The sequence below is a fragment of the Segatella copri genome, from assembly GCF_009494835.1.
GTDB classification, from domain to species: Bacteria; Bacteroidota; Bacteroidia; order Bacteroidales; family Bacteroidaceae; genus Prevotella; species Prevotella copri_F.
On the sequence record NZ_VZBE01000072.1, the window covers coordinates 1 to 55708 of the forward strand.

Below are 55708 nucleotides of genomic sequence, written 5' to 3' on the forward strand. Positions count from 1 at the left end.
TGAAGATGATATTAAAAAGAGGTTGAAAGATTTCGAGTATTGTCCGATAATTAGCAATACACTGGAGACTTCTGATGTGACTGATGGTGGAGCAGAACTTGTCCTCTATCAGACAGGCTATCTCACGATTAAGGATTATATGATGGGAATCTATATTCTAGGATTCCCTAATTCAGAGGTAAAAAAATCACTTTATGAGACGATATTGCCAGCACTTACTTCAGAAACTGAGCAATAATGGTGGTGTGGATGCAGCCACAGAGCAGATGAAAGCCAAACAGTATGCCGAACCTTTCAAGGCTGATAAGCGCAAGGTGATTGCCCTTGCCATAGAACTGGATGATATGGGAAAGGGACTGGTTGATTGGAAGGAAGTATAATAGTGCAAAAAGGGGCTATACGCCACCTTTTCATCGTGGCATATAGACCCTTGTCCTGTTACATAAAAAACGCAATCTCTCACTTTTTCCGTAACTTTTCCCAGAAATCCCTTGCAGATATGAAAATAAAGTCGTAACTTTGCGCTTGAGAATTTTAAAACAGATGGTTATGAAGTACTTAGATCCTAAGGCAGACCTCACGTTCAAGAAGATATTCGGCAATCACCCTAAAAGACTGATCAGCCTTCTGAACGCACTCCTGCCACTCAGCGAAGAAGAGCAGATACACGAAATCAAGTATCTGCCTACAGAACTAGTGCCCCAGCTCGAAGGGGGCAAGAACACCATAGTGGATGTACTCTGCACAGATGTCAGAGGCAGGAAGTTCTGCGTGGAAATGCAGATGGAATGGTCTGACGCATTCCAGCAGCGAGTACTGTTCAATGCATCCAAACTCTATGTGAGTCAGGCAAAAAAGGGAGGCAAATACAGCGAACTGCAACCAGTGTATTCTCTCAATCTGATAAATGATATCTTTGCGCATGATACTCCAGATTTCATCCACAACTACCGCATCGTGCACGATAAGGACAGCAATAAGGTCATCGAAGGCTTGCATTTCACCTTCATTGAACTCCCTAAGTTCACTCCTCATTCCATTGCCGACAAGCGCATGATGGTATTATGGCTCCGTTTCCTCACGGAAATTAATTCCAATACGAAGGATATTCCTTCCGACCTGCTCAATGATCCAGAGATAGGAAAAGCCGTAGAAGAACTGGAGATTTCCGGTTTCTCGGATGCCGAACTCAGAGCCTACGATAAGTTTTGGGATTCCGTAAGCGTTGAAAGAACCCTCATAGATGACAGCTACCAGAAAGGTAAGGAAAAAGGTAAGGAAGAAGGAATTGCTGAAGGTATGGAAATGGGCATAAAGCAAGGCATGGAAAAGGGTATGGCTGAAGGCAAACATGAGGCCAACACAGAAACAGCACAACGATTGCTGGCAATGGGACTTTCTGCCGAACAGGTTGCCAAGGCTACCCAGCTGCCTTTAGATATCATTAAAAATCTGGGCAATTCATAAAAAACAGAAAGCGGAGATGTAGATTACGAATATCACCATATAATCAAGGGTCTATACGCCACCTTTTCATCGTGGCATATAGACCCTTGTCGTTTAATGTTCGTTGCGGGCGGAACTTTTCCGCCCGCAACGGCTTACTGTTTCCTCAAGGTAGGCAATGCTCCTTTAAGTTCGTAACGCCACTCTGAGCCTGCGTTCTGCAAGGCGCGGTTCATGGCATCAACGGCTTTCTGCCAGGTAACGTAAGTGCCGTCTACCTTCATAGATTCGGGGGCGGTGTTATAGCCTCGTTCCTGATTGTTCTTCCAGTAGCAGGCGGTCACGGTGGTGTAGTTATCTCCCAACAAGCCGAAGATATGTACATTGCCAGTGCTACTACCCGTACTGGTTACGTTGCCCGTGGCATAGCAGGCAAGAACGCCGTTTCCTCCGTTGAATCCCACCAGACCGCCGCCAGAAAGATCCCTTTGGGAGTCTATTTCTAAGGTCACGTCGCCTGTGGCATAGCAAGCGATCATGGTGCCCTGTTTTTCTCCTGCCACGCCGCCGACATAGCGCGTTCCCTTCACTGTGGCCGAGGAGCTGCATCCGATGATGGAACCAGCCTTTTGTCCACCCACCACACCGCCGACACAATTCGTGCCGCTGACGCTGCCCGACACCGAGCAGTTTTCAATGGTGCCCCAGCTAGATCCTACCACGCCGCCAGTATTGCCTGACATTAACACGTGATTGCTTGTTATCTGTATGTCTTCCATCACCACGTTCTTCACCGTACCAGCTCTATCGAGATAGCCGAACAGACCCACAAATTGGTCATTTGTCGTAACGGTCAGCCCCTTGATGGTATGGCCGCGGCCGTCGAAGGTACCCTTGTATCGGTTTTCGTAGTTTGTGCCTATCGGCGTCCAGCCTTTGCCCGTTAGGTCAATGTCTTTGTCGAGGGTAATGTTAATGTCGGTCTTACCTCCGTTCACTAATTCGGCTACATTTATCAGGCCATCGGCGGAGGTAACGGTGTAGGTGCCGTCGCTCTCTATGGTATAGCCCAGGTCTTTTGCCGCAGCGAGGGACACGGTGTAGGTATATTCACCGCCAGCCTGCCAGTCGGCAGCATTCTTCATCTTATAAACTAAGGTCTTGCCGTTAGTGAAGGTGCAGGTAACGAAGGCCGTGCCAGCTGCCACACTTTGCGGGGCTACGAGGGTGGTGTAGGTGTTGCTGCCCTTGTCATACGGGACGATTATATCCGGGTTGTCGCCTTCGGTGGAGAGACCCGTCAGCTGCACGGATGCCAGCCCCTCGGTGTAGTCCGTCAGAACGATGGTCACTCGCGCTGTGCGGTGGGTGAAGCGAAGCGTGGGGCTACCGTAAGTCACCGTCTGTCCGTCGGCTACGATGAGGTCGCTGCCCTCAAAGTCTTTCTGGGTACTTTGGTTGGCTTTTACCTTTACCGCAGGTGGGGTTGTCTCGCCAGCGGTGTAGGGCCACCACGCTGTGACGGTGATGTCGTTGTGGTTGGTCCAGTAGTACGGGTCAGTGGAGGTCAGCGTGGCGCTGGTGTTGTCGACGGTGGAGGGCGTCACGTCGTATGCCTTCACCGTGCCGTCCATCAGGACTGCCACGCTCTGCACACTCTCCCAATTGCCGTCTGCTGGGGCACGGGTGCCGACGGTGGCTGTCGCGACGGGATTCAGCCCAGTGGCGGTGAAGACGATGGATGTGCCTTCCGCCCCTTCTGGTAGGAAGCCCGCTTCGTCCTGTGTGCAGGCGCCCAATAAGAGGGCGAGCGCTGCAAGTGCAAAAAATCTTATCCTCATAATATCTGTTATTTTATTACTCTGGTTCTTTCCGTTGCGGGCGTAACTTTTCCGCCCGACGGTTTACTGCTTCCTCAAGGTAGGCAATGCTCCTTTAAGTTCGTAACGCCACTCTGAGCCTGCGGTCTGCAAGGCGGTGTTCATGGCATCAACGGCGTCCTGCCAGGTAACGCCAGTGCCGTCCACCTTCGTGGCTTCGGTGCTTTCCCTATTGTAGCCGATGCCTTGTTCATGATTGTTCTTCCAATAGCAGGCGGTCACGGTGGTGTAGTTATTTCCCAAAAAGCCACCGATATCAATTCTGTAAATGCTACTACCCGTACTGGTTACGTTGCCCGTGGCATAGCAGGCAAGGAGGCTGCTTCCTGCGTTCATTCCCACCAGACCGCCGCCAGCGATATTCTTTTTGGGGGCTATTTCTAAGGTCACGTTGCCCGTGGCATAGCAAGCGGTCAGGGTGGCACTCGAATTCGTCTGACCTGCCACGCCGCCGACATCGACCATACCCTTCACTGTGGCAGAGGAACTGCATCCGGTGATGGAACCGCCTATTTGAACACCCACCACACCGCCGACATACACCGTGCCGCTGATGCTGCCCGACACCGAGCAGTTTTCAATGGTGCCACAGCTAGATCCTACCACGCCGCCAATACTGCCGCCATATATTTGATTGCTTGTTATCTGTACGCCCTCCATCACCACGTTCTTCACCGTTCCAGCTCTATTGAGATAGCCGAACAGACCCGCATATTCGTCATTTGTCGTAAAGATCAGCCCCGTGATGGTATGGCCGCCACCGTCGAAGGTGCCGGTGTATGTGTTGCTGTAGCCTGTGCCTATCGGCGTCCATTCTTTGCCCGTCAGGTCAATGTCTTTGTCGAGGGTAATGTTAATGTCGGTCTTACCTCCGTTCACTAATTCGGCTACATTCATCAGGCCGTTGGCGTTATAGACCGTGTAGGTATTGGTGTTGCTGTCGTAGATGTAGCCCAAATCCTCGGCCGCGCCGCTCTCGCCACCGCCGTCAGTCCAGCTACCGATGGTGCAGCCCTCTAACGTCAGACCGGTGGCGTTCACCTTTACGGTGTAGGTATAGCGGTTGCCCGCTGCCAGCACGACGTTGTTCTGCGGGCGGAAGTAGAAGGTGCCGCCGCCGAGTTCCACCCGGATGAACGGCTTGCCTGCCACAACGGTCTGCGGGGCAGTCAGTGCCTCGTAGGTGTTGCCGCTTGCGTTGTAGGTCTTGATGGCGGTCGGGTTGCCGTTATCGGCAGACAGGCTCACGAGGCGCACCGTGGCACCGGCGACGCTCGTGAATCCCTTGCCGGGCTTCAGTTCGATTGCTACGCGTGCCGTGCGGTGGGTAAATCCAAGTGTCGGGTCGTCAAATTTCACCGTCTGGTTTTCGGCGGAGATGAAGTCGCTTTTCTGGAAGTCAGCCAATTTGCTCTGGTCTTCGGCAACCTTCACGACAGGCATCTGTGTGATGTCTGTATTATCCAAGGGCCACCATGCCGATACGGTAATCGGGTTGCGGCTGATCCAGTAGTACGGGTCGTTCTCGCGTGAGAGCGTGGCGCTCTTGTATCCGTCGGCATCCGTAGCCGTAACGGTGTATTCCTTTACCGCATCGCCAATCTTGAGTGCCACGGAAGTGACGCCCTGCCAGTCGCCGTCCACGGAGGCACGGGTTGATGGGGCTGCCTGCGGCGTTGCCTCCACGGGCAGTCCGGTGGCACGGATGACAACGGGATATTCACCTTTGGACAGACGGTTATCGCCAGCCAGTTCATCCTGCGTGCAGGCGGCGAGGGCGAACAGCAGTGCGGTGGCTGCGGGGATAAATAATCTATGTCTCATAATCCTTCATTCTAATCAATTAATTATTAATATCTTATAGGTCAGCATCCACTTCTCCACCGTCTATATCGTTCCACTTTGCAATGGTGGCTTCGCTGACTTCAAGGACTTTGTTGCTCACCTTGACAGTATAGGTGTAGTTGTTGCCCGCCAGCAGTGCGCCGTCGGGCATGGTGAGTGTGGCAGGATATTCCTGACCTTTGTAATTCACAACCAACGGCAGGGATGCAACTGTCTGCGGGAAGAGGATGATCGATGACGTGAGAACGCCGTCTGCCAGATTCATGGTCAGTTCTCCGGTCTGTAGTCCGTTGTCTGCGGTGGCAATACCGTCGGCCGTGTTGAACGTACCGGTGAGTAACAATCCGTCCAGCGTGTAACGTTCAGGCTTGACCACGTTGAAATCCACACCATCGCCCGCCTCGAAGGTAAGGGTTATCCGGCTCATGCGGTGGTGGAAGGAGTTGTCTTCACCGCCTTTGTAGGTTTTGTCGGTAAAGCTCACCACCGGGCTGCTTTTGTCTCCCGTGGCTCCTGAAGCAAAGAGAAAGTCGATGGCAGGCTGGTTCTGCTGCGCCGTGGCATCGGTCGTGGCTGTGAGGATGCCTCCCGCCGCGTTGTACGGATAGTAGGCGCGGAAAGTATGGGTCTTTGCATCTTCGATATAGATGACCTTTCCTTCTGCCTCAAATTTCCCGTTCTTCAGGATGAAAGGCACGTTGCCGTACTGGGTATCGTTGCCGATGTCGGTGATGCCGATACGGTCACCGTTGTCCCAAGTGGTTCCGCTGGCACGGGTGTTTACGCTGATACCACCAGTAAACTGCACGGCTACCTTACCATTTGCTGTTGTAGGAGCAGTATCTTCTGTACTGCATGAAACCATTGCACCTGCTAAGAGTGCAAGGGCGAAAAACTTCGTCATCTTTTTCATATTATCCATATTTTAAAAGTTATTATTATTATTTGGTTTCTACTTCATTGTTGAGGTTCGTCCAACCGTTGATGGTAGCATCCAGATTCATCTTCGGCTGCATTTCTTCGTACTTGAACCTTAGCTCATACTTTCCTCCTACATTCATCTTAGGAGCAGTGATGTCAAACTCTTGCAAGGTCCCGTTAGGCAGCAAGAGGCGGAGATAAACATGAGAGGCGGAACTTCCCTGTATGGTCGGCATCAGCCGAATGACTTCCGATTTCAGGGTTGATTCCGTAGCCAGGAGGGTAGGGAGTTCCACTTCCGTTGGCTCTATGCTCGGCAAACCATATTCTCCATCACTGTTCTTCTGTGTTGGGAACAGGCACCCGGCACAATCCAACACCTTGCCACTCATCTCTGTGCCTTTCGGTATGTTCTCGATGATGATGGTCAGTTCGGCAAGCACGCTCTTTATAGGGGTTTGCACCACATAGCTGCCTTCCTTGTTATCTATCTTCACATCGGCAACTCCGAAATAGGCATTATGCTTCACATCTTTAGGATTGGTCAAACCTATCAGAATATTGTTCCAATTGGTCAAAGACCGGGTCTGGTCAGTGGTGAAGAATGGCTCTGTTAGGTTTGTGGTAGTCAGGATGCGATAGGTTCCTTCCGGGAGTTGGAAGCGTTGGCTTGCCACCTCCTGTGCACCGCCATATTGTTTTTCCTTTACAAGCGAGCCGTCAGAGGCATTGAATATCCAGAGTTTCACATCCTTCACTTCCGTGCCTTGGTCGGCTTCATCAGCCCAAGTGAGCGATACCGACAAGCCGCTTTCTTCCTTGTCATCATGAACATCATGGTCGCAACTTGTCAACAGGCATGGGACGCATAACAGCACCCATAACCAAATATTAAATCTTCTTTTTGCTTTCATTCTCTATCTTGTTTTAGGAGTTACGGATGAGGATTGGTAAAAGGCAAGTTGATTCCTAATCTTATGCCACTTTCCCACAAGAAGTTGTTCTTATGCTGATATTCCGGCATTCCATCCATACGTTTGCCAGTAAGACGAGTCAAACCGGAATAGATACCCAATTTCAGGCATGAGGTCAGTTGATAACCAACCTGCAAGTCTGCGCCATAGCCCAAATGCCAGTTGGTAGAACCTTTTATCACTTTGGTATCATCGGCTATAGTCTGAATATCAGCCTTGGTCGTTACAGCATAAATATGAGGTGATACTGCCAAATCCCATCGGCTGTCAGCTGTTTGAGGGAACAACCCGAGGAGATGAACGTTCACTCTTGCCCCATATTGTCCCATACAGACATGGCTTTTCAGATTGGTATATTCCCAACTGTCCATGCCTAAGACACCTGCGTTGTAAAGCACACCGTCGCTACCCAACCAATAGTTACGTTCTACACAACAGTCTTGTGCCGACAAGTTCATTTCTCCATACTTGGCAGATAACTCAGCCGAGAAGATGGAGTTAAAACGATAGCCGCCATATAAGCCAGCAGCCCAACCGAGATGAGTCTTGTCGTGTCCGAAACTTGAGAAGGTAGAGAAGCCGAAAGGCATTCCACCCTCTACTCCTACATACCAGCCTTGCTGACCTGTCTTTCCATCTTCTCTTGCTTCTGCTTTCGCGAAAGAAAATGGAAGAATAAATGCAAGTGCTGCGACCAGTAATCGTTCTTTTCCAGTTAAATAATTTCTCATATTAATCTATTATGTTTTGATTATAATTTACAATATTTTAAATCCTTCATGATACAGATTGTAAAAATCCTGGTGCAAAGATAAGGTTTTTATTTGAAAGTGGGGGGTAATATTTGTTTTTTCAGGTATGATTTTTTGGTTTTGGGTGTCTCATTCGTGGGCAATGCGACACCTTGTTTGTATTTTTTAACGTTTTCAGACTCTATTGTCTTAACTCCTTAACTTCCTTAACTCATTTAACTCCTGATATGCGAAAGTTCAGTTATTAGCCAATAATGATGTTAATTTCATTCAAATATTTGGCGTTATCAAGATTTTGCAGTATATTTGCATCCAAAAGAATTTAAAACTACTTTAGCAACCAGATCTTATTCCAACAAAGATTAAGGATATTGTTAAATTTAAAATAATTAAGGATTATGAGTGAAAGTGAGATTGAGGGCTTTATCAACAAAGTTGAATCAGGTTTAGTTGAAGCTCAGCATGATATGTTGGTAGAAAAGGCTTTATACAATCGTCCTGTGGTCATTAGTAACGGAAATGGCGGGGTAGTAGAAGTTTCTGCCAAGCAATTATTAAATTAGAAAAGGTTTTATCATTCTTTTAACTAGAGTCGCCCTTTGCGGCATGGATTTTTAAAACAGATGATTATGAAGCAGGTAGAAGAAAGATACATCAGCTTGCTGACCGACTTCGGTTTCAAGCGAATTTTTGGAACAGCAATGAACAAGGATTTGCTCATTTGCTTCCTCAACAGCTTGTTTAATGGCAGACAGGTTGTGAAGGACGTGTCGTATCTGAACCCGGAGCATGTGGGAGATGTCTATACCGACCGCAGAGCCATCTTTGATGTATATTGCGAGGGCGAAAACGGCGAGAAGTTCATCGTAGAAATGCAGAATGCCTACCAGACGTATTTCAAGGATCGTGCCCTTTTCTACTCAACCTTCCCTATCCGTGAACAGGCACCAAAGGGGAGTGAATGGGATTTCAGACTCAATCATGTCTATACCGTTGCCCTGCTCAACTTCAGCATGAACGAGGATGCATTCGACAAGGAGAAAATCCGCCATCATGTGCAGTTGTGCGACACAGCTACCCACAAAGTATTTTACGACAAACTCGAATATATTTATGTAGAGATTTCCAAGTTCAACAAATCCCTGGAAGAACTGGATACGCTCTACGAGAAGTGGCTCTATGCACTGAAGAATCTCTATAAGCTTACCCAGCGCCCGAAAGAGCTGTGCGACAAGGTTTTCGACCGCCTCTTCGAGGAAGCCGAGATAGCCAAGTTTACTCCTCAGGAAATGAGGGAGTACGAGACCAGCAAGATGGCATATCGCGACATCAAGAATTCCGTAGACACCGCCAAGCGTGAAGGTCTTGCGGAGGGTATTGAAATCGGTATGAATCAGAAAGCTCAGGATATAGCAAAGAATATGCTGGCAATGGGACTTTCTGCCGAACAGGTTGCCAAAGCTACCCAGCTACCTTTGGAAATCATTAAGAATCTGAGCAATTCATAAAAAATATAATAGCGGAGATGTAGATTACGAATATCACCATATAATCAAGGGTCTATACACCACCTTTTCATCGTGGCACATAGACCCTTGTCGTTTCCCGTGAATTGCGGGGAATTATACTGAAGAAAAATCCCCCATCCCGCTTGAGGAAGCAGGATGGGGGATAGTTTCTTATTTCTTCTTGAGCCCCTTGTATGCAAGGAAAGCTACAATAACAACGGCAAGAGCCAAGATGATGTAACCGAGCTCATGACTATACTTTAATGCCTGCTGATATACATCTTGAGTTGTTTTATAGTCTGTATATTGGTAAATACCCCAACCGATGGTTGCTAAAACAGTATTCCAAATGCCAGCACCGATTGTGGTATAGAGCAAGAATTTGCCTACATGCATACCTGCCAAACCGGCTGGAATGCTGATTAACTGGCGAACAGCTGGTACCAGGCGCCCAAAAATAGTGGATGCGGCTCCATGCTTGCGGAAAAACTCTTCTGCAACTTCTACCTTTTGGCGGTCTATCAGGCACATATGTCCGATGCGGCTGTCGGCAAAACGGTAGATGATTGGGCGGCCTACCCATTTAGCTAAATAATAGTTGATAAGTGCACCGATATTGGCACCAATGGTGGCAAATACGATGACTAGGATAAACGACATTCCGCTATCAGGATCCATGGCTTTCCATGCTGCAGGTGGAACAACCACCTCTGATGGGAATGGGACGAATGAACTCTCGATAGCCATGAAAAGGGCTACTACCCAGTAATTTAAATTGTCGAGTATCCAAAGAAAAAGCTCTGCTGTATTCATTTGTTATCTTGAATATAAATAATATCTGTCTCAGCTGTTGAAACTGAGACAGATATAGGTGATTTATTTATTCTGTTTTGCCCATGTATCCTTCAAGCCAACGGTTTTGTTGAATACTGGTTTTTCTGCAGTAGAATCAAGATCGGCCATGAAATAACCGATACGCTGGAACTGGAGATATTCACCTGGCTTCTTGCTGGCTGCATATTCCTCAACATAGCAGTTAGGATAGTCGTGGAAACTGTCTGGGTTGAGCAACTCGTGGAAATCACGTTCATCAGCAGATGGATTTTCTACCATAAAGAGACGGTCGTATTCGCGCACCTCTGCCTTTACGCAGTGATCTGCTGATACCCAATGCAATGTACCCTTAACCTTACGGTTGGCACCTTCCATGCCGCTCTTGCTGATAGGATCGTATTCTGCCTGAATCTCAGTGATAATGCCATTTTCGTCCTTTGTACATCCAGTGCACTTAACGATGTAAGCATTCTTCAGACGAACTTCTTTACCCGGAGTCATACGGAAGAATTTTTTAGGAGCATCTTCCATAAAGTCAGCACGCTCTATCCAGAGATTCTTAGAGAATGTGATGGTGTGTGTGCCATCAGCTTCATTTTCTGGATTATTGATTGCTTCCATTTCCTCTGTTTCACCTTCCGGATAGTTGGTAATTACGAGTTTTACTGGATCAAGTACTGCACTCACACGACATGCTTTCTTGTTCAAGTCTTCTCTAACAGATGCTTCGAGTAAGGCCATATCATTGAGAGCATCGAACTTAGTATAACCGATACTGTCGATAAACATACGAATACTCTCAGGAGAGTAACCGCGACGGCGCATTCCGCAAAGAGTAGGCATACGTGGGTCGTCCCATCCGATAACCAGTTTCTCATCAACCAGCTGGTGAAGCTTACGCTTGCTCATTACTGTATAAGTGAGGTTCAATCGGTTGAACTCAATCTGACGTGGACGATTGTCGTTTAATACATCTGCAGTTCCGTCCTTCTCCTTCAAGAAGTCGATGAACTTATCGTAAAGCGGACGGTGAGGTACAAATTCCAATGTACAGATAGAGTGGGTTACCCCCTCAAAGTAGTCACTCTGTCCGTGAGCGAAATCATACATAGGATATGCATGCCATTTTGTTCCTGTACGGTGATGAGGAGTTTGGATGATACGATACATGATAGGATCGCGGAAATGCATGTTTGGATTCGCCATATCGAGTTTTGCGCGAAGAACCATGCTGCCTTCCACGGCCTCAGGAGTATTCATCTTCTCAAACAAAGCAAGGTTTTCTTCGATTGGGCGATCACGATATGGGCTAGCAGTACCTGGTGTGGTAGGGGTACCCTTCTGCTGTGCAATTTCTTCAGCAGTTTGTTCATCTATATATGCATTGCCCTTCTTGATCATCCAGACAGCAAAATCCCAAAGCTTCTCAAAGTAGTCAGAAGCATAGTAGATATTGCCCCACTTGAATCCGAGCCACTGGATGTCTTGAAGAATATTCTCTACATATTCATTGTTTTCCTTGCTAGGGTTAGTGTCATCAAAACGAAGATTGCAAACACCATTATATTTCTCTGCAACACCAAAGTCCATGCAGATAGCTTTGGCATGGCCGATATGCAGATAACCATTAGGCTCTGGCGGAAAACGCGTCTGGATTCGTCCTCCGTTTTTGCCTTCTTTGAGGTCTTCCTCAACTAACTGTTCTACGAAAGAGATACTTTTCTTCTCTTCCAAATTGTTTTCTTCATTAATTGCCATAATTCAATAAAAAGAATAATTTTTAAATTTATGGTGCAAAGATACAAATTTAATTGTAAGTACCGAAATTATCTGGCAGATAATTTTGTTTTGGGAGCAATAATTCACAAAATATGTTTTTAAACATATAAAAAGATTCGTTTGTTTCGAAAAATATGTCTACCTTTGCATCGTTATCCTGAATACAATCTTTTTACCTTAAATGAAACTAATACCAAAAGGAACGCCTTCGCTGTGAAGCGAGGGCGTTTTGCTTTTATACCAGGTTCATATTCTATTACTTTTTGCGGAAAGTTTCGTTCTTAATAATGATAGAACCTTCTTCTGTATCGAGTGTTGCCTGCTCCTGAACATCGGCATCGAGACCCTTGCGGCTCAGGATAATCACAGCTGCTTTACCTTCTGGCTTAGCTGGCAATTCCCACTTGTAAAATTCCTTGTTAAGGCCTTTTACTTTAACAGAGAAATCACTGTTCAAAGTAACACTACGCTCTCCATCTGCGCTCTTATATTCACCGGCTGCGGCAGCCTGAAACGCGGAATCGGTTACAACAGTCTGTTCTGCCTGAGCTGGTGCTGGTGCCTTTTTCTCAGAACATGCTGTGAAAGCTATCAGACCCATAGCAAATGCAAGAATTGATAATTTCTTCATAATCTTTAAATTTTATATGTTAATAATAATGTATAATCTAAACCGTTTTTATAAGCTAACTCTTTTTTTATAAGCTAACTCTTTTTATACATTTGTTTATCTCAGTGGTATGCTATAGAAAGATAGTATTCCACTGGTACAAATGATTACCCAAATAGAAACGAGCCCCGTAATGATAGGGACGCTTGCAAATCTGATGTCGTGGTTGGGCTTAAAACGTTCGGTATGCTTCCTTAAAAAATACTGGAATATATAATAATATAAGGTGGCATAGAGAAAACCAATGAGGGTACCAATCATGAGGTCGCCAAAATAGTGTACACCGAGATACATTCGGGAATAACTGGTTATCAATGCCCACAGGCATAAGAATATCGTGAGTTTGCTCCGGCGAACCAGATATTGTGCAAAGAAGGCCATGCTCCATGCATTGGCTGCATGAGAAGATGGGAAACCATATCTGCCACCCCGATATCCTTGAACAACATGTACCATCGGACTGATAGGATTATCAGGATTGCTGGGACGCATTCTTGCTACCAATGGCTTCAGAATTCCTGATGCAGTCTGGTCTGAAAACAAGATAATCAGAGTGATGACAACTATAGTGCTCATCACAACCTTGACAGGAAAATTCTTCAGCAGTACAAAGATAAAACTGGCATAGAACGGAACCCATACAAAACGGTCTGAGAAAATCATCATGAAGTAATCCCAATACTCGTTGTGAAAACCATTGAAAAACAGAAAAATCTGCGTATCAATCTGTTCTATTTGATGAAGTAATTCTATCATAGTCTTTCTTTATGAAATTCTGTAATGTTCGCTTTCTTGTTTCTGATAATCTGTTGCCCTGTCGTTTGGGCTATTTTGCATTCAAGTCATCGTACAACTTCTGAAGATAAGCCATGCCTCGCTTCAGGTTATAACCTTTTTTGCCTTTATCATAAACAACCTTTTTGGATTTGTTGTCGTAGATGATAGAGTTCTCCTCTGATACCATGCCGAAAGCATCGGGTACATCAAAGAATGCAAATTTAGGAGTAGCATCACTCAACATATTCTTGCTGAACAAGAAGTCTTTGTGAGGAATGCCTAATTGTCCGAGCAGTGTAGCTGCTATATCATGCTGGCTTCCTATGAGCTTAACATTCATTGGGCGAGCTATTGCTCCACCGGTCATGATAAGTGGAATCTGATAGCGGCTGCGGTCAAAGTTGTCAAGATGTTCTTTGTATGCGCCAACATGATCGGCAACGAGTAATACCAAAGTATTTTTCCATCTAGGCAATTTGCTGTATTCACGCAGAAGATGACCTATGACACTATCAGTGTAAGCAAATGCATTTAAACGCTTGTCTTTCAGTCTGCTATATGGTACATCGAATGGCTCATGACTGCTTGATGTCTGGAATACTCTCAGCATAGGCTGTTTGGCATTCTGTTCTTTCCTGAGGTCTGCAAGCAGCCGGTTGGCTACGATATGATCGTGTACTCCCCATTTGCTCAATTTGTCTTCTATAGGGAAATCACTATCTGAAATGATTCTCTCATAGCCCTGGGAAACCAGCCAAGAGCGTTGGTTGGCAAAATCAACATCACCACCATAATAATATGCATTGCCGTAATGCTTTGCTTTAGCCAATGAGCGTGCCAATGATGGTAATTGTGCAGATTTTGCCGGGTAGCGCATGATGCTGGTTGTAGGTTGTGCAGGATAACCGCTCAAAACAGCAACCAGACCACGATCCGTGCGGAAAGTGTTGGAATAGAATCTTGGGAAGAAAATTCCCTTTCTGGCTATTGAGTCCAAGCAGACAGCTACGTCTTTATGTGTTCCGACGGAAGGCATGATGTCGTTGGCAAAGCTTTCCATAATAATAATAAGTATATCCGGCTTTCCGTTTTTCCGAGCTTCTTCATTCAGGAGCGGGTAGGTGTTCCGGTCGCTTGAACTTACCATTTGAGCAAAGAGCTTGTTAGCTTCTTCTTCTGACATGTATCGGTATTGCGATGCAAAATCTTCCTGATGGGTAAGTGATTCAAACAGGCTGAACATCGGATTGACGGCAGCATGATTCAAAAACGCATTTTGGCTGAAATATGCCTTTCCTGTATTTGTTGTAGATACAGTAAATCCTCCTCTGATAGGGATGAAGAGAAGGGCAGTAAGCAGCAACAGAATAAGAGAATGGCGCATACGATGATGCTCTATGTCAGAGTAGCGTGTTCTGCGACCACTGCCGAAATCTCCAAAACCATAGTTGCTGTATCTGCTGGAATAGCGCTTCTGGGTATGAGGCATGCGGAGTGCGAACCAGACGGCTATGGTAAGCAGCACAGTGATAAGGAAAGCCAAAAAGATGTAAAGCCCTCCAACACTTGCAAGTGCATCCTTTGGCGAAGTAAAGAAATAATATAAAGGAGTGCTATCTAGCGGGAAGTTCCAATATGGATATAATCCTGCATTCAGTACGAATGTAATGGAAACCAGGAAAGATGCCAGTATATAATAAGCATTCAGAATGGGACGTATAATCTCCTTACGAAACCAAATCATTGCGATGAGCAACAAACCCGGTAGTGCGGTGAGGTAACCAGCCATAGAGAGGTCGAGTGATAAACCATACCACATCACTGTAGGCATTTCGCTCCAGATATTATCGATAGGTTGTGTAGCAGAAGCCTTTTCCAATATCATGAAAAATGGTTTCTGAATACTGAACAAAATGACAAACGTAAAATACGTTTTTATAAACCACAATATTTGCTTCATATCTATGCTTCTTGTCTAATAATTATGATATTCTCGGCTTTGAGCTTGAAAATTAATGCAAAAATAACCATTTTATTTCATATAAACGACTTTTTTGTGTTTATTTTTCAAAAAAGTGAGAAAAAATTTGGTCGTTCTAAATAAAAGTCGTACCTTTGTTGTAATAAATTTTATAACATAACTATGGCTAAGTACAATATTCAACCTAAAAAAGAAAAAATAGCAAGATATCAATCTATGCTGAGTGAAGAAACTAAGGACCGCCTTCGCGACGAGATAATCCGTGTTCTTGTGACTGAAAGAAAGTACAAGGACCCAGACTATAGTTCCAAGAAACTTGCAGAGGATTTGAATACTAACTCTCGCTATATTTCTGCTGTATGCGCAACTCGATTCCATAAGAATTATGCCGAGTTGGTGAATGATTATCGAGTAAACGATGCTATGTCTTTACTTACCGATAAGCGTTATGCAAGAATGACTGTAGAAGGTATCAGCGAAATGGCTGGTTTCAATACTCGTCAGAGTTTCTATGCTAATTTCTTCAAGCGAATAGGCGTTACTCCCCGTCAATATCGTGCTAATCATTTAAAGGGATTGGAGTAAGTTTAATTGTTAATAACTAGAACATGAAACAAAAAGGAGGGCGTATCATAAGTTAATGATTCACCCTCCTTTTTGTTTTTACAAACTATTGCGAGTTACCTCTTGAAGTAGTTTCTCAATGCCTGGTGGCGGATACTCCTGTTCAATCTGCGTATGGTCAGATTTCGTATCTGGCGAACCCGCTCGCGTTTGAGCCCCATATCTTCAGCAATTTCAGCCATCGTTTCTTTAGGAACACCTATACCATAGAATTTGGTGATGATTTCTTTCTCTCGTGGCAATAAATCTGCAATGCTTTCTGCCATTTTTTTCTTCATCATTTCTATATTCAGGGTATCATCTGCAATCTTTACATCCGGATCGTTTAATATGTCTAATAGGGTATACGGATTGTTTGCGCTTAGTGGCGCATCTACAGATACAGCCTTGTCTGCGTTTCTTGGGGCAAATTTCTTCTGGTCTTTCGGTAAACGATAAAGTCCTGATTGTTTATCGATGGCCTGTGATATAGCCTTGTGAACGAATGGACCGGCATAAGCCACAAAATCGGTGCCCCGGTCGGCTTGGAACTTTCTGGCTGCCATAAGCATTGCCAGAGTTCCTTCGCTAACCAAGTCATCAAACTCAACGCCTTTACCTTTATACTGGTTGGCTACTGATTTTACATAGTTTAAGTTCTCACTAACTATCTTGTTTATTTCTTTTTCTGTCATACTCAATAATTCTTTTTGCAAATATACATAGAATAATTCAAAAAAGCAAGTATTTTGCTCATTTTAACCAATCATTTTGGTTTCCACATATTATATATGTTTCTATGATTTGCATAAAGCTGCGTATGGACAGTATTCGCAACGATGCTTATCATCTGTAGGTCGGAATGGCTGGTCCTTGTCAAATATGTTGGCGATGAGAACTTTCAGTTGTTTCATAAACTCTTCTTCGTATACATCTATGCTACTGATGAGTTCCTTGCCCATTTTTAATGTCGGATCATAATCTTCTGCTCCCGCATTTTGTATAAACAGCAAGCCTGGAGATACGGGCTCTTGAGCCGGATTCAGATTCCTGTTGTGGCTTACAATAATCGAGTAGAGCATAGATTGTAAATAATAATCTGTATGCTTGTTGAGCATGGATGGATCAAACACTTCGCTCAGTTCTCTTGGACGTGTTGTTGAAATACGTCCTGTTTTATAGTCTATTACGCGGATTCGTTCTGCAAGATTATTGCCATTTGCATGACCGTTAGCTGCAACAGCGTCCAGTCGGTCGATAAAACCTCCTATTGACAGAGATAAATTGCCGATACTTGTTTCTACTTCGACGTCAGTTTTTACAACCAACTCTAATCCGAGTATGGTGAATGGAGCCTGTCGCATATCTATCGTGACAAGTTGCCGGATATACCTTGCTATTACTTCTTTGTTGATAAGTTGCAGACCATTATATTTTGGACGATATCCTGCAGCGCTAACTTTAAAGAGTTCTTCTCTGAACGCCTGATCTACCAGGCGATAAACAAGCGATTCATCTTTTAAGGCTTGCTCTAATTGCTCTTTTGATACAACGATAGGACGAGTCAGTTTGAGTTCTCCTTTACCGTCGGTTGTCAGAGCATCGCTGCTTGCTAATCCTAGATAGAACAGTTCTGCTGCACGATGGAATATATTTCCAAATACTTTGTTGTCTACTTCGTCCTCATCAATTTCATCTGGTTCAATCAGTCCTTCTACATATTTATAGTAGAATTGCTTTTCACATCTCAAATAGGTATTCAAAAATGTTGGCGTAAGCATTTTCAAATTCTTGAGCTGGCTGAGCGCATGCTGTTTTTTCTCTATTGGTTCATAAGTAGGACGCAGTGTGTTTTGTCCTGCGACCAAAGAAAAGCGCTTGATGTCATGATGGCTTTCTACCAGGAGTTGTAGCATAAAACGGCTCATCTCACCCGATTGGCCATCTTCTGTTGCGTTATTGTAACATAAAGTGATGTCGTGTGAGCGTTGGAGCAGACTGTGAAAATAATAGGCGTATATGGCTACTTTGTTATCTACCGTAGTCAAGCCATATGCCTTTCTCAGTGAATAGGGAATAAATGAAGCATCGTTTACTCCTTTCGGCAGTTTCCCTTCGTTGCATGAGAGTACTAAGATATGCTCGAAATCCAGATTTCGAGTTTCCAATACACCCATTACCTGTATTCCTTCTGCAGGTTCACCATGGAAAGGAATACTTGTTGACTGGATGAGCTGTTGGATGAGCCGTTCCAGAGTGATGCAGTCTACTGCTAAGTCTCCTGTCTGGATGAGTTCTTGCAGACGGTTCAACAATGTATAGGTCCTGAAGAGCGATTCCTGGAATAAAGGATCGTCCTGTTCTTTACTATTCACACCTATTGTCTTCAAAATATCCAGCAGATACTGGATGAGTCTCAAGTTGTATTCATTTTCTGTTGCAGTCTCACCCAAATCTTTGAAAAGCAGTGACAAACCTTCATCACCATCCATGCTTAGGAATTGGCGGGTAGGATAGAACTGCTTCTGCTCGTCAAGAGCGCTCAAGAGTTTGCTATAATTTTGAGAAATATAGCGTGTGTATGGATGACGGAGCGCCATGAGCACATTATGTAAGCGATAGTTGTTACTATGCTTGGGGTGACCTACGCCCTGCAACTTGATGAGCTGTTGCAGCAAACTGTAGAATGGTGTCTGTTGAAGCGGATAACCCAATGTTATGTTATATGATAACTGGTCGTTCTCAGAATAATCTGGCAACGACTTGATGTCTTCGTTTGTAGGAAGACTATGTATAACACTTTGTAATAATCCTTCATCGGCTAATACTATAGCCACTTTTTTCCCATATTTATAGCGTTTCTTTTCTTTAAGCCATTGGTTTACATAGCGGGCCTGAATGTTTTCAGTTGATGCCGAAATGTATGTAATGTCTTTATTGTTATCAAAGTTATGATAAATTTCACGAAGATCGCGAGAAGGCATATCATTCAATTCGTTAGGATAATATTTGAGATATTCACGAATGTAGTGACCTGCCTCATGATTGTTTTGCATATAATAGTCATCGAAGTCCCAATAGAAATGTGCTTTACCCTCTTTCATCAAGCGGTCGCAGAGTTTCCGTTCTACTACTTGCATCATATTAAAACCGACAAAGAGATATTTCTTGTGTTGGAATTTGATATTTTCATCATTTACAACTTTCCGATACAGAGCCCCCTCATAAGCCAATCCTTGTTCTTCAAGACGCATGTTGAACTGCTTATAGATATCAAGAAAATGGCTCCATAATTGTAGAAATCTCTTTTTGAGTTCTGAGTTGTGGTCATCGTTGAAATTGCTGAAAAATTTCTTAATCAGCGTTTTCTGTTCTTCTGTAAGATATGAGATGTCATCAAGTTCATGTATATTGCTAAGATTGGCAAAGAGTTTTTCTGCTTCTGCCATGTTTTTATCAATATCGTCAAAATCTGTGATAAGAAGTTGTCCCCATCCATAAAAATGGTCTAGGGTCTCATCAATACCAGTGCAGGCTACGAATGTTTTATGTAAATCGCAAACAAGTTTGATTGGGTCTCCAACTTTCAATGTGCTATGTTTGCGAAAAAGGTCGCTGATTGTTATGTAAGATGGCGACCAGATAGGGTGATCAGTCAAACGTGCCAGACTCTCGTTGAGGAAAAGAGCGGCGCGTTTATTTGGAAACACGACGGCAATGTCGCTGAGATTGTTTCCGTATTTCTCGAGTATATCTCTTGCTACATATTTTAAAAATGCTTTCATATCTTAATGGACTTTTCAATGTTTGCAACTGTTCTTTATGTTGCCCTACTTTTGGGAAAGGGGCAATAGAACCATATTATTTTATTACTTCGACTATTCTGTTAGGGTATACATACCATAGATAACCTTTTACTCGGTGATGTCCCATACTTTTTAACAAGCTGATGTATTTTCTAACCTGTTCATGGTGTTCTACTTTCTGTTTACCGAATTTGAAGTCTACCACGATGGTTTCATTTTTTGAGTTTTGCATCACGCGGTCTGGACGGTATTCTGCCACTTTTCCATTTTCAACTGTCAGGATAGAACATTCATTTAGTATGGTCAGTTCCTTGTCAAACCATTTTGCGACCTTTGGTGATTCAAGTCTTTTCCTGATCATCTCCTTTATTTTCTCTGGTGTGAGGTCTTGGTCGTATAAAAGTCCGTCTAACTCCAACTGTTTCAGGGCTCCATCAATATCATCAACCGTGCGGATTGTAGAAAAGAGGTTGTGCAAAATGGTACCCATTTTGATATAAAACTTCTGTTGCTCTTCCGTTTCATCACGCTTTATAAAGTCACGGCTCTGGTTACTTTGTCTGAATTCTGGCATTTCAGGCGTAACATTTATTTTAATTTCTAAAGGTTGAGAATAGGCTGAGAGCACGTTTGTATCCTTCTTCTCGTTTGATTTCTTGGAAGAATCAGGTACATATATTTCATTATAGCAGAAAGATATGTCATCTGTTTTGGCATCAGAACCTATTCCTGTTAACTCCATCTTTACATCATTAGCTTCAAGTCGGCTGGCTACCTTGTCGAGTACGGATTCGATAATGGCAGAACGATATGCACTATTAGCTCGTTTGCCAATTACAATCAGGTTATGACTGGCACGCGTGAAGGCTACATAAAGCAGATTCAAATTGTCGACTATGTTTTGCAGATGTTCATGATTATAATCTGCTTCATATATACTTTGCTTCATCAGTTTAGCACTGAAATCTATAGGTACCAGTGGAAGCTCGTTGTATGGAGCTTCTTGCGGTGTGCACCAGATAGTGTTGGCTTTTTCTAGTTGCCAGTCACAGTAAGGCATGATAACATGATCGTATTCCAGTCCCTTACTCTTATGTATAGTAAGGAATCTGATACCTCCATCGCCATCGCTATGAATGCTTTTTTCGTGAATACGGTTATCCCACTCTTTCAGAAATCCAGTGATATCACTACTGTTATCTGTGAGATATTTACTTAAGCAATCATAAAAAGTACAGATGTAGGCAGTTTGCTTGATCATGTCTTTTATTTCGCCAAGTTTAAGTTCTGCAAGAAGGCGTTCTGTGAGATCGAACAGTGGCATTTCCAGATACTCAGAACGATTGGTCAAAAGTTGTTCCGGCATATTTCCAGCTACAGAATACGTGTCACAAAACTTGTTGAGAGTTGCTAATGCAATATTGTCATTTGGGTGTACCAGTATGTAGAGAGCGTTAACCAATGTGCATACTGCTTGGGAGGCATCCAGCCTGAATGCCTCATCTGAAACCAACGGATAGTCGGAATGGTTCATAAAATACTCAGCAATGTCCTGTATGTTACGGTTGCTTCTTACCAGGATTGCTATTTTGTTGCAAGGAACACCTCTTTCAACCAACTTGTCTACAGTGTCCAGTGTTGTTTGCATCATTCTGTCTTCAATATTTTCACCGCCCAGGAGCTGAATACTGATAGAACCATTAGGAACAGAATGGTGGTCTGGTACTCGCTGGCAGACATCGCTATATGCGCTTTCCAGCTGTTTACATTCCTCAGGACATTTATCTTTCAGGCCTTCAATCTCCAATTTTACTGCTTCTGTGAAAAAAGCATTGTTAAACTCTATGATGTTTCTATCAGAGCGGTAGTTGGTACCCAAAGTTTCTATGCTTACTTTTATCGTGCTTTTATTAAATTCTTTATCAATATTATTGAGCAGTCTCCAATCGCCGGATCGCCATCTGTAAATACTTTGTTTTACGTCACCAACAATGAGGTTACCTGCATCTTCTCTACTCATGGTTTCTTCGAGCAGCACTTTAAAGTTCTTCCATTGGATGGTGCTAGTATCTTGGAACTCGTCAATCATTATATGGTCGAGTTGAGTGCCAATCTTTTCAAAGATGAATGGCGAATCGCTATCCTTTATCAGTGAATTGAGCAGGGTCTGAGTATCGCTCAAAAGGAAACGGTTTGCCTCTCTGTTCATCTCCCTGACTTTTTTATCTATGCTTCCCAAAAGGCGGAGCTGATTAAGATGCTTTATGGTCAGATCGGTACTTTTGAAGATTCGGGTGAGTCTTGGACGATTATCTTCTGCAAACAGCAGAATAGGGTAGAGCACCGATTCTACATAATTGAAGATATCAGTACAATTTTTTACATCAGATTTTTTGACCCATGCTTCCGGACTTTCCCGACATTTACAGAAAGTATCATTATGTAGATCATCATCACTGTATTTGCCATTTTTCAGCTTGTTGAAATAGCTCCAAATACCTCTCGTTTTTCCAGCTAAGTCGTCTGCCGTAAAGCCTTCTTCTTCAAGGGAATCGAAAAAAGTAGCAGCAATTTCTTTAAGCTGCTCTTTTGCCTTATCGCGCATTTTCTTCATTCGGTCGGTAAAATCCTTGAAGAAATCTTCTTGTTCCATCAATTCTGTCAACTTGTCGGAATGAGCTTTGTAATAATCCTTGAATATGTTCTCACCGAATTTCTTGATCTGTCCTATGACATTCCAACTCTTATCATCATCAATATTTTCTTTGATATAATCCATAATCCAGAAAAGTAGACGATCGGTATCTTCAAGACTTTCTATAAGTTCATCAACGGCATGCTGTTCTATTTGATAGTCATTGAGTTCTATCCGTAAATTGGCAGTCAGATCAAGTTCACGTGCTAGATTTCTCAATACACTCTGAAAGAACGTATCGATGGTCATAACCCGGAAATAGTTATAATTATGTATGAGCAAATGCAGGGCAGATTCTGCATTTTTCTGAATTTGTTTGGATGAAAGATACGGTAAAGCCTGCTGTATTTGATTTACATAATCGTTTGCTTCTGGTAGTCCGTGTGCAATTTCGTATAATTTTCCTAAGATACGCATTTTCATTTCTTCAGTAGCTTTGTTGGTGAAGGTTACTGCAAGAATGGTTCTATAGGAAGCAGGATTAGCTATCACGAGTGTCATATACTCGCGAGCCAAAGTAAATGTTTTACCTGATCCTGCACTTGCTTTATAAACAGTTAGTTGTGAACTCATATTTTGATTTTTTTATGATGTTATTGATATTGTGCCCTAGAAATCATGTTTTATCCATGCTTTTATGAATATTACCAATCTCTAAATAGTTCAAAACCGAAGCGACAGCCAATGCCATTATACTTCGTGTTTTTGAAGGCTGCAAAGAATCCTAATGTAATAGCTCTTGTTGTTACTCCATATCCCCATTCTGTATATGGGTGTAAATGGTTTACAACAAGACTGCTTACATACAGACGCTCTGCTTCTATATATTTCCCAATCAGGGGGAGCCATGCAGTTGCAATCATGGGAGCTTCATAAGTGAAATTTCCGCGAACGTAATAATCACTGGCATTATACCATTGGGATGGCAGTAATTCGAATTCTCCACTCCAGCTATCATTCCAGCCTCCAGGAATATTGTCGTCATGGAAATTGGTATAGTCAACGAAGTCCCAATGATCACCTTTGCGGGTATAAAAGCCAGCTCCTAACCTTATAGAATATGATTGACGGCGTGATGCTTGAAAAATAGTTTGTGCATCTGCTTCTACCCGTTCGTAGTCTATGTTTGAACCTAGTAGGTTTTTCCATCCCTTTTCATAGTCTATTTTAAAGATGGAGCCTTTCTTACCCCATGGTAACAGTTCTAAAGCTACAGCTGGTGCTACTGACACATATTTGCTTGGATAATTAAACAGTTTATAGAAACTTTCTACTACAGCTTTTCGTTGATGTGAAACCAAGCCAATCTCAAAACCGACATAGTCGTTGAAGCTCCAGTGGTTAGTAAGACGAAGGTAATCATCTTTAAACTCTGTCAGTTTCCTGTTATTTGCCTCAATATCTGTTGAGATTTCCGGTAATGACAATCCTGGATATTCTGAGAATAGTGGATATAGAAAATCGTTATCTTCAGGTTTGCTGATGCCTAACATCTTTCGTGCAACACGATTATTCGATATTCTATTACCGTTACCGATTTCTAACTTCAGATATCCATTGTGCTTCGGGTTATAGTTGAATGTCAATGGTATATTGAAATAAAATCTGTGTTGTTTCATACTGTAACCTCCTTTAAAGCGAAGCCCCAATTCCAGATTTTCTGTAAACCTGTAGCCTCCCTTCAGGTCGAACTTGTATACAATTCCTTTTCGCTCGGAGTATCCCATATAGAGTGGGTTGAGAATAGGACTGATACGGAAGTAGCCCTGATTTTGCTTTCCGAATCCTTGAGAAATCCTGTTTAATACATTGTCACCTATAACATCCCAAAGTATGTCTTTTGCAAAGTTTTTCTCTGGTATGATGTTATTCAAGGAATCTGTTATTTGTTTCCTTTTTTCGTAGAATTTTCTGTATATGTCAGCCTCATCTTGGTTTAACTCAATAGGGCGCACTTTTGCCATTAATGCTGTGTCGGCAACATTATTGAGTGAATCACTTAATATTTTCGGCAGTCCGTATACTGTTGTATACATGCCCGTTATCTTGTTACCCATAAAGTTGAAGTTGGCTCTCATGCTGCACCTTGCAGGAGAAAGTGAACCAAATCCATCTTTACCCATAATAATAGAGATATAGAAACGGGTCATATCATATTCGCCCTCAAAGTCTACCATGCTTATCTTTCCGCTTTGGGAATCAACAATGGCACGTGCTTCAATAACTTGGGTGTTTTTGAGACGTGGATATACGTAGACTTGTGCTTTGCCGAATGGTAATTGGGTGACGGCATATTTATAATATCTGCGATTCTTATAGTGGAAAGGAGAAAGAATATTAGTTTCGAAAAGTGTTTCTCCATATACCGTTGGAGTCATGTATTTCAAAACTGATGACAATGTGTTGCTTCTATGCGGAATGGTGCTTATGTTCAGCAAACGCTTGGCAACTGGTCTGCCATTTGCGTCTAGCGTCATTTGGTTATAAAACTCGCTGATGAATCTTCTGCCACCGCCATGAGCCACCGCATACATTGTCGGTACTAGCATGAGCGTTGCATTACGTTTGTTTGTTTTGATTTGAAATTTAGTGTAGGCATAACTCTTGTGCTCAGCTCTACCTGTTGTGTCAACAGATTGTGAATATTTAAATACCAAACACATCACCGAGTCACTAAAGGTGTCTCTCGGTGACATTCTTCTTGCATGTGCTGCAAAAGCCATCATGCAGAAGATAATCATCAAAATGATGTGTGTTTGATATTTCTTCATTTATTATGAGTTAAGATGTTACTTGGCAGAAAAACTATGCCAAATATTTTGGACAGCAGCTTTCCTAACCAAGATATTTCATAAGGATTCCTATCTTCCCGGATTCTCTCAGTTTGGTGATGCTTTTTTCTCTTATTTGGCGAACTCGCTCACGGGTGAGCCCCATTTTATCACCAATTTCTTCGAGCCCCTTTTCGGTTTCCCCAATTCCGTAGCATGCGCAGATAATTTTCAGTTCGCGATCCTTGAGGCAAACTTTTAAAACCTGTCTTAGGTCTTGTGCCATACTTTCATGGTCAACCTGCTTGTCTGTTCTGGCATCGTCTCCGCTTGCCATTACATCTGCCATAGAGTTGTCATCGTCATCACTGAATGGAGCATCGATGCTTACATGATGACCACTGGCAGCCATGCTCTGAGAAATCTTGTCCTCGTCAACACCCGTTCTGGCAGCAAGTTCTTCAACGCTTGGACGGCGTTGGTTTTCCTGCTCAAACTTATTAATTTCCTGGTTTACCTTATTGAGTGATCCTACCTGGTTGAGAGGAAGTCGAACAATTCGGCTTTGCTCTGCTATTGCCTGTAAAATACTCTGACGAATCCACCATACAGCGTATGAGATAAATTTGAACCCTCGTGTTTCGTCGAAGCGTTCTGCAGCCTTGATGAGTCCGATGTTTCCTTCGTCAATCAAGTCTGTCAAGGTGAGTCCCTGGTGCTGATATTGTTTTGCTACCGACACCACAAAACGTAAGTTGGCTTCAATCAACTTATTTTTTGCTCTTTCGCCAGCTCTACCTCCCTTGCGGATAGCTTGAGCCAATTCTATTTCTTCATCAATAGAAACCATAGGGGCTCTACCTATCTCTACAAGATATTTGTCGAGGGCTTCACTATTACGATTGGTTATACTCTTTTGTATCTTAAGCTGTCTCATTATCTTTCCTCTTAGTTACACATTGCACAATTGGCGCAAAGATAGTAAAAATATTGATACACGACTAGAATTATAACTTACTTTAACGTAATTAACCTAACTTACTCATTTAAAGGTTATTTTACGGTCTTGTTCTTAACAAAACTTTGAAAAGCGTCATCGTATCCGTTAAACACGTTGATGTCTACCTCTCCATGTATTCCTGCAACTCTTCCGTCGGGGCAGAGTTGCCAATATACCAATCGGATGTCTGGTTTATACTCTCCATATCGTGCAATCCAAACCTGGTAGTTATGTTTCAGATCGGGAGCCTTTGGCAGATAGCGATTTACGAAAGTTTGGCTGATGTAAAGAATAGGCTTAACACCTGTTGCTCTCTCTACTATTCTAAGCCAAGTTCTAATGCGTGCAAACAAGACTCCAGACCCTCCCATTTTCTTGATTTGACTAGGAAGCGGTTCTACATCAAGAACTGCAGGAAAATCGCCTTTCCTAATGATACTGTGTCTCAGAAAGTGTCGTGCCTGTTCGGCAGCAGGTGTTATGGTGGTAAAGAAGTGGTAGGTTCCAACCTTGTAACCATGTGCTTTTGCATCACGATAATCTTTTCTATAATAAGGATTTAACAGCGATTTACCTTCTGTACTCTTGATATAGATGAAGCGAATAGGGAAGTTTACTGTTCCTGACACTGTCTTTTTGCTGAGACGTCCAAGATGTGTAATGCGTAAACGGTTCCAGTTGATAGCATATTTTTTTCTTCCTTTTCCATGCTGGTATTTGCTCAGATCAATGCCATAAATACGTTCCGATGTATATACGAGCCTTTCGCCTTTATAGCGGTCATTTTTCCATTCGCCTATTCGTAATGGCTTCTTGGGAGCAATGCTGAATCCGAATCCTTCCCGTTTCCCGTTTTTCCAGTAACCTTCATAATAGGTTCCATCGTATCCTTGCCAGCATCCATGACCGTTTGGTTGATAGATACTGTCGGTTGTACCCCGATAATATCCTAGAGAATCAGGTAAGAGGGTGTAATCAATAGAGCGTCGAAGTGTGGCTCCATGAGCTGTTGCTAAAGATGCTGCAAGTTGAGGTGAAATAGCTTTAACCCCTTCAGGAGTTGTTTCTGAGGAAAGTTGGAATGTGTGGCTTTCTTGTGCAGTTTCTCCATTCATTGCTTTGATGAGTTTGCATGCCTGACTCTTCCATTTTCCGTTCTCGTCTCTATAATAGGCTTGATATGAAATGGAGCGTTTCAACTTGAAATGTCCCTTTTTCTGTACATGTTTCAGGGAATCAATCAGTTTCTTGGCAGAATCGCGTAGTTCCAGTTCGTGTTGGGTATAAGCGCAAATAGAGTTGTAGCCTGCATCCATGACAGAATGAGAGTGAATATAATAGTTCAGTTCTCCAACTTTCCATTTGGAGTCTCTATACAAACTGTCTAAAGAATCAACTTTCTCTTTAAAGATGCTATCCGCATCTTTGCCAAGATAGTGATTCCGGCTGATGCTGTTGTTGTAGCAGGCGGCAAGTCTTCCTTCACATGAAGGAATCAACGCCCAACGGTTCATAAAGTTGGCAGCCAGTGTCGTAGTGTCTTCGTCGAACCGGAGTATTGTTTTTCCATTTTGAATTAATTCGTAGTGACTGTATACTTTTATGTTTGCTTTTGCCTTGTTCACTCTATCACTTGATGGGTTCAGACAATAATAGCTCCATGTGCTGGCGGCAGCCAACAGAATGAGAACTAAACTTGTGATATATAATATTTTCTTTTTCATTTGATGATGACCTCCAATATTTTCTTGGTGGTTTCGGTAATCTTTGTTTTTTCAGACGTACGTTCGCCGATAAGCCAGATGATTTCACCTTTACTATCAGTTAATACATGCTGTGTCTTCTTTTGTATATAGTCAAATTTCCTATCGGTCATATAGTCACTCAACAGTTTGCTACCCTTCATGCCGAAAGGTTGAAATCTATCGCCTTCTTTTACCAGTCGGTAGGTGAGGGGAAAACTGACTTTTTCAGCATCCAAAGTGATACATTGCGATTCTTTGCTTGGCATGAAGTCACCCATATGCGAGAAGATTCTTATCTTGATTTGGGTTCCTTCGTCCATGTTGTAAATGCCTTCTTCTGGCAGTCGGAACGCTCTTTGCTCCTGAATGTTATTCAAGTCTTTTATGTTAGAGATCAACAGCTGTTCTCTGTCGATGACTATCATATAGTCTTCGTTTTTCCAGATTTTACCGACACCACGATCCTGACTGAAGAGGCTTTCACAGATGTCATCAATGACATTGCCATGAAAACCATATCTGCCTAATTCTTTATGGAGTATGAATTCCGGACTTGGAGCATTCATGACAGATACTTTAGGGATATATATAACTTTCCTATTAGAGTCGGTTGTACTGATGCTATCCATGCTCTCAAGTATACTTTTCGCTTGGCGTATGTATTTGGCAGAGAGAGCGATATTTTCACTTGCTGCCGGGTTGATACTTTCCAAAAGAGGTACTACATGATGGCGAATTTTATTTCTTAAAGCATCGTCTTCCAAATTTGTTGAATCTGTGACAAAATCTTGCTTTCTTTCTTTTAGGTATTGCAATATATCCTGTCGGCTGATGCAGAGAAGAGGGCGCAGAATATTTCCGTTTTTGGGGGCGATGGCTGCTAATCCGTCTACTCCAGATCCTCTTAACAGATTCAGAAGTAAAGTTTCTACATTGTCATCGCGATGATGGGCCACACAAATGCCTCCTGCATGCAAGTCTTTTACTAATTGGGCAAAATAGCTGTAGCGCAAGTTGCGTGCAGCCATTTCGATACTTACCTTGTGCAAATGGGCATAAGCATAAGTATCAAAATGGATTCGAGACAAACTGATTCCCTGTTGTTTGCACAGATTTACACAAAATTGCTCGTCTCTGTCACTCTCTTCGCCGCGAAGGTGAAAGTTACAGTGCGCAGCAGAAATATCCAGTCCTATATTTTTCAAGATAAGCAATAGGGCAACGCTATCGGCTCCTCCGGACAAGGCAACGATATATGGTGTTTGCCACTTGAACATACCATGGTGAATAATATATTTTTTGACGATATTTTCAATTTTGTTCATTCTGCGATACTTTAAAAGTATATGATGTTTCTTATTACTTTCTGTTTTTCAAAAAGTCTTCTGCCCGCTGCAAATCTTCTGGCGTGTCGATGCCTACAGTTTCTACATCTGTAGTACCAACTTTTATCTTGTAGCCATTCTGCAGCCATCGAAGTTGTTCCAGACTCTCAGCTATTTCTAGTGAGCTTTGTGGCAGTTTGGTTACCTCTTTTAAAACTTCTTTGCGGTAAGCATAGATGCCCAAATGTTTCAGATAAGGAAAACTCTTGAGCCATTCTTTCTCTTCCTTTCCTCTTACGTATGGAATGATGCTGCGAGAGAAATACATAGCAAAGCCTTGATTGTCTACAACAATCTTTGGACTATTAGGATTTTTTACAGCTTCCATACTGGTAAAAGCTTTTCCTAAAGTGGCAATTTGGGTTGTTGGGTCATCAAAACACTGGCAGATGGTTTCCAGTTGACTCTTGTCAACAAAAGGTTCATCTCCTTGAACATTGACAATGACATCCCAGTCTCCACCAATTTTTTCGATAGCTTCTTCTATGCGGTCAGTACCGCTCTTATGATCCTTGCGCGTCATAACAGCTTTACCGCCAAATGCTTCTACAGCATTGAAAATTCGCTCATCGTCTGTTGCAACATAGGCTGCTTCTAGACAACTTGCTACTTTCTCATAAACATGCTGTATCACTGGTTTGCCATCTAACATGGCAAGTGGCTTTCCCGGGAAACGTGTTGATGCGTATCTTGCTGGAATAATTCCTATAAATTTCATAATCTTCTATGTTTAAACCTGTTTACTATTCAATTCATGCGATTCGTTTAACTTCAAATAAAAAAAGTTGCACTTCCGCAGACGCAAAAGTACAACTTTATTTTGTATTCACCAAAAAACTTTTTGTTTTTTTTGAAAAACCTCAGAGAATATTTAATGTTCTCCCCATTTTTTTTATTCGTATCTGATAGCCTCGATAGGGTCGAGCCTTGCTGCCTTCTTTGCAGGATACCATCCAAAGAAAACGCCAGTAAATGTACAGACTGCAAAACTCATAATAATGCTCCAAGGCTCTATTTGGGTGGCTATATGGAAGAAAGAGTTCAGACTGAGCGATAAACTAACTCCCAATATCACTCCTATAATACCGCCAGTTACAGAAAGTAAGATAGCTTCTATCAGAAACTGGTTCAAAATATCAATACCTCGTGCGCCCACACTCATTCGAAGACCTATTTCGCGGGTGCGCTCTGTTACAGATACATACATGATGTTCATGATTCCGATGCCGCCTACCAGCAGCGAGATTCCTGCCACGGATCCGAGCAGGATGGTGATTGTAGACATGGTAGAATTCATCATGCTTGAAATTTCCTCTTGAGAGCGGATATTGAAGTCATCTTCATCTGCTTCAGTAGTATCTGTTGCGTCTTTCAATTTGTGGTTGCGTCGCAATATTTCTGTAATCTGATCTTGGGCAGGTTGAGAAGCCTCTTCGGTGATAGCTGAGCAGACGATGCCTCCTAAATAGGTTTGTGCCATAATTCGCTTCATTACTGTTGTATAGGGGGCAAGTACCAAATCATCCTGGTCCATACCCATACTGTTGTAACCTTTCTTCTTCAAGACACCGATTACTCTGAATGGAATGCTGTTAAATCGCACAACCTTACCGATAGGATCACTGCCATCAGGGAAAAGATAGTCAACTACTGTCTGTCCCAAAATACAAACTTTAGATGCAGCCTTAATGTCAGTATCAGTAAACATTTCTCCATCTGCCACTTTCAGTTGTCGGATGGAAAGATAGTCTTGGTTTACACCATAAATGGAACTTTGGGTGTTGTTGTTTCCGTAGATCCACTGTCCGGAACTGTTTACAGTAGGAGAAATAGCTGAGATATAATTACATTCGTCTTTGATGCTCTGATAGTCGGCTTGCTTCAGCGTCTCCATTGACGAAGCATCCTGTCTCACACCGCCACGCATGTCTGCACCTGGTGAAATCATAATCATGTTTGATCCCATCTCTGCGATGTTTGCCTTGATGCTGGCTTTACTTCCTTGTCCGATGGCAAGCATGGTAATAACCGCAGCAATACCGATGATGATGCCCAATGCGGTAAGGAAAGAGCGCATTTTGTTGGCAGCAATGGCGCGGATGGCTATTTTGAAAAGATTCTGATAATTCATTTTACTTGTTGTAATGTTAAATGGTAAATGTTAAGTGTTAAGTGAAAACTTCGTTTGCTATTGGATGCTAAGTAATTTAACATTCAACACTTAACATTGAAAGCTTATTCGTCCGTGTTGGCCGGCAAGGCTGCCAGACCTTCGGCTGCCGAAAGAATATGTTCGTTATAGGTGTCGCTGATGATGTGACCATCACGCAGTTCGATATTACGACTCGAATAATTTGCAATGTCTGGGTTGTGGGTAACGAAGATGATGGTTCTTCCTTCTGCATAAAGTTTTTGGAAGAGTACCAGAATCTCGAAACTGGTTCTGGTGTCGAGATTACCCGTTGCTTCATCAGCAAGTATCACAGCGGGGTTGTTGACCAACGCACGAGCTATGGCTACTCGCTGCATCTGTCCTCCAGACATCTGATTACTCTTATGATAGAGACGTTCTCCTAAACCAACAGCTTTCAGCGATTCGATAGCACGTTGCTTTCGTTCTTCTGCGCTTACGTTCGGGTTGTACATCAGTGGAAGTTCTACATTTTCTACACTTGTAGTCTTCGGTAGAAGATTGTAGTTCTGGAAGATGAATCCAATCTTTCGGTTTCTAAGAATGGCGCGATCATTACGTGACATCTTTCGTACGCTTACTCCATCCAGATAGTATTCGCCACTGGATGGGGTATCGAGACAACCTAGCTGGTTCAGCAGGGTAGATTTACCTGAACCTGATTTACCCATGATGGTAACAAACTCACCTTCGTATATTTTAAAGCTTACACCTTTTAGGGCGTGGACAGTTTCCTCACCCACAAGAAAGTCGCGACGAACATTGTCGAGTTCTATCACAACTTTCTTTTCGCTGTTTGCTTGAATATTGTCGTTTGCCATACTCTTATTTTTTATTTTTTCTTTCCTCTAGGTCCAGGACCGCTAATCAAACCTTGACTTTGTTGAGGCTCCTCATTCTCTTCAGGGGTATTAACTATGATTTCAGTTACAATCTTCTGTCCCTTCTTCAAACCCTTGATAATTTCAGTATGTATACCGTCGCTCTGACCGATGGTTACAGAATGAGCTGTAAGGGTATTGTTAGCAAGAGTCCAAACTTTGTTTTTTCCTTTGCAGTCAACAATTTTGATATTCTTTCCCACAGTTTCCTTGGTTGGAGTAAAGCGGAGTGCTTTGTTGGCAACGGCAAGAATACCAGCACGTTCTTGTGTAAAGATGGTTACATTTGCTGTCAAACCTGGTTTTAATTTGAGATCTGCGTTGGGTGCAGAGATGACAACCTCGTAAGTGACTACATTGTTTGTTGTAGTAGCTTCCAGACGAACCTGTTTTACTGTTCCCTGGAATACATCATCAGGATAAGCATCTACTGTAAAATTAACGCGGTCGCCTTCTTTTACACCGCCTATATCAGCCTCGTCAACATTTGCAATCACCTGCATGTTGGTCAGGTCTTTAGCGATAGTAAAGAGCTCTGGTGTGTTGAAGCTTGCTGCTACGGTCTGTCCTTCCTCTACGCTTTTTGATATGACAGTTCCATCTATTGGTGATGTAATTGTAGCATAGCTCAGGTTGGTTTGGGCTTTCTGTACATTTTCCTTGGCCGAAGCAACTTGCTCTTTCGCCTGGCGATAGGTGAGAAGCGCATTTTCATAATCGTCAGCACTTACCAAACCTTTCTTATAGAGGGTCTGGTAGCGGCTCATGTTTGCACTCTGATAGTTCAAACTGCTTTGCGCACTTGCCAGGTTAGCTTTGGCAGTATTCAACTCGCTCATCAGGTTGGTTTTGTCGAGCTCAGCTATGACTTCACCTTTTTTTACCTGCGAATTGTAATCAACATAAAGTTTGTTTACAATACCACTCACCTGTGTACCAACCGTTACACAAGTTACCGCTTCAATAGTACCGGTTGCAGTTACACTATTCTGCAATGTTTGTGTGGTTACAGCTTCCTGCTTGAAGTCTATTTGCTCTTCGTTTTTACTTCCAGAGAACAGCCATGCTGCCACAGCTACGATGATTACCACAATCATGGCAATCCAGATTTTGCTGATTCTAAGTTTTTTCATAAAAATGTATGTATACCTATTAATGATTTGCAATATGTTTTCGGATGTTAATACCAATCTTTCTCTTTAGATTCTGCCGTTTTGGTAGAATTTCAACATGTTGATATTCAGAATGGTAAGATACTTTGCCTGAAGTTCGTTCTGCTTAGCCTTCAGAAGATTATCTTTGCCAGTTCTCAATTCTACGATGTTCTTTAATCCCAGTTTAAACTGCTCACTTAACAGATCGTAGCTTGTTTGGGCACTCTCGCTGCTCACCTTGGCAGCCTTAAACTGGCTTTGGTTTGTATTAGCCTGCAACCAATAGTTTTCGATAGTAGAGTAGAGCTTAGTTTGCTCATTCTTTATATCGAGCAAGATGCTTTCACGCTGAATGAGTGCTTTATTGACAGAAGTCTTGGTCTGTCGGTTATCAAAGAGAGGAATACTGACACCGATTCCACCACCCATGCTGAAGTTGGTTTTCATCTGACTGCCCCAACCGTTTTTGTTCATGGATGTGGTGCTGGTCGTAGCTCCTGCATTTGCGCTGATGGTTGGCAACTTTCCTGCCTTTGCAATCTTGATGTTCAGATCGTTCTGGTCGAGTTTGTTTTGATAGCTCAAAAACTCAGGACGATTCTGAAGCGCAGCTGTATAGACACTGTTCATTCCTGGGATAGAGGCCAGAGCCATCTGGTCAGTTGTGCTTGGAATAGCGATGTCGAAAGCTTCTTCACTGGTAATCTGCAGGAGTTCCTTCAACTGTCGTTTATAGTTTTTAACGTTACTTTCAGCCTGCACGATGTTAAACTCATCTTGTGCTCTCTGTGCTGTAAGTTGTGCTAAGTCTGCTTGGCTCATCTTGCCAATTTTTACCATTTCCTTACCACGCTCTTCGTTTTGAACACTCGACTGATAACTTTCTTTGTTTACGTTGATAGCCTCTGAAGAGTAGAGTATCTGTACGTAAAGTTGAGCTATCTGTTCTTGCAGGTTGAGGGCTTGTGCTGTCGAATCGAGTTGTGCCGCTTCCTTTGCCAGCTTGTTCAGTTTCACCTGATTTCTGTTTTTGTTTCCGTTCCAAATCGTGTAATTGCCCATCACGCTATAGCTGCCATTGTAATATACCTTGTCGATGGAAGCTTTGCTGAAACCTTCTCCACTGATTCCATTAGAAACCCAAGGCGTATAGTTTATACTTTGATTGGTGCTGGCAGAGAGCGATGGCAGAAGCGCTGACTTTGATTGCAGATAGTCCTCCTGAGCTGAAGCTTTTGTGAGTTGAGTCTTCTGCAGTTGAATGTTGTTAGCCAGTGCGTAACTGATACAATCCTGCAGTGACCATTGCTTAGCTTGTACAGCGATAGGAGCCGACATGATGAACAGCGCTACCGCCATGTTTTTAAAACTTGCGTTCATACTCTTTTTACTTTTTGTTTTCATCTTAACAGATCTCTTTGCATCTGTTCTGATTAAATGTGGATTAATGTTCTTACTTTCCATAATTGCAAATCTTAATAGGATACATCATTTTTAGCTTTGACGTAAGCGTTGCCTATAAAGTTGCAACTGATATGTGTTTTTGATTAAAAACGTGATGATAGGTTTAATATTCTCATTTATCTTTAACAATCCTTTTCATAGTGAAAGATTTCTTTTGCTTTTCCACATTAATTTATTTATATTTCTCAAAAAAATGTTTCTTCTTTCGTTATCTTCGCTGAAATTGTGTAACTTTGCAGAAAAATTTTAAGAAAGGAATAAAATAAATGCCGTTAAGATTACCAGATAAGCTTCCAGCTATCGAACTGCTGAAGCATGAGAATATATTCGTGATGGACGAAAGTCGTGCGCATAAACAGGAGATTCGTCCGTTGAAAATCTGTGTGCTCAATTTGATGCCCCTCAAGATTACGACAGAGACAGATCTCGTTCGTCTTCTGTCGAATACTCCTCTTCAGTTAGAGGTTTATTTTATGAAGTTGAAAAGTCACACGCCAAAGAATACTCCAATAGAGCACATGATGATGTTCTACAAGGATTTTCAGGAACTTTCCAAACAGAAGTTTGACGGAATGATAGTTACCGGTGCTCCTATCGAAACGATGGCTTATGAGGAGGTAGAATATTGGCCTGAAATCAAAGAGATTTTTGATTGGGCCCGTACCCATGTTACTTCAACACTCTATATCTGCTGGGGTGCCCAGGCTGGTCTTTATCATTTCTATGGTGTTCCTAAGTATCCTTTAGAGAAGAAGATGTTTGGTATTTTTAAGCAGAAGCCTCTCGATTTGTCTCAGCCAATCTTCCGCGGTTTCGATGATGTCTTTTGCATGCCTCATAGTCGCCATACGGAGGTAAGACGTGAGGATATTGAAAAAGTGCCAGGACTTGACATTATTGCCGAATCGCCTGAAAGCGGTGTCAGCATTGTGATGGCCAGAAACGGCCGCGAATTCTTTGTGACGGGTCATCTTGAGTATGCGCCAAACACGCTGGATAAGGAATATAAGCGTGATATGGGCAAGCGTGATGATGTAGAACTGCCAAAAAATTATTATTATCATGACGATCCGAACGAAGAACCTCTGGTGACATGGCGTGCTCATGCCAACCTCTTCTATAGTAATTGGATCAACTATTATGTTTATCAGGAGACTCCTTACAATATTGACGAAATCAGTTAATTTGTGAAGGAGTTGGATGATTTCGAGATTGATTTCTTATGCAAACATTAGAATTATTGGCGCCTGCCAAGAACTTGGAATGTGGTATTGCTGCCATTGATCATGGTGCAGATGCCGTATATATTGGTGCTCCTCGTTTTGGTGCACGAGCAGCAGCAGGCAATTCGCTGGAAGATATCAGACAGTTGTGTGATTATGCTCATCAGTTTGGAGCAAAGGTTCATGTTACAGTGAATACTATCATCTATCAGGATGAGATGTTGGATACGCTTAAGATGATCCAGCAACTTGATGAGATTGGTGTTGATGCACTTTTGCTGCAGGATATGGGTGTGCTTACTGAGGTGAGAGCGCAGAATTTGTGGAGCAGAGAATTGCATTCCAGTACCCAGTGTGATGTAAGAACTCCAGAAAAGGCGTATTGGCTTACCACGTTAGGTTTCAAACGTGTTGTTCTGGCTCGTGAGCTTTCGCTCGATGAAATCAAGGCGATCCATCAGGCGATTCCTGATAGAGAAATAGAGGTCTTTGTACATGGAGCGCTCTGCGTAAGCTATTCAGGTGTATGTTATGCTTCTGAGAAGTGTTTCGGGCGCTCTGCCAATCGTGGAGAATGTGCACAGTTCTGTCGTATGAAGTTTGATCTGCTCGATTCCAATGGTCAGGAGATTGAACATCAGCGTTATCTGTTGTCGCTCAAGGATCTTTGTCAGCTTGATCATCTCAAGGATCTTGCTGATGCTGGAGCTACTTCGCTCAAGATAGAAGGAAGATTAAAAGATATCAACTACGTCAAGAATGTGGTGGCTGCCTATAGCAGTCAACTCGATGCAATCGTAAAAGCTGAACCGCGTAAGTATCGCCGTGCATCGGTGGGACATGTTCAATATAATTTTACACCTAATCTGAAGAAGACTTTCAATCGTGGCTTTACCCATTATTTCCTGAATGGGCGACAGCCGGATATTGCTTCTTTCGATACACCGAAAGCTATTGGTGAGTTTGTGGGTAAGGTTAAGGAAATACGTGGCAACATTTCTTTCAACGTAGCCACAGTAGCCAGCTTTAAAAATGGCGATGGACTGTGTTTTATCAATGATGACCGTGAGTTGGAAGGCTTTCGTGTGAACAGAGTAGAGGGCAATCGCCTCTATCCGTTTGGAATGCCTGAACATTTGCGTCCGGGCATGGCTCTTTATCGTAATAACGATCGGGCTTTCGAGGCTTTGCTGGCCCGTAAGTCTGCTGAACGTAAAATCTATATTGTCATAGCAATGGAGCCTGTGATGGGTAACGAGTTCAGGGAAGAGCCACAGGGGGTAAAGGCTGTTGTCAACATCATGAAGACGAAAGAGGTTGATGGTGGCTTGATTTATCAGGTGGCTGAGGTGTTTAAAGAGTTGAAACTCGAAAAGGCGAAACGCCCGCAGGGCGAAAATATAAAGGCTCAGATGAGCAAACTGGGCGATACGATTTACGAAGCTTACCAGGTAGAACTTCTGAAGGGAATGGAGACATACTTCGTTCCGAACAGTATTCTCACTGCTATCCGTCGCGAATTGATAGATGAACTTACAAATGTAAACCAGAAACAGCTTGATAAGTCGTTGTGGGGTGGATGGGATAGAACCTTGTTCAACAATGGTTTTGGATTCAGTCAGCCTGGTGAACACCGACTTACGAAAGAGGAATTGACTTGGCAGCCGGAATACGGAAAATGGGGATACCTCTATAATATAGCTAACTATGATGCAAGAGATTTTTATCAGATTCATGGCCTGTCGCAAGTAGTTCCGGCATTTGAGTTGGGTAAGAATATTCCTTCTGCATGGGATGCTAAGACCCAGGAAGAATATGATGAGAATATAGAAAAAGACAAGGCAAACCGAAGTATGCAACCTAAGTTTACCAACGAAAAGGGAGAATCGCTCCTGATGCAGTGCCGCCATTGTATCCGCTATTCGTTGGGCTACTGTGTGAAGCGTGGAGGCAAGAAACCATCCTGGAGAGAGCCTCTCTTCCTGCAGTTGGGCGACGGTCGCCGCTTCCGTCTGGAGTTTGCGTGCAACGAATGTCAGATGAACTTATATAGTGAGAAATAAATGAAAAAGAAATGGACGATACAGATTCTTTGTATGCTGGGCATCCTCTTGATGTTCAGCAGTTGTTATCATCGCCGTGCTCATCACCAGATGCATGCAGCTATGGTAGAGTACAGCAATAAACAACTCGATTCCATTTCGTTTTCTACTACCCATCATTATACCAACAAATTCAATTTTCTGGTATTCAAGGATTCCCTGGAATTGATAGCGCAACAGCCTGAAGAATTTTTAAGCAATTTGCCTATCGACTCCTTTGCCGTCCGAAAGAACTGCCTGCTGGTGGTTACGGATATCCGTATGGTTCCTCAGGATTCCATAGATTCAGTTTGGGTGCAGTTGGCTACTGAAGATAATCAGTTTGGCTGGACCCGTGAGTCCCGTCTGTTGCCGAAGGTTGTTCCCGATGATCCTATTTCGGAATTCATCATGACCTTCAGCAATACTCACTTGCTCATCTTCATGGTTATCATTATTCTCATAGCCGTAGCCTATACAGTTCGTAAGATTTTCCATAGCAATGGTAAACTGGTTCATTTTAATGATATTGATTCACCATATCCTACAGCCTTGGTGCTTATTGTTTCGATATCAGCAACCTTCTATGCAACCATTCAGTTGTTTTTGCCAGAAGTATGGCGTCATTTTTATTTTCATCCTACGCTCAATCCTTTTGCCGTACCGCCGATATTGGGCTTTTTCCTGGCTACGGTCTGGGCGATACTGATAGTAGGATTGGCTTGTGTTGATGAGGTGAAACACCGTTTGCCGGCAGGTGATGCAGTTCTGTATCTGGGTGGTTTAGTGGGTGTTTGCGCCATTGATTACATCATTTTCAGTGTTACTACCTTATATTATATAGGTTATTTGTTGCTCGTAGCCTATATATGGTTTGCCATACGGATTTATCTGTTTCCTCATAAATAAGGATAGGGGGTGCAGGAAAAAATATGTACCTTTGCACCCGTTATGAAAAGAATAGTATTTAATAGTAAAAAGTGCGTATGCATTGGTTTGGCAGCAGTAGCGTTGCAGGCTTATGCAGTGGATAATGAAAGGGCTATTTGCTCTGACCTGTCATTGGGTACGAGTGAAAAGTTAGCAGACGCTAACGGCTTGCTGGCTGATAGCAGCCGAGTTTATGACATTGATGAAGTTGTGGTTGTTTCGCAGCCTAAGGAGAATTTCCGTCTTCGTCAACAGCCTCTCAGCAGCACTTCCTTTTGTTCTTATCAGATGCAGCGATTGGGGTCTCGCGATTTGCGCGAACTTTCCTGCTATGTTCCTAACTTCGTAATGCCCAACTATGGCTCGCGTTTTACCAACGCCATGTATGTGCGCGGTATTGGAAGTCGTATCAACAGTCCGGCTGTAGGAATTTATCTTGACGGAATTCCGGTGTTGAGCAAGGCTGCTTTCAATCTTCACCATTATCAGACCAGCCGTATAGATATTCTCCGTGGTCCACAGGGAACACTTTATGGTCAGAATTCTGAAGGTGGTTTGGTGCGCATCTATTCACGCGATGCTTATGATAGCAAGGGCACCTACGTTAATTTGGGATTGGGCTCTCATTTCTATCGTAATGTAGAAGCGGCTCATTATATGAAGCTTTCACCTCGTGTCGCATTAGGGGTAGCTGCTTTTTATGATGGACAGAAGGGATTCTTCCATCGTGCAGGAACCAGCGATTATGCCGACAATTATGATGAGGCAGGCGGTAAGTTTAATCTTAAGTTCCGTTTTGATAGAGGATGGAGCATGGATTTGCTAGCCAATTACCAATTTGTCTATCAGCATGCATTTCCTTATGGTCAGTTGGATTTAAACAGTGGCAAGGCTGCATTACCAAATACTACATTCCCTGGGCTTTATCGCCGCAACATGCTGCTTTCGGGTGTCAATCTTCGTCATGAAGGAGCGAAATGGGATTTTGCTTCTACTACCAGCTATCAGTTCCTGGATGACAATATGAAGATGGATCAGGATTATCTTCCTGGAGATTATTTGAGTTTGCAGCAAGACCAGTTGCAGAATTCTATCACTCAGGAGTTCACATTTAAGAGTCGTCAGCCTTTCTTCGGTTTCTGGCATCTTACCCAGGGTGCATTCTTCTCCCATGTGTGGTTGAAGACAAATGGTCCTGTAAAATTCGGTTCTGCATTGACGAAGCCTATCGGTAATGTTATCCAGAGTCAGATGCAGCATGCAATGCCTCCGGCAATGGCTAATGGAGTTTCTGTCAATGTAGATATGGGAGCTCCGGGTTTGTTCCATACTCCTCAGAGCAATTTGGGTCTCTATCACGAGAGTACGTTTGATCTTTCTTCCCGTCTGAAAGCAACGCTTGGTTTGCGTTACGATTTCATGCATACAAGTATTCATTACGATACTTATGCTTATATGGCGATGACAGCTAAGGTGATGGGCAGGGAGGCTACTTATACTTTGCGTTCAATGCTCGACCGCAAAACGGGTGATGATTACAACCAGCTCTTGCCAAAATTTGGCTTAAGTTACCAGCTTGATGAACAGGGTAGCAATGTTTATGCCACGGTGAGCAAGGGCTATCGTGCAGGCGGTTATAATATCCAGATGTTCAGTGACATCTTGCAGACCGAACTGAATGCTCACCGTCAGGATGCGATGCGAGGCGATTATGATGTTTCTCATACCGATGAAGATTATGATAGAGTGAACCAGACTATTGCCTTTAAGCCGGAAACCTCATGGAATTATGAGGTTGGAACGCATCTCAATCTTTTTGATCATCGTCTTCATTTCGATTTGAGTGCCTTCTATATGCAGGTTCGCAATCAGCAACTCTCTGTGATGGCAGGAACCTATGGCTTTGGCCGAATGATGGTTAATGCAGGTAAGAGTCACAGTTGTGGTATTGAAGCCGCGCTCAAGGGTCAGGCTTTCGATGGTGCTTTTGATTGGGGTGTAAACTATGGTTTTACACGCGCCGTATTTGATGAATATACTGATGGCGAGGGTGATAAGGCTGTGAATTATAAGGACAAGAAGGTTCCTTATGTTCCCCAGCATACGATAGCAGCCATGGCTGACTATCATTTAGGACAGTTTACCTTCGGATTGAACATGAATGCGCAGGGCAAGACTTATTGGGATAATGCCAATACCTACAGTCAGAAGATGTATTTCGTGATGGGTGCGCATTGTGATATTGATTTCAGCAAGATGAGCATCAGTATCTGGGGTAGGAACCTCACAGATACTAATTACAATACCTTTGCTGTTGATAATGCAGCAACAGGAAAGAAACTGTATTTTGCCCAGCGTGGCAATCCTTTCCAATGTGGGGTTGATCTGAAATTCCACTTTTAGGATTAAATAGAAAAAGGAGTTCCGGCATTCTGAAATGCTAGAACTCCTTTTCTTTTTAATCTCATTTATCTCCTTCCTTTATTTTAATTCGCCATATCCTACCAGCCGGTCGGTGCGGTCGCTCTGAGCCCGATAGTAAACCAGTACATTGTATTTGTTCTGGGTCTGGTAGAAATTTCCTTCTGATGGGAGCAGCCTGATGCTTCCGTCCTCCATCTTCATGAGATACTGATAACTGTAATAACCTTGCTTCATGAAGAGACGTGCGTGATAGGTTTTCGTCATTTCATCATATTCCATCCGATATTCGGGGAGGAAACGGCCGTAGGTCCAATCTGCGTTCAGATAAACATCGCCTGGCAGTTTTGGAGCTTTCAGGGTAAAGTGAATCTGTGCATATTCGCAGGTGTTGTTGTTTTCTAAGTTGTCGCTGTTGCGGATATAAAACGAACCTTTGGCAGCTTCATCGTAAACGTAATTGGGGCGAGGGCTGTCAGTCATTACCTTTACCTGATAGTCGCTTCCATCCCAATCTATAGCTTCTATTCCCATGGTTGGATGGTCGGTGTCCAGAAACTCAAACTTTCTGTATTCATTGCCCGCATCGAAAATCAGAGCTCTCACATGCTGCCAACTCATTTTGCCCGCACTCAGGTAGTCGGGTTTAGGGTTGATGACAGCATTGTCCCATCTTCCGTTCTGAAGCACTACGATGTTCAGCTGGTTGGGATGAGTGATTCTCAGCTGGCTGTGATCCAGTTCCATTTTCAGTTGCTGATGGTCCTTCTGGATATCTATATCTGTTGTAGAAGTAGTTTCTAACTTCAGTTTAACCAATGGCTGAGGCTCTGTAATCATCCAGCAGGCTGTAAACATTTTGCCTTCTTCCTCGTTTTCCGCATTGTCGTCATAAACCGTCAGTCTGTAGTTGCCGCTCATGGTAAGTTGGCAGTCGGCATTGGGAATTGCCAGATGATAATGGGTATAAGGATGATTGGTGTTGATGGATTGCTCTACATCTTCAATCATCTGATTGCCGTTGAAGCCTCTCATATAGTCGCTTTCAAAGAGCGAAGAAGATACGTTCCAGTTTGCATCACAATGTTCAATCTTGTAGCTGTACCGATGATAATTGTGCGTCATGTCGTCAAAATCGATATGGATAGGTTCTCCGCCCAGTGACGATACTGGGAGCGATAACCAGTTCGTTCCGCCTACAACCTGTAGGGTTTTGATGCGCTGGTTGAATATCTCGTGCTGCTGCGCACAGGCAGGATAGGTAAACAGAAAGAGAAGGGAGATGATAGTGTATAATTGTTTCATATGGCTTCGTACGTATATATAAAAAAATAACTTGCAGTAGCCTTTTGACAAAGAACTAAATGCAAGCTTAAACAATCTAAATTAATACATGAAAACACTTTTGTAGTCGATAGGGGAATCGAACCCCTATGCCAAGATTGAGAATCTTGTATCCTAACCATTAGATGAATCGACCATTCAAAAAAATCTCTATTGGTCTCCCGACTTATAGAGACTTATTAATCTAATACCATGAAAAACACATGTAGTCGATAGGGGAATCGAACCCCTATGCCAAGATTGAGAATCTTGTATCCTAACCATTAGATGAATCGACCAACGGTACATTTTTCGGACGATAGCTTGCGGAAGGTGGGGGATTCGAACCCCCGGTACGGTAACCCGCACGGCAGTTTAGCAAACTGCTGGTTTCAGCCACTCACCCAACCTTCCAGTCGGATTCTTAACCGAATCAACCAAGCATCGTTCTCAAATGCGAGTGCAAAGGTACTACTTTTTTCTGATTCTACCAAATCTTTTTGCAACTTTTTTTCGATAAAAATGCATTTTCTTTGTAACTCCCACATTATCAGGGGTTGTTTTCTTTCAGTATGATGAATGCTTTCATTCCTAAAACGAGCAGAGGCGGACTTCTTTCTCAGAAATCCGCCTCTTGTAAAAGAAAGGGCCGCTCGATGATGTGATGAAACTCCGAATGTATAAACATTTGAGAGTCCTCCGCCTTTGTAATCCACCGGCTTTTCAGCTTACCTGCCTGCTGCAGTTTATGTGGCCCGCCATGAGCAAGAGAATGTCCTCTCGGTTTCAATAGTGTAATTTGATGAGTATCCCGATCGAACCGAAACGACCCTTATTCCTTCTGGCACCCATGCATCATCACGATGCAACGGTGCAAACATCTTAGTCATTATTTGATAATGCAAAGATAATGCAATATTTTGAAACTACCAAATGTTTTAGCTGTTTTCTTCGAATATTTTTTCGAAATATTTTCTCAACTCTGTTTTGTCCTCTATGATATTGCGCAGTTCGTTGAGCGCTTTCTCGTTAGGGGAGTTGGGAATCCATAACCTGATGTATCCGTTTCTTGAATATTTTTCGTCCATGTGCTGGCTGAACCGCTCCCATTGCTGCTCCTTGTCATCATCTGGATTATTTTCTTTGCCATACTGTATGGCGCGCAGAAATATCTCGTGAACATCAATATCGCGATCGGCTTCTGCCACAATCTTGCCATAGATGCTGCGAGGCTGACGGCTGGATGAAGCCCGATGGTCCTCAACGGCTTCTTTCATGATTTTGATCTGTTCTTTATTGAACCAGCGCTTCAGTCTTGCATCTGCCTGCAGAATCTTACCGCTGGTGATGTGGTGAATGGCACGCGGACCGCTCATCCCCAGGTCGTGGTAAGCAGCTATCACATACACCATATCGATGTCGGCTCCGGTTACCGGAACCAGTTTCAGAGAGTTTCTGATGACTCGGGTAACATGTCTGAGTCCATGACTTTCGCCAAAAGCATTATATTTGGGGAGAATCTGTTTCTCCACAAAGTCCATGATTTCGAGATTTACCTGTTGCTTCATAGATATTCCTCCACTTTATTTATATAATAAGGTACGCGCGTACATTATTATAAGTTTATTATTGTTCAATTCGCCATTCCGATGATGATCAGGGATGATACAATGCCGAAACAGAAGATGTTCAGAGCTGTTTTGCCCAGAATTCTGTTCAGTTCTCTGCCTTCGCCTATCTTTTTCATCTCCATATAGGTTCTGTTGTGCAGAACGATATAGAGTGCTGCAAGCGGCAGGAAGATGCTGCTGGCTTCATGCTGAAATACTTCGTAGGTGGTTACACCTATTATGGTAATGATGCCCAGATTGCCCAATGCGCAGTATAACCGCTCGGCATTCTTCTTTCCTATGTGAACCACAAGAGTCTTCTTGCCGGCTCTCAGGTCGTTGTCATGATCGCGGTAATTGTTCAGAATGAGCAGCGTATCAACTACCAGTCCGCAGGCTACAGATACGAGAACCGCTTCTATGCTTACTCCCTGCATGGTTTCGGGCATTACGAGATAGTATGTGCAGCATACGGGTACAATGCCGAAGAAGAGCAGTACCAGAAGGTCGCCCATGCCCAGATAGCTGAGACAGGTAGTATAGAGGAAACAGAAGACTACGCAACAGATGCCTACGATAACCATTTCCCAACCTCCGAATAGAACCAGCGGAAGCCCTATGGCGCAGCCCAGAAGAGTAGTGAGGATGATTCCCCATTTCATGGCTCCCAATGTTATCCAGCCTTCAGCGCAGGCACGTTTCGGTCCCAGTCGGGTTTCGTCGTCATTACCATGTTTGAAGTCGAAATAATCATTCACCAGATTGCTGTCTATCTGCATCACCCATGCAAAGAGCAGGCAGAGTAGGGCTGGCAATGTCTGTATCTGCTGAGCGTCTTTATAAGCCAGCGCAATACCCAATAAAACAGGAACAGCCGCCGCCGTCAAAGTCTTCGGGCGAGCGGCTAGATACCATGCTTTTATAGAATTTGTTTCTATCATATTCTGAAAAGATTAAAATTGAATCTCCTGAAATTCTTAAGGAAATCAGGAAGATTAATTGAAGAAGTTCCAGCTTACTCCAATACGGAACACTCTCTCGTTCATCGGATAATGAGGAGCGAAGAAGTAGTTCTTGTCGCCCTGTCCTGCATTGATGTGGCTCATCATTACGAAGAAACGGGTGTGCTTGATGTGAACGTTGGCGTAAACATTGACGATAGGATAGTTGCCTATCTTTACGTTGTTCTCGCCGTTGCCCTGTACCGTATACTGTCCCATATAAGGTGAATAGTCGGGAGCTTCATAGCTTGTAAAGTAGCGCATGTCAGCACCCAGGTCTACGTTCAGCACCTTTACTACCTTGAACTTGATGTAGAGGTTGGTGTAGGCATTGAAGGCTGGTACTGGCAGAACACTCTCCTTGCTTGAGTGCTGGTAGGTAAACTGGTTTTCCCAGTTCAGAATGCCCAGTCTGAAGTTCTGTTCCAATTGTGCTGTCAGCAGGTTGATTCCTCCGCTTTCCTGCATTGGTGTAACCATGACTCCTGTTCGCAAACCTTCTTTTGTAATGTCATAGCTCTGCGAGAAGTAGGTGTAGTTCTTGATTTCATCTACAGCCACTCTCAGCTTGGTGCGTGTCTTAGGGAAGGAGAGCGTACCCATGATGCGGGTATGGATGGTCTTGTCGAGATCATTCTCCCACCACAGATGACGGGCGTGATAGTTGCGGTAATAGAACGATGGGGTTTCTCTATGGAAGAAAGCATCGCCTCTTACCTGAAGCGTGTCGCCCAGAAATGGGATGTTCACGTCTACATTACCATCTATGGCAAGGGTTCCGGCGTCAACACCCGTCAGTCCTATTTCTGCTACGGCATTGTAGTGGAGTGTCTTGCCTTCCTGCTTGCTCAGCTGTCCGCCTACGCTCAGCACATGCTCGTTGTATTTTTCGAAACCGCCTTCCATGGTTGGCAGTTCATAATGACGGAGGTCGTAGCTGGCGAATGCCTTCAAGCCTGCCTTTGCCCATTTGTTGAAACCTTCAAGCATGGCAATGGCGAAGGTATTCTTCATGTGCCAGTGCTTGGTCTGGTCGTAGATGGAGTCGCCAGTCAGCCTGCCTGCATCGTAATATTCTTGCAGATAATAGTCGGCTGGGGTCTGATAAGCTTCGTAAATACGGCGATAGTTGTCAAACTTTACCGTATGGATGAAGCTCGTTACCGGAACATATTCGCTCTTGTAGAAAAGCGAGTCTTCGGCATTTTTCTTCTGGACGGCCAGCAGACTGTCGGCAGCAGCTTTTCCGTTTACTGCGATGCGGGTGCTATCGGTCTTTATATCCTTTGCGGCTGAGCCTTTTGCCGGTTCATCGCCTGCAATCTTGGCTCCGTCAGGACGGCCGGTGAATTTAGCTCCCTGCTGTTTGTCGTAGGCTTTCTCATCAAATTTCTTGCCTTGTTCCTTGGCTTTCTTTCTGGCTTCTTCCTTCGCTTCCTCTTCAGCATTTTCCTTTTTCGAAGCCATGGCAAATTTCTTTGCCTTGATTTCTTCTTCGGTCATCTTTACCTTTCGGCTGAAACCTACGTTGTAGCGGTGGGTAAAGAAGATGTGCTGGTTGTCCAGTCGGTTCCAGTTCTGTTCCAGAACGGTAGGAATTTCATTGGTGGCAAACGATTCGGTGTAGATTTCCGGATGTTTGATGTAATCATCGTTGGTAATACCGCCGTTCTCGGTCATCTTCTCATGATTGGTACTGAAGAGGAAGTGTGCCTGATAGCGGTCGCCCAGGTAAGATGCCCACATGGTGTACTTAAAGTGGCTGGTACTCTGTGCGTTATAATATCCTCTGCCATACTTGTAGTCGAATCTGAAACCGGCGCCTAGCCTTTTGTTGGCATTTACGGCAAACATGGCCTTGAAGTCGTCTTCTCCAGTCACCTTGTCGCCGCAGCTGTTCAGCGTTATGTTCGTGATAGGTGAGTAGGTGTTGGTGAAGTGGAAGTCGCTTACCGGATTTACGATATAATCGTAGGGCTCTGTAAAGATGAAGTTGCCCTGCGTGTTGCGGCGGTCGATGAAGATTCGGTTCAGTCGGGCAGTACCCATATTTCCGAGGGTATTGTATTCGCCTCTCAGTCCTTCCGTGAAGGTTGAGTTCATGTACATGTGCTGCAAGGTGTCTACTACCGCAGCCTTTGTGTCGCCGAAGCGTTCGTCTACGGTCCATACCCTGATGCCTTTCGGAATCTCCTTGTCTGAGCCCAGTGAATCGGTGTTCACCTTGCGGTTGGTTTGAGGACGGAACTGCGAATCTTCGTTATAGTTAAAATCGTTTTGTGCCGCAACCGGGAGGGTTGCAGCACAAAATAGGAGTGATGAGAATATAATTTTCTTCTTCTTCATTATTTCTTAAATAGTCGGATACATACTTCGGCAATCTTGAGCACTACACCCACGATGAGTACGATGTAGGCGATATTGCGGCTTTCTTCCAGCTGGGTCCAGAGTATTACCCCCACGATGGCGAGCAGCATGAAGGCGATGTTGAGATAGTTGCGCACCTTCAGCATGTTGTTCTGGTCGCTGTAGGCCAATGGGCGAAGCCGGCGGTGCTGAGGTCTTACGGCGTAGCTGGTAGGCTGCTTCTGTTCAGTCTGTTCTGCTCCCTGCTCAGCTGTAGGCTGGGCTGTAGCGTTTGCAGGCTGCTGTGCCTCGTTCTGTTGTATCTTGTTGTCTGTATTCTGATTATCCATTTTTCTTCAACTTATTGTTTTACTAATGCAGCTAACTCTGCGAATATCTGGTCTTTGCGGTCGATGGTGCACTTGCGGAACTTTCCGAAGATCTTAGCCAGGTCGTTCTGCTTCTTGTTGAGCGCAATCTTGTCGCTGATTACCTCTTCGGCAGGTTCCTTGAAACCGGTGCTTCTTCCTTCCTCGTAGTTATAGATGATGCGGCAGAGCGAGAGATTCAGATGATTGTCTGAAATCCTGGCTATCAGCTGGTATTTGAATTCCGTGCGGTCAAGCGAGATGAATGACTGGCTGAAGACGAGCCATTCGTCCATCGTGTTGGCGATGACGTGTTCTGCATCGTTTACCAGTGCTACCCGGCTTGCTATGTTCTGCTCGTTCTGTGTCAGTTCACTCATGTATTTTAATACGATGTCGTAAATCTGCTTGGCAGTTTTTCCGTTAGCATCCGTATCGAGTGTGAATTCTATCTTGTTTTCATCATTATATGTGATGGCGCCTGCCAGATATTTCATGTCCACTTTGGCTGTTGTGCCATTTGCCAGCTTGTTGGCAGGCTTGGCAGCCTCCTTTGGCTTAGCGGCTACGGCAACAGGAATCGCCCATCCCGTGGTTGATGTGGTTGGCTCCTTTACAACAACTGGTTCTGGCTCAGTAGCATGGGCCTTCTTTGCTTCCGCCTTGGCGCTTGCAGCGTTGATGCTGTCGGCCTGAGCCTTCAGTTTGGCAGCCTGTGCTTTAATTTTAGCCACTTCCAGTGCCTTCTTGGCAGCTTCCAGCTGTTTCTGTGCCTGTTCCAGCTGCTGCTCTTCAGTCAGCACGGTTTGGGCCTGTGCAGTCATCAGCGGGAGGAGCATAAATATGGGGATGATGATTTTTTTCATGTCGAGTTGTTTTATGAAACTATAAAATGACGGTTCCTGTAGGGGAACTTAGCGGAAGATGAGGGATTCAAACCCCCGATACCCGGAAGAGGGTATACCGGATTTCGAGTCCAGCGCATTCGGTCACTCTGCCAATCTTCCTTTTTATTTTATCAGATGCAAAAGTAATACATTTTTTGCATCTGACAAAATATTGCTGTTATTTTTTAACTATATTAACCCCGCTTTATAGGATTTTATACTATAGTTTTTACTGTTGCTGCAGGAATCTGTCGGCTTCGATGGCTGCCTTGGCTCCCGAGCCTGCGGCAACAACACCCTGGCGGTAGATTGGGTCGGCTACATCGCCTGCTGCGAAAACACCCGGAATGTTGGTGGTGGCAGTACCTGGCACTACTTTGATGAAGCCCTGCTCGTCGAGATCTATCTGCCCCTTGAAGAGGTCGGTGTTAGGCTTATGTCCGATAGCCAGGAAGAATCCGTCGATGCTGATGTCAAACTTCTCTTCGTTGGCTTCGCCCTTGTGGCGCACGAGATGAGCACCTTCTACACCGTTCTCGCCGAAGAGCCCCAGCGTGTTGGTTTCGAACAGAATCTCAATGTTCTCCTTGTTCTTTACACGCTGCTGCATGATTTCTGAAGCACGGAGATACGGCTTGCGCACAATCATGTAAACCTTCTTGGCAAGTCCGGATAGATACATAGCCTCTTCGCAGGCAGTATCGCCACCGCCCACTACGGCTACGGTGCGCTTGCGGTAGAAGAATCCGTCACAGGTAGCGCAGGCTGAAACGCCCTGTCCGCGATATTTCTCTTCATCGGCAAGACCCAGATATTTGGCTGATGCACCTGTGGCGATGATCACGGTTTCTGCCTCAATCTCGTTGTCGCGCTCATCTGTAAGATGAAATGGGCGTGAGCTGAAATCTGCCTTCACGATGCTTCCGTCTCTCATTTCGGCTCCGAATCGGGCTGCCTGTTCCTTCATGTCCATCATCATCTGTGTTCCGTCTACGCCGTTAGGATAGCCCGGAAAGTTTTCTACCTCTGTGGTGATGGTGAGCTGTCCGCCCGGCTGCATACCTGAATAGAGTACTGGCTGCAGGTTGGCTCTGCCGGCATAAATGGCAGCAGTATATCCTGCAGGACCGCTACCTATAATTAATGTCTTTATCTTTTCCATTTTTTATCTTATAGTTATATTTTTGTTTCTGATGGCTAGAAATGAGCCATTTTCTTTGCAAAGGTACATCAAAACAATGAGAAATCAAAATAAAAATACAATATTTTTCTTTTCTTGCATAAATTATTGCTTTCGTTTGAAGAATTATTGTTATCTTTGCACCCGAAAATAAGATGCTCCGGAAAGAACATCTATTAGAAAAAACGAAAAATATTTACTTGAAATATGAATCAGATTAAGAAGATTGTACTGACGGGTGGACCTTGTGCGGGCAAGACTACCGCTATGGTTAAGGTGATTGAACATTTCTCCAGTCTCGGCTATAAGGTCTTTACCATTCCCGAGGTTCCAACCATGTTCACCCAGGCGGGCATGAATTATCTCACCTCCAACAAGGATTTTTTCTTCGAGGGCGAGAAGGCTACTTTCCAGACTCAGATCAACCTGGAAGACAGTTTCCTGCGCATGGCTGAAACATTGCAGCAGCCGGTCATCATCGTCTGCGATCGTGGTACGATGGATATTTCTACCTATCTCACTCCCGATTTCTGGCACCGCATCATCTCTGAAGAGGGTTATACAGATGCCCAGCTTCGCGACCGCTATGATGCTGTACTGCATCTGGTGAGTGCTGCTGATGGTGCCGAGCAGTTTTATACTACAGCCAACAACGCGCAGCGCCTGGAGAAGGCGGATGAAGAAGGACTGAAGATAGCGCGAGAGTTGGACAAGAAGATTGTTTCTGCATGGAAGGGTCATCCTCATCTCAGGGTAATCAATAACCACGAAGATTTCAACAACAAGCTGAACCGTGTGCTCAAGGAGATAAGCAATGTGCTTGCCATTCCGCAGCCGATAGAGGAGGAGCGAAAATATATCGTGAAGCTGACGGGCGAGGTTCCTAATGCGATAGACAGCGATATTGTTCAGACTTATCTTACGGGTGAGCCGGGCAGTGAGATTCGTCTTCGCCGTCGCGGTTTCGAGGGAGGCAAGTATGTGTACGTTCACACTACCAAGAAGCGTCTTTCAGACAATGAGCAGATTGAGACCGAGCGACAGATTAATGCCAATCTTTACGAGAATATGCTTCAGCAGGCTGATCCTTACCGCCAGCGCATTCATAAGCATCGCAAGAGCTTTATCTGGAAGGGCCAGTATTTCGAGCTCGACGAGTTTCTTGAGCCGGTTTTCGACCTGATGATTCTTGAAACCCGCGGCATTTCTGCCAACGAGAGTGTGAAGTTTCCTCCTTTCATCCAGGTGCTGGAGGATATTACGGGCAACAGCAAATATTATAATTATAACATAGCGCTGAAGCGGTAAAATCAGCCGAAAATGTAAAAAGTTACGGAGATAATTCATATTCTCCGTAACTTTTTACATAAACCACTCACTGTAGCTCTCTTTTGAGTCCAAAATTATTTCAACTCATAAAACTCCATAATATCCAGCATCTTGAACAATGTACCATCAATAGAAGAATGCCAGCTTTGATGAAAATGTCCGTAACACCAATGAGTGACATGCTGCTGATGTTCTTTCAGAGTTTCATACAGACTATTCATAACTTCACGTTCCTGCTGTATGTCTGATATCAGAGTTTTGTCGTTGCAAGTCCATTTGCTTATCCCTTCCTTGCTTAATAATTCGCAGAAGGATGGAGACGTATGTGTTATTACAATGTCAACCTTCTGCTCAGACAAAATCGACATTAGTGCTTCTTTATTATAAGTCGGCGATTCGCTCTGCCAATAGTATGATGGAGAAAAATCGTCAACGACTTCCGTGTTACCAAAACGTAGCCGCTTTTGTTGTTTCTTACTCCATGCTTCAAGCCTATACGTACGGTCAATTGATATGGCTCCTCCTACACAGAGAATCGAATGGTTGCAAGCGTTGATTACAGAATAGTCTGGAATGGCAATGAAACGTTTGTGCTTAAAGCTTTTCCCATCAAAATACGCTGGGTTGTCATGATTGCCTCTAATGAATACAATCCAATTATTGGCATCATTCATACGTTTGGCGTTTCTTTTCACCATATTATCATAATAGCCTCTCTTGTCAAAACCAAATCCACAATCGCCTGCTACAATAACTAACGTGTTCCGCATTTGATATTGCACACAAATTTTGTTCACGAGGAGATTAAAGTCACCGTGAATATCTCCAGAAACAACTATGTCCTTACATTCTGGAAACTGATATATATTGTATTTTCTGCTATTCATCTTTCATGTTCTCCCAAAACGGAAGAAGTCTTTGCTGTAAGAACGCTATCACTTCAGTAAAAGGCAAGATGTCAGTGGACGTTATTTTACGTATGAAAGCAGTCCATCTGACCTGCATTTGCTGATTGCTGCCAAACTCTTTTCTGAAAAACATCGTGTTCCCATTATAAGGTGTGTGGCGATTTTCAAATGTATGTTTGATAGCTTCCTGTAATATTATAGGATTATACTTTTCATTCTGCAAGATTTTGTAGAGATCATAATAATCCTTCATTCGACTACATTGGTCTGCAAGATCCACAATTGCGTGCATCTTTTCAGCAATAACTGTTTCAAGCGAGTAGGCCAGTATATTGGCACTCGGCAGATGTTCTAGCAATACTGGATAATCAAGATCTATTGGGGAAGGTGTTACCACGTCACCAAAACCAATATCCATTGTTAAAACCTGGGCAATAGTGTCCATCTTGACTGGAATGCTGAGCTTAATCCCATGATAGTCTTTGAACTCTGTTATATTTTGTGCAGTAATGTTCTCCGTGTCAAATATTACGCCATCTTCCTCGTAGGGCACAGAACATATTTCTCTGAATGCTGCAATTATAGAAGAACCTTCGTTGCTGATATTATTGCCAAGGAAATCTATATCCAATGTAGGACGAGCCGCAAATTTTTCGTATGCATACATGAGTGCGCCTCCCTTCAGATAAAAATTTCCTCTGTAATGAGTCTGCGATATTCTGTAGAGAAGTCTCTCTTGAAAATACCGAGTCAGGATAGTCTGATTAAAGACGTTTTCCTTTCTTGCAACGTTCAGCAATTTTGTACGTATTGACTTCCCGTAGTTTTTATTTTGTTCTTTACTCATAGCTTCACTTGTAGATAATTTTCTAGGATATTACCAACACGCAATTGTCTGGCATAATCCATTAGTTTACTGATATTTCTTTCTGGTCTGGAAAGATAGGTATCGATGATTTCAGAACAGACATCAATGCCCACCTTATTGCGGAACTTTACTGCATCGCATACGCATCGTTCTACATCATATACCTTTACCTTAAATCCATCTATGACTTTCTCAATTACGCCGATTTCAAGAATGTTGGAAGTATAGTGATGGAGCTCTATCTTTGGGAATGAAGGTACCTTAACTTTTCTATCCCTTTTGATAGCGACATGATAAGCCTGCGGCATGGATGTCGTAAGTTGATGGATATTCCAGGCAGACCAAAGGCAGAGGATTCCGTTGGGAACAATAGACTCAATATCAACCATACATGCTGACAATTGGTCTATGTTAGCATATACGCCACGGCAAACCTGAATCAGTTCACCTTGGCGAACGGCTTCCAGCATCTTGTAGTAAGCTGTTCGTCCTTGTACTTTGACGCTTGCTGATGATATGAATGAATTCTTTGTTTCCATAATTGTTCTCCTAATTTTGGTACAAAAATACCACAAATATTTTTAATTGTGGTACTTTTGTACGGGAAACTTTTAAAATCAACCTAATTTTTAATAGCTTTCAACAGTTTTATATCTATTTTAGTACAAAAGTACCACAAATATTGCTGATTGTGGTACTTTTGTACGGGATGATAGAATGGACAATGCATGGTTATTTGCCTCTTGATTTCTTTCTCATCATTCTATTTTTCTCCTTTAGCCGTTGTACTTAAATACTTTAACCATATCCTTGTCGCCACCCACGAGTTGGCTACATTTATTCAACATACCAGTATCGACGAAACCGCATTTCTCCATGACTTTTCCTGATGCAGGATTGCCTGTGAAATGGTCTGCCCAGATGTTTTCGAAATGCTTCTCGTTGATGCAGTAGTCAAGCATCAGCTTCAAGGCTTCGGTGCAGATTCCTTGGTTCCAATAAGGTTTTCCTACCCAGTAGCCCACCTCACAGTCGTTTTCTCCGATAGGGATGTTGCTGGTTTCATGGGTGTAGTAGCCGATGCAGCCGATAGCCTCGCCAGTCTCTTTCAACACAATCGCCCATGTCGTTTCATTATGGAAGAATGTCCGGATTATCTCCCGACTTTCTTCTACAGACTTATGCGCCGGCCATCCAGCACGTGGTCCTACGTCAGGGTCGGAGGCGTACTTGAAGAGCGCCTCTGCATCTGATTCCTGCCAATATCGAAGTAAAATTCTTTCTGTTTCCATCAGATTATTTCAATGAAATTCTTCGTTCTTTATTTTGTGTTTATTATCTTGTAGCAGAGATATTTGGGGGTACTAGCTTATCTTTCCACCCTTAAAATGCATCTCAAATGTGACCACGAAAGATTTTGCACACGCGTGTGCAAAATCTCCCAATCAGGAAAATATTGGTATAATTGCTTGAAATAGGCAAGGTTACGAACACCATAGCCGGAGCCGAACTCAGTCGTCAACTGTTGAGATATGGACTTGATGAGCTGTATACCATAATCAGCACGCTGCTTGCCAAGCTGCTCTTCTTCAACAATACGTTTGCCAATTTCCCAGTTTGAGCGTATCAGAGTTTCGTTGATAGATTGATACGCCTTGTTTCTTGCCCTTGTGATGATGGTTCTGATATCATCTATGACATGTGCATCTATATTTATAATATTCTTTTCCATCTATATATTTTTTCATTTATTCAAGTTTCGCAAGTTTTGTCCCATACCCCTGGGCTAGGAGCTTTTGGGCCTTCAGCCCGTACTTGAACCACATGCGAAAGTTCAATTATTAATTTTTAAGCAAAGATAATAAAAAAAAGGAAAATGAGCAAAAAAATGATGATTTTTTACTCATTTCCCTTTAACTTTCTTTGGAAATCCTTAATGACCTTAATGACCATGACCTTAATGACCGGATTTCTCTGTTTTCTTTATCCCATACAGCTCGTTACTCCGAGCGTAGTAGCGATAGCGGTCAGTATGCTGATGGCTATCTGAAGAATTGTTTTCCAAGTGTTCGCTTTCATTTTTTTTAAATGTTGAATGTTGAGTGTTGAATGTTGAATTTTTGTGGGCGGATAGGCTGGGCTAGGGGCTAGCACCCTAGCCAGTCTATCCT

46 protein-coding genes, 4 tRNA genes and 1 pseudogene are annotated in these 55708 nt (G+C 43.4%); 11 read left to right on the forward strand and 40 right to left on the reverse strand.

Going from position 1 to position 55708, the window contains the following annotated elements:
* From F7D47_RS14980 to F7D47_RS10955, 3 genes and pseudogenes are all read left to right on the forward strand, one after another.
* Positions 1–238 (forward strand): annotated as a pseudogene (locus tag F7D47_RS14980) (ATP-binding protein); the annotation flags it as partial.
* Positions 195–380 carry a hypothetical protein gene (locus F7D47_RS14805; protein ID WP_194253067.1) on the forward strand — a complete coding sequence of 62 codons (186 nt, stop codon included), beginning with the start codon at positions 195–197 and terminating at the stop codon, positions 378–380. The pseudogene F7D47_RS14980 and the gene F7D47_RS14805, both read left to right, overlap by 44 nt.
* Before the next feature lie 163 nt (positions 381–543).
* Positions 544–1467: an Rpn family recombination-promoting nuclease/putative transposase gene (locus tag F7D47_RS10955; protein ID WP_153086682.1), complete on the forward strand. Its 924-nt coding sequence runs from the start codon at positions 544–546 to the stop codon at positions 1465–1467.
* Positions 1468–1601: 134 nt separating this feature from the next.
* On the opposite strand, the gene F7D47_RS10960 is transcribed toward F7D47_RS10955, so the two are convergent.
* The 5 genes from F7D47_RS10960 to F7D47_RS10980 all read right to left on the reverse strand — a co-directional run bounded on the left by F7D47_RS10960 (position 1602) and on the right by F7D47_RS10980 (position 7797).
* Positions 1602–3287 (reverse strand): fimbrillin family protein, encoded by a 1686-nt coding sequence (locus tag F7D47_RS10960; RefSeq protein ID WP_153086742.1) that lies wholly within the window; start codon positions 3285–3287, stop codon positions 1602–1604.
* Positions 3288–3350: 63 nt separating this feature from the next.
* Positions 3351–5150 (reverse strand): fimbrillin family protein, encoded by a 1800-nt coding sequence (locus tag F7D47_RS10965; RefSeq protein WP_153086741.1) that lies wholly within the window; start codon positions 5148–5150, stop codon positions 3351–3353.
* A 34-nt stretch (positions 5151–5184) separates the two neighbouring features.
* Positions 5185–6084, reverse strand: coding sequence for a fimbrillin family protein (locus tag F7D47_RS10970; RefSeq protein WP_228112446.1), 900 nt, complete (start codon positions 6082–6084; stop codon positions 5185–5187).
* A 28-nt stretch (positions 6085–6112) separates the two neighbouring features.
* Complete coding sequence (locus tag F7D47_RS10975; RefSeq protein ID WP_153086740.1) at positions 6113–7006, reverse strand: FimB/Mfa2 family fimbrial subunit; 894 nt, start codon at positions 7004–7006, stop codon at positions 6113–6115.
* Positions 7007–7026: 20 nt separating this feature from the next.
* Positions 7027–7797, reverse strand: a complete 771-nt coding sequence (locus tag F7D47_RS10980; RefSeq protein WP_153086739.1) for a hypothetical protein — start codon at positions 7795–7797, stop codon at positions 7027–7029.
* Between the two features lie 419 nt (positions 7798–8216).
* On the opposite strand from F7D47_RS10980, the gene F7D47_RS10985 reads away from it, so the two are divergent.
* The gene (locus F7D47_RS10985; RefSeq protein ID WP_153086738.1) at positions 8217–8381 is read left to right on the forward strand and encodes a hypothetical protein; all 165 of its coding nucleotides are present in this window, start codon (positions 8217–8219) and stop codon (positions 8379–8381) included.
* Positions 8382–8441: 60 nt separating this feature from the next.
* Entirely contained in the window at positions 8442–9326 is an 885-nt protein-coding gene (locus tag F7D47_RS10990) for an Rpn family recombination-promoting nuclease/putative transposase (protein WP_153086737.1), read from the forward strand.
* Positions 9327–9497: 171 nt separating this feature from the next.
* Here F7D47_RS10990 and F7D47_RS10995 read toward each other — a convergent pair whose 3' ends face one another.
* The 5 genes from F7D47_RS10995 to F7D47_RS11015 form a co-directional block, all read right to left on the reverse strand.
* Entirely contained in the window at positions 9498–10139 is a 642-nt protein-coding gene (locus F7D47_RS10995; protein ID WP_153086736.1) for a DedA family protein, read from the reverse strand.
* 63 nt (positions 10140–10202) lie between these two features.
* Positions 10203–11918 carry a glutamine--tRNA ligase/YqeY domain fusion protein gene (locus F7D47_RS11000; protein ID WP_153086735.1) on the reverse strand — a complete coding sequence of 572 codons (1716 nt, stop codon included), beginning with the start codon at positions 11916–11918 and terminating at the stop codon, positions 10203–10205.
* A 277-nt stretch (positions 11919–12195) separates the two neighbouring features.
* Positions 12196–12570: a hypothetical protein gene (locus tag F7D47_RS11005; protein ID WP_022121194.1), complete on the reverse strand. Its 375-nt coding sequence runs from the start codon at positions 12568–12570 to the stop codon at positions 12196–12198.
* Between the two features lie 96 nt (positions 12571–12666).
* Entirely contained in the window at positions 12667–13365 is a 699-nt protein-coding gene (locus F7D47_RS11010; RefSeq protein WP_153086734.1) for a phosphatase PAP2 family protein, read from the reverse strand.
* Positions 13366–13435: 70 nt separating this feature from the next.
* Positions 13436–15346 carry an LTA synthase family protein gene (locus F7D47_RS11015; RefSeq protein WP_153108150.1) on the reverse strand — a complete coding sequence of 637 codons (1911 nt, stop codon included), beginning with the start codon at positions 15344–15346 and terminating at the stop codon, positions 13436–13438.
* A 237-nt stretch (positions 15347–15583) separates the two neighbouring features.
* On the opposite strand from F7D47_RS11015, the gene F7D47_RS11020 reads away from it, so the two are divergent.
* The gene (locus tag F7D47_RS11020; protein ID WP_228112442.1) at positions 15584–15952 is read left to right on the forward strand and encodes a helix-turn-helix domain-containing protein; all 369 of its coding nucleotides are present in this window, start codon (positions 15584–15586) and stop codon (positions 15950–15952) included.
* Between the two features lie 95 nt (positions 15953–16047).
* Here the strand turns inward: F7D47_RS11020 and F7D47_RS11025 are convergent, their stop codons facing one another.
* The 12 genes from F7D47_RS11025 to F7D47_RS11080 all read right to left on the reverse strand — a co-directional run bounded on the left by F7D47_RS11025 (position 16048) and on the right by F7D47_RS11080 (position 34978).
* Entirely contained in the window at positions 16048–16665 is a 618-nt protein-coding gene (locus F7D47_RS11025) for a sigma-70 family RNA polymerase sigma factor (protein WP_006846726.1), read from the reverse strand.
* Between the two features lie 102 nt (positions 16666–16767).
* Positions 16768–19755 carry a PD-(D/E)XK nuclease family protein gene (locus tag F7D47_RS11030; protein WP_153086732.1) on the reverse strand — a complete coding sequence of 996 codons (2988 nt, stop codon included), beginning with the start codon at positions 19753–19755 and terminating at the stop codon, positions 16768–16770.
* Between the two features lie 76 nt (positions 19756–19831).
* Positions 19832–23044 carry a UvrD-helicase domain-containing protein gene (locus tag F7D47_RS11035; protein WP_153086731.1) on the reverse strand — a complete coding sequence of 1071 codons (3213 nt, stop codon included), beginning with the start codon at positions 23042–23044 and terminating at the stop codon, positions 19832–19834.
* A gap of 71 nt (positions 23045–23115) precedes the next feature.
* Entirely contained in the window at positions 23116–25242 is a 2127-nt protein-coding gene (locus F7D47_RS11040; protein ID WP_153086730.1) for a DUF5686 family protein, read from the reverse strand.
* 64 nt (positions 25243–25306) lie between these two features.
* Positions 25307–26179 (reverse strand): sigma-70 family RNA polymerase sigma factor, encoded by an 873-nt coding sequence (locus F7D47_RS11045; RefSeq protein WP_006846722.1) that lies wholly within the window; start codon positions 26177–26179, stop codon positions 25307–25309.
* 116 nt (positions 26180–26295) lie between these two features.
* Positions 26296–27966 carry a GH25 family lysozyme gene (locus F7D47_RS14985; RefSeq protein ID WP_228112440.1) on the reverse strand — a complete coding sequence of 557 codons (1671 nt, stop codon included), beginning with the start codon at positions 27964–27966 and terminating at the stop codon, positions 26296–26298.
* Entirely contained in the window at positions 27963–29312 is a 1350-nt protein-coding gene (tilS, locus tag F7D47_RS11055; RefSeq protein ID WP_153086727.1) for a tRNA lysidine(34) synthetase TilS, read from the reverse strand. Before tilS ends, F7D47_RS14985 begins: the two co-directional genes overlap by 4 nt.
* A gap of 34 nt (positions 29313–29346) precedes the next feature.
* Positions 29347–30090: a 3-deoxy-manno-octulosonate cytidylyltransferase gene (gene kdsB, locus F7D47_RS11060; protein WP_153083122.1), complete on the reverse strand. Its 744-nt coding sequence runs from the start codon at positions 30088–30090 to the stop codon at positions 29347–29349.
* Positions 30091–30264: 174 nt separating this feature from the next.
* Entirely contained in the window at positions 30265–31503 is a 1239-nt protein-coding gene (locus F7D47_RS11065) for an ABC transporter permease (RefSeq protein ID WP_117694876.1), read from the reverse strand.
* A 104-nt stretch (positions 31504–31607) separates the two neighbouring features.
* Positions 31608–32384: an ABC transporter ATP-binding protein gene (locus F7D47_RS11070; protein ID WP_117586656.1), complete on the reverse strand. Its 777-nt coding sequence runs from the start codon at positions 32382–32384 to the stop codon at positions 31608–31610.
* An 11-nt stretch (positions 32385–32395) separates the two neighbouring features.
* Complete coding sequence (locus F7D47_RS11075) at positions 32396–33577, reverse strand: efflux RND transporter periplasmic adaptor subunit (protein ID WP_153086726.1); 1182 nt, start codon at positions 33575–33577, stop codon at positions 32396–32398.
* A 66-nt stretch (positions 33578–33643) separates the two neighbouring features.
* Complete coding sequence (locus tag F7D47_RS11080; RefSeq protein WP_153086725.1) at positions 33644–34978, reverse strand: TolC family protein; 1335 nt, start codon at positions 34976–34978, stop codon at positions 33644–33646.
* Positions 34979–35328: 350 nt separating this feature from the next.
* Between F7D47_RS11080 and metA the strand changes: the two genes are divergently transcribed.
* The 4 genes from metA to F7D47_RS11100 are packed head-to-tail and all read left to right on the forward strand — an operon-like array spanning position 35329 to position 41699.
* A complete protein-coding gene (gene metA, locus F7D47_RS11085) occupies positions 35329–36246 on the forward strand; it encodes a homoserine O-acetyltransferase MetA (protein WP_022121179.1) in 918 nt (305 codons plus the stop codon).
* A gap of 38 nt (positions 36247–36284) precedes the next feature.
* Positions 36285–38348 (forward strand): peptidase U32 family protein, encoded by a 2064-nt coding sequence (locus F7D47_RS11090; protein ID WP_153086724.1) that lies wholly within the window; start codon positions 36285–36287, stop codon positions 38346–38348.
* A complete protein-coding gene (locus tag F7D47_RS11095) occupies positions 38349–39275 on the forward strand; it encodes a zinc ribbon domain-containing protein (protein WP_153086723.1) in 927 nt (308 codons plus the stop codon). It begins immediately after the preceding gene.
* Between the two features lie 42 nt (positions 39276–39317).
* The gene (locus tag F7D47_RS11100; protein WP_153086722.1) at positions 39318–41699 is read left to right on the forward strand and encodes a TonB-dependent receptor; all 2382 of its coding nucleotides are present in this window, start codon (positions 39318–39320) and stop codon (positions 41697–41699) included.
* Between the two features lie 78 nt (positions 41700–41777).
* Here F7D47_RS11100 and F7D47_RS11105 read toward each other — a convergent pair whose 3' ends face one another.
* From F7D47_RS11105 to trxB, 12 genes are all read right to left on the reverse strand, one after another.
* Positions 41778–43022 (reverse strand): DUF5103 domain-containing protein, encoded by a 1245-nt coding sequence (locus F7D47_RS11105; RefSeq protein WP_153086721.1) that lies wholly within the window; start codon positions 43020–43022, stop codon positions 41778–41780.
* Positions 43023–43125: 103 nt separating this feature from the next.
* Positions 43126–43197: transfer RNA gene (locus tag F7D47_RS11110), tRNA-Glu, on the reverse strand.
* Positions 43198–43267: 70 nt separating this feature from the next.
* Positions 43268–43339, reverse strand: a tRNA-Glu gene (locus tag F7D47_RS11115).
* 28 nt (positions 43340–43367) lie between these two features.
* A tRNA-Ser gene (locus F7D47_RS11120) sits at positions 43368–43454 on the reverse strand.
* The gene (locus tag F7D47_RS14810; protein ID WP_153086720.1) at positions 43433–43756 is read right to left on the reverse strand and encodes a hypothetical protein; all 324 of its coding nucleotides are present in this window, start codon (positions 43754–43756) and stop codon (positions 43433–43435) included. Before F7D47_RS14810 ends, F7D47_RS11120 begins: the two co-directional genes overlap by 22 nt.
* A 222-nt stretch (positions 43757–43978) precedes the next feature.
* The gene (locus tag F7D47_RS11125) at positions 43979–44608 is read right to left on the reverse strand and encodes an HD domain-containing protein (RefSeq protein ID WP_119238454.1); all 630 of its coding nucleotides are present in this window, start codon (positions 44606–44608) and stop codon (positions 43979–43981) included.
* Between the two features lie 65 nt (positions 44609–44673).
* Positions 44674–45591 (reverse strand): 1,4-dihydroxy-2-naphthoate octaprenyltransferase, encoded by a 918-nt coding sequence (gene menA, locus F7D47_RS11130; RefSeq protein WP_153086719.1) that lies wholly within the window; start codon positions 45589–45591, stop codon positions 44674–44676.
* Positions 45592–45645: 54 nt separating this feature from the next.
* Positions 45646–47997, reverse strand: coding sequence for a putative porin (locus F7D47_RS11135; RefSeq protein WP_153086718.1), 2352 nt, complete (start codon positions 47995–47997; stop codon positions 45646–45648).
* Positions 47997–48347, reverse strand: coding sequence for a hypothetical protein (locus F7D47_RS11140; protein ID WP_006846707.1), 351 nt, complete (start codon positions 48345–48347; stop codon positions 47997–47999). Before F7D47_RS11140 ends, F7D47_RS11135 begins: the two co-directional genes overlap by 1 nt.
* Positions 48348–48358: 11 nt before the next feature.
* The gene (locus F7D47_RS11145) at positions 48359–49231 is read right to left on the reverse strand and encodes a DUF4468 domain-containing protein (RefSeq protein ID WP_153086717.1); all 873 of its coding nucleotides are present in this window, start codon (positions 49229–49231) and stop codon (positions 48359–48361) included.
* Positions 49232–49283: 52 nt separating this feature from the next.
* Positions 49284–49372: transfer RNA gene (locus F7D47_RS11150), tRNA-Ser, on the reverse strand.
* 109 nt (positions 49373–49481) lie between these two features.
* A complete protein-coding gene (trxB, locus tag F7D47_RS11155) occupies positions 49482–50414 on the reverse strand; it encodes a thioredoxin-disulfide reductase (protein ID WP_022121168.1) in 933 nt (310 codons plus the stop codon).
* A 225-nt stretch (positions 50415–50639) separates the two neighbouring features.
* On the opposite strand from trxB, the gene F7D47_RS11160 reads away from it, so the two are divergent.
* Positions 50640–51740: an AAA family ATPase gene (locus F7D47_RS11160; RefSeq protein ID WP_153086716.1), complete on the forward strand. Its 1101-nt coding sequence runs from the start codon at positions 50640–50642 to the stop codon at positions 51738–51740.
* A gap of 95 nt (positions 51741–51835) precedes the next feature.
* Here F7D47_RS11160 and F7D47_RS11165 read toward each other — a convergent pair whose 3' ends face one another.
* The 6 genes from F7D47_RS11165 to F7D47_RS11190 form a co-directional block, all read right to left on the reverse strand.
* Complete coding sequence (locus F7D47_RS11165) at positions 51836–52648, reverse strand: metallophosphoesterase (RefSeq protein WP_153086715.1); 813 nt, start codon at positions 52646–52648, stop codon at positions 51836–51838.
* Entirely contained in the window at positions 52641–53516 is an 876-nt protein-coding gene (locus tag F7D47_RS11170; protein WP_153086714.1) for a nucleotidyl transferase AbiEii/AbiGii toxin family protein, read from the reverse strand. Before F7D47_RS11170 ends, F7D47_RS11165 begins: the two co-directional genes overlap by 8 nt.
* Complete coding sequence (locus F7D47_RS11175) at positions 53513–54076, reverse strand: type IV toxin-antitoxin system AbiEi family antitoxin domain-containing protein (protein WP_153083855.1); 564 nt, start codon at positions 54074–54076, stop codon at positions 53513–53515. Before F7D47_RS11175 ends, F7D47_RS11170 begins: the two co-directional genes overlap by 4 nt.
* Before the next feature lie 237 nt (positions 54077–54313).
* A complete protein-coding gene (locus F7D47_RS11180) occupies positions 54314–54829 on the reverse strand; it encodes a GNAT family N-acetyltransferase (protein WP_153086713.1) in 516 nt (171 codons plus the stop codon).
* Between the two features lie 77 nt (positions 54830–54906).
* Positions 54907–55269, reverse strand: a complete 363-nt coding sequence (locus F7D47_RS11185) for a DUF1016 N-terminal domain-containing protein (RefSeq protein WP_153086712.1) — start codon at positions 55267–55269, stop codon at positions 54907–54909.
* 251 nt (positions 55270–55520) lie between these two features.
* Positions 55521–55616 carry a smalltalk protein gene (locus F7D47_RS11190; RefSeq protein ID WP_153072405.1) on the reverse strand — a complete coding sequence of 32 codons (96 nt, stop codon included), beginning with the start codon at positions 55614–55616 and terminating at the stop codon, positions 55521–55523.
* Positions 55617–55708: the final 92 nt, after the last annotated feature.

Coding starts and splice junctions, on each gene's coding strand:
- F7D47_RS14805 (WP_194253067.1), top strand. CDS start 195: ATGAGACGATATTGCCAGCACTTACTTCAGAAACTGAGCAATAATGGT.
- F7D47_RS10955 (WP_153086682.1), top strand. CDS start 544: ATGGTTATGAAGTACTTAGATCCTAAGGCAGACCTCACGTTCAAGAAG.
- F7D47_RS10960 (WP_153086742.1), bottom strand. CDS start 3,287: ATGAGGATAAGATTTTTTGCACTTGCAGCGCTCGCCCTCTTATTGGGC.
- F7D47_RS10965 (WP_153086741.1), bottom strand. CDS start 5,150: ATGAGACATAGATTATTTATCCCCGCAGCCACCGCACTGCTGTTCGCC.
- F7D47_RS10970 (WP_228112446.1), bottom strand. CDS start 6,084: ATGAAAAAGATGACGAAGTTTTTCGCCCTTGCACTCTTAGCAGGTGCA.
- F7D47_RS10975 (WP_153086740.1), bottom strand. CDS start 7,006: ATGAAAGCAAAAAGAAGATTTAATATTTGGTTATGGGTGCTGTTATGC.
- F7D47_RS10980 (WP_153086739.1), bottom strand. CDS start 7,797: ATGAGAAATTATTTAACTGGAAAAGAACGATTACTGGTCGCAGCACTT.
- F7D47_RS10985 (WP_153086738.1), top strand. CDS start 8,217: ATGAGTGAAAGTGAGATTGAGGGCTTTATCAACAAAGTTGAATCAGGT.
- F7D47_RS10990 (WP_153086737.1), top strand. CDS start 8,442: ATGATTATGAAGCAGGTAGAAGAAAGATACATCAGCTTGCTGACCGAC.
- F7D47_RS10995 (WP_153086736.1), bottom strand. CDS start 10,139: ATGAATACAGCAGAGCTTTTTCTTTGGATACTCGACAATTTAAATTAC.
- F7D47_RS11000 (WP_153086735.1), bottom strand. CDS start 11,918: ATGGCAATTAATGAAGAAAACAATTTGGAAGAGAAGAAAAGTATCTCT.
- F7D47_RS11005 (WP_022121194.1), bottom strand. CDS start 12,570: ATGAAGAAATTATCAATTCTTGCATTTGCTATGGGTCTGATAGCTTTC.
- F7D47_RS11010 (WP_153086734.1), bottom strand. CDS start 13,365: ATGATAGAATTACTTCATCAAATAGAACAGATTGATACGCAGATTTTT.
- F7D47_RS11015 (WP_153108150.1), bottom strand. CDS start 15,346: ATGAAGCAAATATTGTGGTTTATAAAAACGTATTTTACGTTTGTCATT.
- F7D47_RS11020 (WP_228112442.1), top strand. CDS start 15,584: ATGCTGAGTGAAGAAACTAAGGACCGCCTTCGCGACGAGATAATCCGT.
- F7D47_RS11025 (WP_006846726.1), bottom strand. CDS start 16,665: ATGACAGAAAAAGAAATAAACAAGATAGTTAGTGAGAACTTAAACTAT.
- F7D47_RS11030 (WP_153086732.1), bottom strand. CDS start 19,755: ATGAAAGCATTTTTAAAATATGTAGCAAGAGATATACTCGAGAAATAC.
- F7D47_RS11035 (WP_153086731.1), bottom strand. CDS start 23,044: ATGAGTTCACAACTAACTGTTTATAAAGCAAGTGCAGGATCAGGTAAA.
- F7D47_RS11040 (WP_153086730.1), bottom strand. CDS start 25,242: ATGAAGAAATATCAAACACACATCATTTTGATGATTATCTTCTGCATG.
- F7D47_RS11045 (WP_006846722.1), bottom strand. CDS start 26,179: ATGAGACAGCTTAAGATACAAAAGAGTATAACCAATCGTAATAGTGAA.
- F7D47_RS14985 (WP_228112440.1), bottom strand. CDS start 27,966: ATGAAAAAGAAAATATTATATATCACAAGTTTAGTTCTCATTCTGTTG.
- tilS (WP_153086727.1), bottom strand. CDS start 29,312: ATGAACAAAATTGAAAATATCGTCAAAAAATATATTATTCACCATGGT.
- kdsB (WP_153083122.1), bottom strand. CDS start 30,090: ATGAAATTTATAGGAATTATTCCAGCAAGATACGCATCAACACGTTTC.
- F7D47_RS11065 (WP_117694876.1), bottom strand. CDS start 31,503: ATGAATTATCAGAATCTTTTCAAAATAGCCATCCGCGCCATTGCTGCC.
- F7D47_RS11070 (WP_117586656.1), bottom strand. CDS start 32,384: ATGGCAAACGACAATATTCAAGCAAACAGCGAAAAGAAAGTTGTGATA.
- F7D47_RS11075 (WP_153086726.1), bottom strand. CDS start 33,577: ATGAAAAAACTTAGAATCAGCAAAATCTGGATTGCCATGATTGTGGTA.
- F7D47_RS11080 (WP_153086725.1), bottom strand. CDS start 34,978: ATGAACGCAAGTTTTAAAAACATGGCGGTAGCGCTGTTCATCATGTCG.
- metA (WP_022121179.1), top strand. CDS start 35,329: ATGCCGTTAAGATTACCAGATAAGCTTCCAGCTATCGAACTGCTGAAG.
- F7D47_RS11090 (WP_153086724.1), top strand. CDS start 36,285: ATGCAAACATTAGAATTATTGGCGCCTGCCAAGAACTTGGAATGTGGT.
- F7D47_RS11095 (WP_153086723.1), top strand. CDS start 38,349: ATGAAAAAGAAATGGACGATACAGATTCTTTGTATGCTGGGCATCCTC.
- F7D47_RS11100 (WP_153086722.1), top strand. CDS start 39,318: ATGAAAAGAATAGTATTTAATAGTAAAAAGTGCGTATGCATTGGTTTG.
- F7D47_RS11105 (WP_153086721.1), bottom strand. CDS start 43,022: ATGAAACAATTATACACTATCATCTCCCTTCTCTTTCTGTTTACCTAT.
- F7D47_RS11125 (WP_119238454.1), bottom strand. CDS start 44,608: ATGAAGCAACAGGTAAATCTCGAAATCATGGACTTTGTGGAGAAACAG.
- menA (WP_153086719.1), bottom strand. CDS start 45,591: ATGATAGAAACAAATTCTATAAAAGCATGGTATCTAGCCGCTCGCCCG.
- F7D47_RS11135 (WP_153086718.1), bottom strand. CDS start 47,997: ATGAAGAAGAAGAAAATTATATTCTCATCACTCCTATTTTGTGCTGCA.
- F7D47_RS11140 (WP_006846707.1), bottom strand. CDS start 48,347: ATGGATAATCAGAATACAGACAACAAGATACAACAGAACGAGGCACAG.
- F7D47_RS11145 (WP_153086717.1), bottom strand. CDS start 49,231: ATGAAAAAAATCATCATCCCCATATTTATGCTCCTCCCGCTGATGACT.
- trxB (WP_022121168.1), bottom strand. CDS start 50,414: ATGGAAAAGATAAAGACATTAATTATAGGTAGCGGTCCTGCAGGATAT.
- F7D47_RS11160 (WP_153086716.1), top strand. CDS start 50,640: ATGAATCAGATTAAGAAGATTGTACTGACGGGTGGACCTTGTGCGGGC.
- F7D47_RS11165 (WP_153086715.1), bottom strand. CDS start 52,648: ATGAATAGCAGAAAATACAATATATATCAGTTTCCAGAATGTAAGGAC.
- F7D47_RS11170 (WP_153086714.1), bottom strand. CDS start 53,516: ATGAGTAAAGAACAAAATAAAAACTACGGGAAGTCAATACGTACAAAA.
- F7D47_RS11175 (WP_153083855.1), bottom strand. CDS start 54,076: ATGGAAACAAAGAATTCATTCATATCATCAGCAAGCGTCAAAGTACAA.
- F7D47_RS11180 (WP_153086713.1), bottom strand. CDS start 54,829: ATGGAAACAGAAAGAATTTTACTTCGATATTGGCAGGAATCAGATGCA.
- F7D47_RS11185 (WP_153086712.1), bottom strand. CDS start 55,269: ATGGAAAAGAATATTATAAATATAGATGCACATGTCATAGATGATATC.
- F7D47_RS11190 (WP_153072405.1), bottom strand. CDS start 55,616: ATGAAAGCGAACACTTGGAAAACAATTCTTCAGATAGCCATCAGCATA.